Genomic DNA, 57,671 nt, shown 5'->3' with positions numbered 1-57,671 from the left:
TTTTAAAGTACCATAATATCTTTCAATTTGTGATTCATAATCAAGTTTTACATTCATTGTTAATTCTTTAATACTTTTATTATTATACAACAGCAGGACAAGAGGAATAAGTCTCCTACCAGCTTGTTATGAATAAGTATCGTCTAAAAAGGAAAATTGTAAATCTTATGCATCATTTTTTTTATAAAAAAAAATAATATGCTGATGATGAGTATGTTATATAAAAAAATAAATGAAAAAAAATTGAGTAGGGATATTGAACAGTGTTAATATACCCAGATTTGAATTTGCACCCTCCGTATTTACAAATCGGATATTTTCTGGGCAAAAATTTGAAGAGATACTCGGGACCATGAAATGGGAACCCATGAAATACCTATTGTAAGAAAGGTTTCGGTACTAAATCACAATTTTCGTAACTATAAGATTGGAAGATTGAGTTGGGAAGAATCGAACAGGGGGCCAGGGGACATAGAGACTGCCTTAACCACCTGATGGTATGATCGTGTGCCCCGGCACACGATCATAATATTATTGTTGACGATGTTGTAAATAATCTGGTAATTTAGGGACCCATAAAAACTTTTTTCCTTCATTTAAGGCTGTTACAATATATGGTAAAGTCATAGTGTCATTTAATTTATGGGTATTGTTAAAACATTTTGGTGTGATATCGTAAGATAATCTGTATCCATTAGTCCAGCATTTTCGTTGACTATATATATTTCTTCTTGAAATTTCTGTACAGGTGTCTGAAGCTGATTTTCATTGTACCTAACGGCATCATTCCTTCCTTCCATCGGCAAATATCTATAAACTTTTTTTCGCAGTCTAAGGCCCTTAGTGTCCAAGAATAATCTTAATGAATTCGGGAGAACCACCTGCTCAATCGACAGAAATACGTTGGCTAAAACTGTATCCTTGTCTATTACATTTATTATAACTTTATCTATCAGGTTGAGAAAAATTGCTCGCAGTTCAGCACGGTCTTCCTTTGCATTTTTAAGCATAGCCGCAGTGGTACCTATGTCTTTCTGTTTCTTCAAGCTACTTTTAATTTTTCTCAGTTGGGTCCTATCCCTATTGAGTTTATCGGACAAACGGTTTTCTTCCAAAACCAATTCGGCATTTTCATTAGCGTATAGTTCGGCATCCATATCCACTTTTAAGGCAATTTTAAGCAATGTCTTTTGTTGATGGACACATTCCCCATATAATCTTTCGTTTGTGACTATGCGGTTCTTTAATTGCTCCATGTCATCTTCTAACCTTTTCTTAACCTCATCTTTTTTGTTTATGTATTTCAGTATCGAATCACTGGAAATTATTTCGTTATAAATGGCAGATTCAATTAAACTGATATTAATCCCAGTGTTACCGCAATTACCATTTTTCTTAAGACGGCTAGAGCAAATATAAACCTTGTCACCACCCACTTTAGGTTTGAACTTGGCAAAATAGTTCCGTCCACAACAACCGCAAATGATGCGGTCTTTCAATAAATAAACATATTCAGTTGTATGGTTTCGGTGGGTCTTACTTTTTCTAATGTCTGTACATTCATCAAATAATTCCTCTGGAATAATCGATGGTGCATCCAGGATTCTATCTTTGAATCGTCTCTTACCTTTGTAGATTGTATTTTTAAGGATATCATGAACTTGCTTGTCACTCCATTTTATATCTTCCGCCTTCTTCCTAATCTTGAAGTTTAATTCCTTACCTTTTAAGGCTTTGTTGGTCCTGGTAGGCACATTTTTATTGTTCAGAATTCCACTAATAACCTTGGTGCCGTTATCTTTACGGTACAGGTCAAAAATCATCTCAATGACCTCAGCTTCATCATCGCATATTGCCAACATCTTGTTTTTATCTTTTCTGTATCCATAGGGTAAATATTTACCGCCTCCTGCCTTACCTGCCTTGGCAGAACTCAAAAGTCCGCTTCGGCTTCTTTGTTTGAAGAGTTCGCCTTCACTGTGGGCAAATTCCACTAATACCTGAATAATCATGTTGACAACAGCATTCCTCTTACCATTGGGGAGTAGTGTGTTCTGCCCGATATTATGGATATACAAATCTACACCAGCATCATTCCAAGTTTCTATAATATCCCTAATTTTTCTCGGTTTTCTACCAATTCGGCTAATCTCCGTAACATAGACCCTCGTATAGTAATTTTTATCTTCTTTTATTTTTTGATTTAATCTATCCATTTCGGGCCGTTCCTTGTCAAACTTGTACCCAGACAAGGATTCCGCAAACACGTCAATGTCCTCGCCAGTATAACCGTCTTTGATTATTTTTTCCGTCAATTCCTCAACCTGTCTTGTATAATCTTGATTGTCACTTGTGGATACTCTGGCATAAATTGCTACTTTAGTCATAACCATGAATTTTCAGCAAATGTACACCACCTACTTTACAACTGCAACAGATGTAGCCCTTGTCGGGGGCGGAGCTTACCCACAGCCGGGAGAAATTTCTTTATCACATAACGGCGTATTATTTTTAGATGAACTTCCTGAATTTAAGCGTGGCGTTTTAGAGGTTATGCGTCAACCATTAGAAGATCGGGAAGTGACTATTTCCCGTGCTAAGTTTACGGTGACCTATCCTTCCAGCTTTATGTTGGTGGCGAGTATGAACCCGAGCCCCAGTGGTTATTTCAACGATCCCGATGCGCCGGCAACTTCTTCTCCGGCAGAAATGCAGCGCTATCTAAGTAAGATCAGCGGACCGCTCTTGGATAGGATAGATATTCATATTGAGGTTACTCCCGTTCCTTTTGAAAAACTTAGCGAAGAACGCCGTGGGGAGAGCAGCGTAGATATTAGAAAAAGAGTAACCCTTGCACGCCATTTGCAAACCGAACGTTTTAAAGAATCTGAATCTGTTCATTATAATGCGCAAATGAGTGTTCGTCAAATAAGGAAATTTTGTGCGCTAGATGAAGCTTCAAAAGCATTGCTTAAAACTGCGATGGAGCGTTTAAACCTATCGGCCCGAGCTTACGATCGTATTCTTAAAGTTTCCCGAACTATTGCCGATTTGGAAAATTCAGAAAATATTAAAGGAAACCATATTAGTGAAGCCATTCAATATAGAAGTCTGGACCGTGATGGCTGGCTCGGATAAATTATCCTTTTTTTAAGAGAATTTTGATATTTTTGATAGGAGTATAGTTTTATCTATGTCAACTTTTAAAATTATATTTACTCACTTGAGAAACTATAGAAATTTTGAATATATTTTTTCTCATTGCCTCGCACATTTGTCCGGGGGCAACTTATTTGTTAAGACCAAACTACTATGAAAAAAGGTTTATTGCTGCTTATTGCCGTTTCAGTTATAGCGTGTAAAGGAGAACCGGAAGCTAAAGAAGTTTCCGAAATGGAGAGTGATACTATCGAAGAAGAAAGTACTTTGGCCGGAGATTTATTGGGGGAAAACCGTGTGGAATTTACTAAAGAGGAAGCCAATAGGTTGGCCGAACTTCCGTTGAATTGTATTAATACCGAATATCCCAATAAACTTAATCAAACCCTGGAGAATAAAGAGGCGTTAGGTGAGCCGTCTGAATTACACCCTGCATTTTACGGCTGTTTTGATTGGCATTCTTCGGTGCACGCGCATTGGTCTTTGGTGAGTTTGCTAAAGCAGTTTCCTGATTTGGCGAAAGCTGAAGCTATTAAGGAGAAATTAAAGGAATCTCTTTCTGCTGAAAATATTCAGGGCGAAGTGGCTTATTTTAACCGGGAACAAAGCGATTCTTTTGAGCGTACCTATGGTTGGGCCTGGTTACTGAAACTCGCTGAAGAAATAGAAACCTGGAACGATCCCATGGCTACTGAATTAAAACAAAACTTAGATCCGCTTACCAATCTTATTGTTGATAAATACCTAAAATTTCTTCCAAAATTGAATTATCCAATTAGAGTTGGTGAACACGCCAATACCGCTTTTGGTTTGAGTTTCGCATACGATTATGCGGTTGCAACAGAAAACACCGAGTTAAAGGAATTAATCTCAAAACGAGCAAAAGATTTTTATTTAAAAGATGATAATTGCCCGATAACCTGGGAACCGGGTGGTTTCGACTTCTTGTCTCCTTGTTTGGAAGAAGTTAATATTATGCGCCGTGTTTTGCCGAAAAATGCTTTTGAAATGTGGCTTGAAGATTTTCTTCCACAGCTAAAATCTGAAGATTATGAGATGGAAGTTGGAGAAGTTTCTGATAGAACCGATGGAAAACTGGTACATCTTGACGGACTTAACTTTAGCCGTGCCTGGGTTTTCTACGGACTTATAAATCAATATCCCGATAAATTCTCTCATCTACAGGGAATTGCCGATAGGCACGTAGCTTATTCTTTTCCTAATTTAGTTGGGGATAGTTATGAAGGCGGCCATTGGCTGGGAAGCTTCGCCATTTATGCCTTGCAGGAATCTAAAGACCTGTAGTGCGCAATTTCCTGAATAACCTTGGACCGGGAATACTTGTTTCGGCGGCTTTTATTGGGCCGGGAACGGTTACGGTTTGTACGTTGGCCGGGGTTGAATTTGGCTATAGCCTGCTTTGGGCCTTGTTGCTTTCTATATTTTCCTGTATAATTTTGCAGGAAATGGCTGCAAGGCTGGGTGTGGTCTCGCAAAAGGGTTTAAGCGACGTTATTCGGGAAGAAATTAAAAGACCTGTTTTCAGGATTTTAGCGATCATTCTTATTTTTTCAGCCATTGTTGTCGGGAACGCTGCTTACGAAGCGGGTAACATTACCGGAGCAGTTTTAGGGGCTGAAGCTATTTTTGGGGTTAAGAACCTGCAAATTGGCGATTTTACGCTTAATCTGTGGAGTATTTTTATTGGTGGCCTGGCTTTTATTCTTTTGTATAGTGGAAGTTATAAGACCCTCGAAAAGATATTTATAGGTCTGGTTTTACTAATGAGCATTAGTTTTGTGCTTACCGCAATCCTTACCAAACCTAATATTTTAGAAATTTTAAACGGACTAATCCCAACCGGTAATGCTGCTGGTTTACTTACCGTAACGGCTATTGTTGGTACCACCGTGGTGCCTTATAATTTTTTTTTACACGCGTCCCTGGTAAGTGAGAAGTGGAAGGAAGCTTCTTATTTGCCTATTGCCAGAAAAGAGCTGGTGGTTTCTATATTTTTGGGTGGGGCGGTTTCTATGGCGATTCTTATAAGCGCGGCTTCTTCGGGCTTAACAAATGTAAATTCAGCTGCAGATATGGCGGTGAGTCTGGAGCCGCTTTTCGGGAAATTTGCCACCTGGTTTATGTCTCTGGGCCTATTGGCAGCGGGTATAACTTCTTCAATAACAGCACCTTTGGCCGCAGCTTATGTGGTAAAAGGTTGTTTTGGCTGGAATGTAGGAATGAAATCAGCAAAATTTAAAATAGTCTGGACGGTTGTTCTTATTTTGGGTGTTTTCTTCTCTTCCCTGCAGATCAATCCAATTGAAATTATACGCTTCGCCCAAATTGCTAACGGAATATTATTGCCCGTCATCGCGATTTTCTTATTTTGGGTAGTTAATAAAGCTTCGGTTTTAGGCGCACATCGCAATTCTAAACTGCAAAACCTGTTGGGAATAGTGGTGATAGCCATCTCCCTGTTTCTGGGCGTTAAATCAATCCTAAGTGTGGTTCATGGTTATTAATCATCATCTAAAGCGAGTAACGATATTCCTTAACGCCTAAGGGTTTTCTTTAAAATTTTATACTTGGATTTTGTGATTTTTGGCCTACCGAAAATTTATCGTATGAATTTGAAGTGAAAGCACCGTAAAATTTTAGGCTGTTTGAGCAAAATTGCTTTATTGATTATCAAAGGTTTAGTTGCGAGTTCCTAAAATTTAGGTGCAGAACGATAAATTTAGATAAAGTTTCGTAAGCCTAGATTTTTTTGGTTCGTTTTTTCATCGATGGAAAAAATGAACAGAATAAATAATTATTTAAATAATATGAAAGAAATCCATATAAACTGTGATTTAGGCGAAGGAGGTGATTTTGATGCTGACTTGATGCCGCACATCTCTGCCTGTAATATTGCTTGTGGTGGCCACGCAGGCAACCTGGAAACGATGCAGAAAACCATTAAACTGGCCATGGAGCATGGGGTTGAGATAGGAGCGCATCCTTCATATCCGGATAAGGAGAATTTCGGGAGAAAACCTATGGATATTTCTGCGCAAGAGTTGCAGCGTTCTATTGTTGCTCAAATTTTAAGTTTAAAACAATTGGCTGAAGCAGAAGGGGTGAAAATCACTCACGTAAAACCTCATGGAGCACTTTATAATGAAGCCGCAAAAGATGAAAAAACAGCTAAGATCATCATTGATTCTTTGCTTGAATTCGACCAAAATTTAGCGCTTTTTTGTCCGCCAAAATCGGTAATTTCTAAACTTGCTAAGGGTGATATTCCAATCGTTTTTGAAGCTTTTGCAGACCGAAATTATGAGCCTAATTTAAGCCTGGTTTCACGTTCAAAACCTAACGCATTAATCACCCATAAAAAGGCTGTTTTTGAGCATCTGTTTTTAATGTTTTCTGAAGGAAAAATCAACTGTGAAAATACCGAAAAAGTTTCCTGTAAAGCTGATACTTTTTGCCTGCATAGCGATACTCCAAATTCAGTAGAAATCATTACTTTTTTAAAGCAGAAATTTGCTGAACACAATATTAAAATCAAGAATACAAAATGAGCGATTTTCCTAAAATAAAACCGATGGGAGAGCGGGGGATTCTTATAGAATTTGAGCCGGAGATTAGCGAGAGACTACTCGAGAAACTGCTCTTTTATAAAAATAAACTGGAAGAATTATATACTGAAGTAAATGTTGAGATAATCAATACATATAACTCGTTATTAATTAGTTATATGTTTAGTATAGAAAACCTCTATGATGAGGTTTCGGCGGTTAAAGAGCTGTTAAGTGAGGCTAAGATAGGAAAAATAAATAACCGGCAAATTTTTCGTCTACCGGTTTGTTACGATGAAGAATTTGGCTGGGACCTTGAACTTATTGCTGAGGAAAAAAACCTTTCGAAAGAAGAAATTATTAAGCTTCATACCAGGCCGTTTTACACGGTATATTTCACCGGTTTTTTACCAGGATTTTTATACCTGGGAGGGCTCGATGAAAAGCTTCAGATTTCCCGAAAAAACCAGCCCCGAATGAAGATAGAAAAAGGAGCCGTTGGTATAGGTGAAAATCAGACCGGAATTTATCCAAAATCGAGCCCCGGCGGATGGCAAATTTTAGGCAACTGCCCGGTGCAGTTATTCAATAAAAATAACGATCCACCTTGTGAAATTTCAGCAGGAGATAAAGTGAAATTCTATTCGGTTTCCAAAGCGGAACTTAAAGAAATTTCTGCACAGGTTTCAGAAGGAAATTTTCAACTAAAAAAAGAAAATTATGAAGGCTGAAGTTGAAATTTTATATCCGGGATTATTTTCCACTATTCAGGATTTTGGACGTCGCGGATTTCAAAAATATGGAGTTCCTTTAAGTGGAGTGATGGATAGAATCGCTTTAAAAACCGCCAACCTGATTTTACAAAATCAGGCCGATGCTGCGGTAATGGAAATTACCCAAATGGGACCAAAACTTAAATTTTCGGCAGCCACAAAAATTGCTATTAGCGGAGCTTACCTTTCTCCAAAACTAAACGATACTGAAATTGATAATAATGAAGTAGTGAAAATTCATGAAGGTGATATTTTATCTTTTGGAAGGCCAGAATATGGAATGCGTTCTTATTTAGCAATCCTGGACGGTTTTAAAACCGAAAAAGTCCTGGGAAGCCGAAGTTGGTACGAAGATATTACCAGTCACGAAAAGCTCGAGAAAGGAATGAAACTGCAATATGAAGCTTCTGAGGAAGAAAAATATGTGACTCACGCTGCGATAAAGTTTGATGATGAATATTTGAAATCTGAAGAAATAGAAGTTTTTCCCGGCCCTGAATTCGAAAAACTTCCCGAAACTTTAAAAAGTCATTTACGACAGAGCAAATTCAGCGTAGATAAAAATAACAATAGAATGGCGATCCAGCTTAGTGAGGTTTTAGAAAATCAACTGGGACCAATTATAACCGGCCCGGTCCTTCCGGGTACTGTGCAATTAACTCCCGGCGGGAAATTAATCGTCTTAATGCGTGATTGCCAGACCACCGGTGGTTATCCAAGAGTTTTGCAGCTAAGTGAAAAAGGAATTAATATTATGGCGCAGAAAAAGGCTGGGGATATGGTTAGATTTTTGTTGAAATCGTGATCATTCCTTAGAACGTCATTCTTAACTTGTTTCAGAATCTTTTAATGCCAAAATTAAAGCCTTTAGAAGTCAGTTTAGAGGAGTGAAAAATATAGAATTCTTACTGTATAGATTAACGACAATTTTTACCTATTCCACAACAATTGGGCTTGATCCTTAAATTCCGCCAGAGGCCTTTTAAAATATAGGCTCACTAAAATAAAAAAGTGCCGTCTAGGTTTACGAGAAATCTGATTACCCTACCAATCAGGTTTCTCACCACTGACGACACTTTTTTGCCCCAAAACATTTTAGCTAACTAAAATGACAATATCAAAAGTAGAAGATTAGTAGACTTGCTACAAGGGGAAAAATCCCCTTTTGATGAGATCTCATTTTTAAAAAGACGAAGGCGAATTAAAAAATACTAATCGAATTATACCGACATCAGTAGGGATTTCCTGGTACGCTAAGCTGTTTCTAAGCTTCAGAACATTTTAGATCCGGTGTTAAATTCTTTTCTGAAATCTAAATTGTTAAATGATAAAATGGTTCTTCGAATAAAATTTAGAGAAAGCTGTCCAATTAGATGAAAATGAGATTTGAAATGTATTTAGGTAGAAAGATCTCGATATAAAATCGGGATTAGTTCGCCCTAATATTTTAAATTCGGCCAATGGCCTTTTTAAAACACAGGTTCACTAAAATAAAAAAGTGCCGTCTAGGTTTACGAAAAATCTGATTACCCTACCAATCAGACTTCACACCACTGACGACACTTTTTTGCCCCAAAACATTTTAGCTAACTAAAATGACAATATCAAAAGTAGAAGATTAGTAGACTTGCTACAAGGGGAAAAACCCCCTTTTGATGAGATCGGATTTTTTAAAAGCTGAAGGCGTATTCAAAATGCTGATCGAATTATCCCGACTTCAGTCGGTATCTTGTTATCGTCTTCGCGAACGAGGAACGAGTGCGGCGATCTTTTGTTTAGAGTTCCCGTCATTTCGTGTTGCGACTGACATCCGAGAACTCATCCAGAACAGATTGCCACATCGGCTAACGCCGCCTCGCAATGACGAAACAAAAAATATTCTTGTATTCGTGGGAACTTGTAATCTAGTTCAACCGAGAAAGAACCAATAAATGATAACCAAAAACAGAAAACTCACAACTGAGAACCGAGAACCGGAAACATTTGCCAAACAAAAAAATTCTCCTAAATTTACCTTAACAAAAAATTAAGTTTTTAACCAACCAACTAAAACAAATGAAAAAACCAAAAAAGTGCATTAGCGTAGAAGAGGCGCGTAAAGAACAAGATGAATGGGTAAGAACCAGGGGAAAAGATATTAGGGAAGCCGAGGGTTATGAAGATACCCGCGAATTCTGGTACAGCGTGGACGAATTGCAGGAATACCTGGATTATGTAAAGGAGAAATCTAAGGAGCAGGGAGTAGAAAAACCGGGAATTAGGTTTTATTTAGGAGCTTATCCTAAAACCAATGAGAAAAAAAGCTATACTACCATGTTTCTCTCTCCAACCAAAGAAGCTAAGGGTGATACGGAAAATGCAGAGGAAGACTCTGACCCTAATAATTATGAAATTGAGCCATATAATACAATTGGCTCGGGCTGGCCTCCAATGGAATATTAATGCAAGATTTTAGATTCCTGGTATTTTTACTTGAGGGTATTGCGGCCATATGCGGCTTATATTTTTACCAGAAAAACCCAGCCGATAAAGCGGTTGGGTTTTTTTCGTATTTTCTATTGCTAACATTCTTTGTTGAAAGTATAGGATTATTTCCGGCTGCAATCTACTGGAATGAAGAATTACATTTTCTAAAGCAAACTTTTTTGTACAGAACTTATTGGTTATATAATCCTTATTTGATTATCAGTTTTGTGATTTATATTCTATACTTTACCTGGAATATTTCAAATAAAAAAATAAGGCGGATTATCAATCATTGCTTGATTTTATATGTTATAATCTGTATTGCCAATTTAATATTTTCAGATGTATTTTTTAAGAGTAATTCAGTGGTTACTTATTTATTGGGAAGTTTTTTTCTTTTAGGGGTAATTTTCTACTATTATTTTGAAATTCTGCTGAGTCCTAAAATTTTGAATGTAAAAAGGGAAATCAGTTTTTATATTTCCTTTGCGGCGCTTCTATATTTTCTAACTACTAGCCCTATTTTCATTTATTTTGAATATTTTAATGATAAAAGTCCGGAATTTGTGGAGTTCAGCAGTTTGATTATGATTGCAATGAATATTTTTATGTATAGTTCCTATAGTATTGCCTTTTTATTGCTGGCCAACAAGAAAAAAACTTCTACTAAGAATTTAAAAAATGCTTTCTAAAGAAGAACTCTTACTTATCATCTACTTTGTGGTAGTGATCCTGCTGCTAACGGCTTTTGTGATCGTTTTTTTTATAGTGTACCAAAGACGCAAAAATAAAATGTTACTGGAACAATTTGAAGCCGAAAAGCGTTTTGAGCGCGAAATTTCCCAATCGCGTTTAGAAATGCAGGAACAAACCCTAAAAAACGTGGGCTGGGAGTTGCACGATAATATTGGTCAGTTACTTTCCGTGGCTAACATGCAGCTAAATATCTTTTCAAAAAACCTGCCTGAGGCCGAGAAAACTTCAGTTTTGGAAATTAAAGAAACCGTGGCCAGTTCGCTTCAGGAAGTGCGCTCGCTTTCAAAATCTTTAAACAACCAGGTTATTGGTTATGCCGGTTTGGTGGTTTCCGTAGAAAATGAACTGGCAAGGTTTCAGCGAATGGGGGTTATTGAAGCCCAACTGGAAATTACCGGCGAAAAACAGGAAATTCCGCAACAACACAGCATTATTTTATTCAGGATCCTTCAGGAGTTCTTTTCTAACGTGATAAAGCACGCGAAGGCTTCAGCGTTAATTGTTCGCATTGAGTTTACTTCCGAAGAAATCATTATTACCGCTAAAGATAACGGGCAGGGATTTGATTTGGAAGAAGTACAGAAGAATTCAGGATTATTTAATATGGAAAGCAGGGCAGCCTTAATACAAACAAAGTTTAAGCTGGAAAGTGCTATGGGCAAAGGAACTTTTTTATCTTTACGCTATTCTTTAATGGGGCAACAAGATGAATAATACCGTAGCAATTGTAGACGATCACACTTTATTTGCGCAATCTTTAAAAAACCTAGTAAATTCTTTTGAAAATTATGAGGTTTACGGAATTTACAAAAACGGACGGGAACTGGTAGATAAATTTAAAGCCAATCAGCCAAAACCCGATTTGGTCTTGCTGGATATTAGAATGCCTATTATGGACGGGCCCGAAACTATGGCCTGGCTTAAGGAAAACCATTCCAATCAAAAAGTGCTGGCACTTACTATGGAAGACGATGAGGAAACCATCACTTTTATGGTGAAACTCGGTTGCCGCGGCTATTTACTGAAAGATATAGATCCCGACGAGTTTAAGTTTGCTTTAGATGAAGTGATAAAAGAAGGTTTTTTCTATACCGATGCGGTTTCTGAAGCCATTAAAAACCGGAATAAAGAGAATAAATTCACCCATCTAACCAAACGCGAAATAGAATTTCTTGGCCACGCCTGTACTGAAATGACGTACAAAGAGGTAGCCAACGAGATGAACCTAAGTCCAAAAACCATAGACGGATACCGCGAGAGTTTGTTTCAAAAACTAAACGTAAGAAGCCGAACCGGCCTTGTACTTTTTGCCATTAAACATAGAATTTTGTTGTTGTAAGTTTACGTATAAATTGTAACGTCATGCTGACTTGTTTCAGAATCTAAGATGAAAAGGAGTTAAGCTGTACTTAGACCCTGAAACAAGTTCAGGGTGACGTCAAACTTCAGGGTGACGTTTAAGACAGATAAGACACAATTCAGTAAAAACTATTCCTGAATTCGTGGCAAACCGGTTTCCTATTTTCAAACCAAGATTTTCTACAGTATCTTCGCGAAAATAAATACTGACTTCCGTGAACGAAACGCCAAAAATAGAACTCCGTAATTTAAAGCTTAAAGATTATCAGGAACTCAAGGTTTCTATGATTAAGAGTTACAATAAAATGCCCGATGAGTATTGGAGCAAAGATGAGATCAGAACCCTGGTGAATAAGTTTCCCGAAGGTCAGTTTTGTATTATAATCGACAACAAAATTGCGGGTTGCGCACTTTCCATAATTATAGATTCCAAGAAATTTGACGAAGATCATACCTACCAGGAAATTACCGGGGGGGAGAATTTCTCTACGCATAACAATAACGGCGATATTTTATACGGAATAGATGTTTTTATTCATCCCGATTACCGCGGAATGCGCCTTGGAAGACGTTTATACGAAGCCCGAAAGGAAGTTTGCGAGCAGCTTAATTTAAAATCGATCGTTTTTGGTGGCCGTATTCCTAATTACGCGACTTATTCTAAAGAACTCACTCCAAAGAAATATATAGAGAAAGTAAAACTGCAGGAAATTCACGATCCTGTGTTGTCTTTTCAGCTTTCCAACGATTTTCACGTAAAGAAAGTAATTAAAGGATATTTGCCCGGCGATGCCGAAAGTAAGGAGTATGCAGTATTGATGGAGTGGAATAATATCTACTACACCAAAACCACTAAACTTATAGATACGCCAAAAACGGTGGTTCGGCTTGGGCTGGTGCAATGGCAAATGCGACTTTTTAAGGATTATGATGCGCTGGTTTCACAGATTGAATTTTTTGTGGATGCGGTTAGTGATTATCAGAGTGATTTTATTCTTTTCCCGGAATTGTTTAACGCGCCGCTTATGGCTCAATTTAATGAATTGACTGAACCTGAAGCCATCCGCGGACTTTCGACCTATACCGAACGTTTGCTGGAAACCTTTCAGGATTTCGCGGTTAATTACAATATAAATATCATTACCGGTAGTATGCCTATGGTAATTGGCGAACATATGTACAATGTGGGCTTTTTATGCAGAAGGGACGGAAGTTATGAGCGCTATGAAAAATTGCATATCACTCCGGCTGAAGAAGCCGCCTGGGGTATGAAAGGTGGTAGCAAACTCCAAACTTTTGATACCGATTGCGGAAAAATTGGCGTACTTATTTGCTATGATGTAGAATTCCCTGAAGTCGGTAGGATTCTCGCCGAAGAAGGAATGAACATTCTTTTTGTTCCGTTTATGACCGATACTCAAAACGGATATTCCCGGGTAAAAATATGCGCCCAGGCAAGAGCGGTAGAAAACGAATGTTATGTTGCCATTGCTGGATCTGTAGGGAATTTGCCAAAGGTAAATAATATGGATATTCAATATGCCCAAAGCGCAGTGTTAACGCCATCTGACTTCGCCTTCCCCGTAAACGGAATTAAAGCCGAAGCCACCCCAAACACCGAAAGTACACTACTAGTAGATGTAGATTTAGATCTTCTAAAAGAACTACACGCTTTTGGTAGTGTACGGAATATGAAAGATAGAAGGAAGGATTTGTATTCATTAAAGAAGAAAAAGTAGGTTCAGTTTTCGGTTGTCAGTAGGCAGTTTGCAGTTTTAGTTTTTTACTCGTTATTGCGAGCGAGGAACGAGCGCGACGATCTTTCGATTGAAGTTTCCACGTCACTTCGATTTCCGATGTGAGGAGGAAGTATTGAGAAGTGCAATTTCTAAGGTTCTCGATACAACGTTATTTTCGCTTTCAGCTCAAATAACGAAATCGAACTGACACTCAAATTTTGCATGGCAATATTAGTGGATTCGTGGCGAAACAACAATCCCCATCAACAAACATCAAACTTCCAACAACAGACAACTCATAACCCACAACCTAGACTCCACAAAGAATCATTACCAAATTCTCATAAATTTCCTTCAAAACATTAAAATCTTAAAATTTTAGTCATAAAATTAAGAATCCTTTAAACACCTTAATTTTATTGATTTTTGAACTTTTTTCAATGAAATTTTCCCTTGCAAAATAGCCTTTTCAGCTATCGTAATTAATAGGAGGTTAAGTATTTGTTATTCAGTTGTTTGAGCCTGTTGTTTTTCTTCCGAAAGTAGTGCTTTTTCCTGCTTATATACTGTCTTGACAACTTATCAGCTTACTTTTAATTTTTAAATCACACGAAGAAGAAATAAGTAATGCATAACAAATTCAGTAAAGTTTTAACACAAAGCGATTCGCAACCGGCTTCACAGGCAATGTTGCACGCGATAGGACTAACCAAAGAAGATTTTAAAAAGCCATTTGTAGGTATTGCCAGTACGGGTTACGAGGGCAATCCGTGTAATATGCACCTTAACGATTTAGCTAAACTAGTTAAAAAAGGAGCCAATGAAAATGAGCTTGTCGGTTTAATTTTTAATACCATTGGTGTTAGCGACGGGATTTCTATGGGAACGCCGGGAATGCGCTATTCGTTGCCATCCCGAGATATTATAGCCGATTCTATGGAAACCGTGATCCACGCGATGTCTTACGATGCGCTGATTACCGTTGTAGGCTGCGATAAGAATATGCCAGGCGCACTTATGGCGATGTTAAGAATTAATCGTCCTGCGATTTTGGTTTACGGCGGTACCATCGCTTCCGGTTGCCACAACGGTAAAAAACTGGACGTGGTTTCAGCATTTGAAGCCTGGGGTGCTAAAACCGCCGGTGATATAGAAAAAGAGGAATACGAAAGCATTATAGAAAAGGCCTGTCCTGGGGCAGGGGCCTGCGGCGGAATGTATACTGCAAACACAATGGCTTCGGCTATTGAAGCTTTGGGAATGGCTTTGCCATATAACTCTTCAAATCCGGCAGTGGGTGAAGAAAAGAAAACTGAAAGCGAAGAAGCTGGAAAGGCGGTTCGTTTGTTAATAGAAAAAGATATTAAGCCCCGAGATATAGTAAATCGTAAATCGCTGGAAAATGCGATAAGACTGCTTACAGTTTTAGGAGGTTCTACCAATGCGGTACTGCATTTTTTGGCCATAGCGAAATCGGCTGAAGTTGATTTTGATCTAACAGATTTTGAAAAAATATGCGATAGTACGCCATTTTTAGCCGATCTAAAGCCAAGCGGGAAATATGCGATGGAAGATGTACACAGAATTGGCGGGATTCCTGCGGTGTTAAAATATATGCTGAAAAACGATATGCTTCACGGCGATTGTCTTACCGTAACCGGAAAAACCTTAGCTGAAAACCTTGCTGATGTTCCCGATATGGAAGAAGGCCAGGATGTATTCAGGCCTTTGGATAACCCGATCAAGAAAACCGGGCATATCAGGATTCTATACGGAAATCTTGCTGAAGGCGGTTCGGTAGCAAAAATTACAGGAAAGGAAGGGTTACAATTTACTGGAACCGCTAAAGTGTTTAATAGTGAATATGAGGCTAATGATGGCATTTCAGAAGGAAAAGTAAAAAAAGGCGATGTAGTCGTCATTCGGTACGAGGGCCCAAAAGGTGGCCCGGGAATGCCGGAAATGCTTAAGCCTACTTCAGCAATTATGGGTGCAAAACTCGGTAAAGATGTAGCTTTAATAACAGACGGAAGATTTTCTGGTGGAACACACGGTTTTGTCGTCGGGCACATCACTCCGGAAGCCCAGGAAGGCGGTTTACTTGCTTTTCTAAAGGACGGGGATGAGATTACCATTAACGCTGAAACCAATAAAATAGAAGTTGCACTTTCAGCAGAAGAAATAAAGAAAAGAAAAGAAAACTGGAAAGCCCCCGCTTTAAAATTCAATAAGGGAGTGCTTTACAAATATGCAAGAACGGTTTCTTCGGCCTCACAAGGTTGCGTTACCGACGAATTTTAATAAGGTGAATTATGGAAGTTAAAACAGCTAGTTTCGAAAAAGTTTCTTCTCCAAAAACAACCAAGGTTTCAGGTGCTGAAGCAGTGATAAAATGTTTGTTGGAAGAAGGTGTGGATACGCTTTACGGCTATCCCGGCGGAGCAATTATGCCCGTTTACGATGAATTGTATAAATACCAAACCCAAATTCACCACGTCCTCACGCGCCACGAACAAGGCGCAACACACGCCGCGCAAGGTTATGCCAGGGTAAGTGGAAAAGTGGGCGTTGCTATGGCTACCTCGGGTCCTGGGGCTACAAATCTGGTTACGGGAATTGCAGATGCACAAATAGATTCAACCCCCATGGTTTGTATCACCGGGCAGGTAGGTTCACATTTACTGGGAAGCGATGCTTTTCAGGAAACCGATATCATTGGGATTTCTACGCCAATAACCAAGTGGAACTATCAGATTACTAAAGCTGAAGAGATTCCAGAGATTCTGGCAAAAGCATTTTTCATTGCGCGCTCGGGAAGACCGGGGCCGGTTTTAATCGATATTACCAAGGATGCACAGTTTGCTTCACTGGAATTTACTTATAAAAAATGCTCCGGTATTAGAAGTTATAAACCTAAGCCTGAAATAAACTTATCAGAATTAGAAAGGGCTGCTGATGCGATTAACAATGCTAAAAAACCTATGATCGTTTTTGGTCAGGGTGTGATTTTAGGCGGGGCTGAAGAACTATTTAAACAAGTGGTTGAGAAATCGGGTATTCCGGCTGCGTGGACCATTTTAGGGCTTTCCGCTATGCCAACTGATCATCCGCTAAATGTGGGAATGGTTGGGATGCACGGCAATTACGGCCCAAATGTTTTAACCAACGAATGCGATGTATTGATCGCTATCGGGATGCGTTTTGACGATAGGGTAACCGGAAACCTGGAGAAATATGCCAAACAGGCCAAAGTGATCCATTTTGAAATTGATCCCGCAGAAATTAATAAAAACGTACATGCGGATATCCCGGTTTTAGGGAATGTAAATGAAACCCTTAAAATCTTATTGGAGCATTTAAAACCGAACAAGCACGAAGCCTGGCATCAAAAATTTAAAGATTATTATCAAATTGAATTCGATAAAATCATTAAAAATGATCTAAATGCTGAACGCGGCAAAATTGGAATGGCTGAAGTTATTGATGAGATCAATAAATGCTCCAAAGGCGATGCGGTAATTGTTTCAGATGTGGGGCAACATCAAATGGTGGCCTGCCGCTATTCTAAATTCAACCAAACCAGGAGCAATGTAACTTCCGGAGGTTTGGGAACTATGGGATTTGCGCTTCCGGCAGCTATTGGCGCTAAAATGGGCGCACCAGATCGGGATGTTGTAGCCGTAATTGGCGATGGTGGTTATCAAATGACCATTCAGGAGCTGGGCACGATTTTTCAGACTAAAGTACCGGTGAAAATCGTGATTTTAAATAATGATTTTCTTGGAATGGTACGCCAGTGGCAGCAGTTGTTTTTCGAGAAACGCTATGCGTCCACAGAGATGGTAAACCCCGATTTTATAACAATTGCCAAAGGATACCATATTAAAGCAAAACAGGTAAGTAAGCGAGAAGATCTAAAAGAGGCCGTTACGGAAATGATGGAGTCTAAAGAAGCTTATTTCCTTGAAGTAAAAGTTGAACAGGAAGAAAATGTATTCCCGATGGTACCTACCGGGGCTTCAGTTTCAGACATAAGATTAGAGTAATGGAAAAGAAAGATTTCACAGTTTCGGTTTATACCGAAAACAACATAGGCCTTTTGAGCCGTATTGCGGCTATTTTTCAAAAAAGGCACATCAATATTGAGAGTATTACCGCTTCCAGAAGCGAAGTAAATGGGGTAATGCGTTTTACAATCGTGGTGCAGGTCACTGAAGATCAGGTTAAAAAGATCGCGGGACAAATAGAAAAGCAAATTGAAGTAATTAAAGCTTTCTATCATACCGATGATGAAATGATCTACCAGGAAACGGCACTTTATAAGATAAATTCAGCAGATTTTGTTGAAGATCTTAATATCCAGGATTTTATAAAAGAATCTAACGCTCGAATCGTGACGGTTACTCCCAAGTTTTTTGTGATAGAAAAAACCGGAAAACGTCACGAAACCGATAGCCTTTACGAAAAATTAAAACCTTATGGATTGATGCAGTTTGTACGTTCCGGCACTATTGCCGTGACCAAAAACGAAATGCCAATCTCGAACATTTTAGAAAAATTTGATACAACCAATTAAATAAAAGTGATGACGAATTATTTTAACAGCCTTTCTTTACGTGAACAATTAGCCCAGCTGGGAACCTGTAGATTTATGGGTAGTGATGAATTCAGCGATGGAGTGGCTGCTTTAAAAGGGAAAAAAATAGTGATTGTGGGCTGTGGTGCACAAGGCCTTAACCAGGGTTTGAATATGCGCGACAGTGGTTTGGATATTTCTTATGCGCTTCGTGAAGGGGCTATTAAGGAAAAACGACAGTCTTTTAAAAACGCTTCAGAAAATAATTTTAAGGTGGGAACTTATGAAGAATTGATCCCTACCGCCGATCTGGTAATTAACCTAACGCCAGATAAGCAACATACTTCGGTAATAAAAGCTATTCAACCTCATATTAAAAAAGACGCGGTGCTTTCTTACTCTCACGGGTTTAATATCGTGGAAGAAGGAATGAAAATTAGGGAAGACATCACCGTAATTATGGTGGCGCCAAAATGTCCCGGAAGTGAGGTTAGGGAAGAATACAAACGAGGTTTTGGAGTGCCAACTTTAATTGCGGTACACCCAGAGAACGATCCGCAGGGGATTGGTTTTGAATGGGCCAAGGCCTATGCCGTTGCTACCGGTGGCGATAAAGCCGGTGTTTTGGCATCTTCATTTGTGGCTGAAGTGAAATCTGATTTAATGGGAGAACAAACCATTTTATGTGGATTGCTGCAAACGGGTTCTATTCTTAGCTATGACAAAATGGTAGCTGAAGGTGTTGAACCTTCTTTTGCCTCGAAACTTATTCAGTATGGTTGGGAAACCATTACCGAAGCTTTAAAGCACGGCGGGATTACCAATATGATGGATAGGCTTTCAAATCCGGCCAAGATCAAGGCCGATGAGATTTCCGAAGAATTAAAACAAATAATGCGCCCGCTTTTTCAAAAACATATGGACGATATTATTTCCGGAGCTTTTAGCAGTAGAATGATGAAAGATTGGGAAAACGGCGATAAAGAATTGCTGGAATGGAGAGCCGCAACCGGGGAAACCGCTTTTGAAAAATCTAAAGCAACTTCTGAAGAAATCAAAGAACAGGAATATTTCGATAAAGGAGTTTTATTGGTAGCCTTTGTGAAATCTGGTGTAGAACTGGCTTTTGAAACTATGGTAGAAGCAGGAATTGTTGCAGATTCAGCTTATTATGAATCCCTGCACGAAACCCCGTTAATCGCCAACACCATTGCCAGGAAGAAATTGTTCGAGATGAACAGGATTATTTCTGACACGGCAGAATATGGTTGTTATTTATTCGATCATTCGGCAAAACCACTTATTAAAGATTATGTGAGTGCCTTGCCAAAAGAGGTTATAGGTCATTCTTTTGGAACGGATTATACCGGAGTGGACAATCAGCAGTTAATAGCAGTTAATGATGATATTAGGCAACATCCCGTTGAAAAGGTGGGAGGAAGGCTAAGAAAAGCGATGACTGCAATGAAAAAAATACAGGAATAAAATGGATACTTTGCTGGCAGATAAAACAACATATAAACCTCAGTTAAAAGCTGTAAAAGAAGCGGCCGAACGCATCTCCAAAGTGGTGGTAAAAACCCCTTTGATGCAATCTTTTACCTATAGTAAGAAATTTTCAGCAAATGTGATGTTGAAGAGGGAAGACTTGCAACAGGTTCGCTCTTACAAAATTCGCGGAGCTTATAATAAGATTTCAAGTCTTCCGCAGAAACAGCTGGATAAAGGGGTTATTTGTGCCAGCGCCGGAAATCACGCACAGGGTGTAGCTTTTGCCTGTAATAAACTGCAGGTAAAAGGCGTGATCTATATGCCAATTACCACCCCAAGGCAAAAAGTAGAGCAAACAAAGATGTTTGGTGGCGAGTGGGTAGAAGTGGTTTTAAAAGGCGATACTTTTGACGATTCATTTAAAAGTTCAACAAAACACGCCAAAAAGTTTGGTCTGGTATTTATACATCCTTTTGATGATGAAAAGGTGATTGAAGGGCAGGCTACCATTGGTTTGGAAATCCTGGAACAAGCCACTGAACCTATAGATTATGTTTTTGCACCCCTTGGCGGGGGCGGACTTTTAGCCGGATTATCATCTATGTTCAAGGAACTTTCGCCCAATACTAAAATAATTGGTGTAGAGCCGGAGGGCGCGCCTTCTATGACTTCTTCTTTAAAAGAAGGAAAACTCGTAGAATTAAAATCTATTGAGCGTTTTGTAGATGGTGCCGCGGTGCAGAAAGTCGGGAGCCGAAATTTTGAAATTTGTAAGCAAAATCTTGATAAAATGATTACCGTTCCGGAAGGGAAGATTTGCCAAAGTATCCTTGATCTTTATAATCAGGATGCTATAGTGGTAGAACCCGCAGGAGCAATGGCCATAAGTGCCCTCGATTTTTTTGCTGAAGAAATCAAAGGAAAAAACGTGGTTTGTATTGTGAGTGGAAGCAATAACGATATCACCCGAACTGCAGAGATCAAGGAAAGAGCTTTATTGTATGCCGGGCTAAAACATTATTTTGTGATTAGTTTTCCTCAGCGGGCAGGAGCTTTAAAAGATTTTCTGGAAAAGGTTTTGGGGCCTAAAGACGATATTACCCATTTTGAATACTCAAAAAAGCATCATCGTGAAAATGCCCCAGCTGTTGTTGGGATAGAAATAAACGATCCTGCCGATTTTGAGCCATTGGTAGCCAGGATGAAAGCGAAGAATTTTTACGGGGAATATCTCAATGATAAGCCTAATTTGTTTCAGTATTTAGTATAAATATTTTGTTGGTTAAAATAATTATGTACATTTACAATATGCTTTCAATGAAACAAATAATATTTTCCGTTTTTCGCTTCTTCCCGCGCCGCCGCAGGTAAGAAGTAAATTTCATTATTCTTTTTTAATATTATTTGATTTTAATTATAACTTGAGAGATCCACAAAATATACCGTCCAATTTAAATTTCAGAATCATTTCTGAAATTATACCTGTTCGCCGCCGCTTCCCGCGTCGCACCTCGGTGCGTGTATAATTTAATGGAACTTAGGTGAGTCCGGTTCCCCTTTCAAAAAAACAAATCAAATTTATTTTCTCACTAATTTCTTAGCAAATGAAGATTGTCATTGCTAATAAATCTCACGCTCAATACGCTGAGATTATTTGTACAACCATAGAAGAATCTGCAAAGGTTCGAGGCACGGGCATTGCCCGCAGAACCCCTGAATATATCATTGGAAAAATGGAGAAGGGTAATGCGGTTATTGCTTTAGACGGCGAAAAATTCGCCGGTTTCTGCTATATCGAGACCTGGAGCCACGATAGGTATGTGGCGAACTCAGGTTTAATTGTACACCCAGATTTTAGGCACCAGGGATTGGCCAAAGACATCAAAGAGGTGGTTTTTAACCATTCCAGGAAAATGTATCCCAATGCAAAGATATTCGGGATCACTACCGGCCTGGCCGTGATGAAGATAAATTACGAACTTGGATATCAACCCGTAACCTTTTCTGAACTTACCGATGATGACGCATTTTGGAAAGGCTGTCAAACCTGCAAGAATTACGATATTCTAACCAGAACCGAACGTAATATGTGCCTCTGTACTGGAATGATGTATGATCCAGAAAGAAAAAAGGATACAAAGAAAGAAGACAAAAAAGAAAGCTTTAATGATAAAGCTTTTAAAAGGTTGAAGAATATAAAACAGACCTTGTTTTACAAAAAAGAAAAAAACGGGAGTTAAAAATTAAACTTATTGATCGTCAACCTGTTCCGAAACTTCGGGGTTGTTTCAGTTTCTAAGTTAGTTAGATCCTGAATCAAGTTCAGGATGACGTTAAAATCGAAATAAATCAAATGAAAAAAGTAGTTATAGCATACAGTGGAGGTTTGGATACTTCTTACTGCGCAAAATATTTGTCTAAAGAAGAAAATTTTGAAGTCCACGCAGTGAGCGTAAATACAGGTGGATTTTCAGAAGAAGAAGTGAAGAAAATTGGAGAAAATGCACAAAAAATAGGAGCAAAGACCTATAAAAATATCGATGCGGTTTCTTCATTTTACCAAAAGGTGGTAAAATATTTAATCTTCGGAAATGTCTTGAAAAACAATACTTATCCGCTTTCGGTAAGCGCAGAAAGGATAGTACAGGCCATAGAGATCGTTAATTATGCAAAAAAAATCGATGCTAAGTATATTGCCCATGGCAGTACAGGCGCCGGAAACGACCAGGTGCGGTTTGATATGATCTTTCAAATTATCGCTCCTGAAATTGAAATTATCACGCCAATCAGGGATAAGCAACTCAGCCGTCAGGAAGAGATTGAATACCTGAAAGAGAATGGAGTTGAAATGAATTGGGAAAAATCAAAATATTCGGTGAACAAAGGCCTTTGGGGAACCAGTGTAGGAGGGGCGGAAACGCTAACTTCAGAAAAACCTTTACCTGAAAGTGCTTATCCTTCCCAACTTCAGGAGAAAGAAGCCATACAGATTGGTTTGACATTTAAAAAGGGAGAAATTTCCGCAGTAAATGGCAAAGAAAATTCTCCGGAAAAGAATATTGAAATCCTTGAAAACATAGCTTCAAAATATGCCATTGGCCGTGATATTCACGTTGGCGATACGATTATAGGAATAAAAGGAAGGGTTGGTTTTGAAGCTGCAGCTGCGCTTATCACCATAAAAGCCCATCATTTACTGGAAAAACATACCCTTAGTAAATGGCAATTACAACACAAGGATTACCTGGCTAACTGGTATGGCACGCACTTGCATGAAGGCCAGTACCTGGAGCCTGTAATGCGAGATCTGGAGGCTTTTTTAGAAAGTTCCCAGCAGCAGGTTAGCGGCGAAGTATTTGTAACGCTGCATCCATATCGATTTACACTTGATGGAATTAAATCTCAAAACGATTTAATGAATTCCAGCTTCGGAAATTACGGCGAAGAAAATAAAGCCTGGACGGCAGATGATGCAAAAGGATTTATAAAAATCCTATCGAATGCCGGAAAGATCTACCAACATGTAAAAGAAGGGAAATGATAACAGCAGGAATAATTGGCGGGGCCGGGTATACGGCCGGGGAACTCATTAGGATACTTATCAATCACCCTGAAACTAAACTGGATTTTGTTTACAGCACTTCCCAACCCGGAAAACCGGTGGCGGGGATACATCAGGATTTACTGGGCGAAACCGATTTGCAATTCAGCGGGGAAATCAATAAAAATGTTGACGTGGTTTTTTTGTGCCTGGGACATGGAAATTCAGTGAAATTTCTTGCTGAGAATCAGTTTTCAGAAAATACCAAAATCGTAGATCTGAGTACCGATTATAGAATGAGTGGAGAACACTCTTTTGTTTACGGCCTGCCTGAATTCAATAAAGAGAAGATAAAGAAAGCCGACCTTATCGCTAATCCCGGTTGTTTTGCAACAGCAATTAGCCTGGCGATTTTGCCACTTGCCAAAGCCGGATTATTGCAAGAAGATGTGCATATTAACGCGGTTACCGGGGCAACGGGCGCTGGGACTTCACTTTCTTCCACTACGCATTTTACCTGGAGGGATAATAACTTTTCCAGTTATAAAGCTTTTGAGCACCAACACTTGAATGAGATAGGGCAGAGCCTAAAGTTACTTCAGAATAATAAGCTCCCGGAAATAAATTTTATTCCGAACAGGGGGAATTTTTCCAGGGGAATCCACGCCACGGCTTACACCAAATTTGAAGGAAATTTAGAAGAGGCTAAAGCGCTGTATTCCGAAACTTATCAGGATTCGGCTTTTACGTTTGTAGTTGAGGAAGATTTACATTTAAAACAAGTGGTGAATACTAATAAATGCCTTCTGAAAATACAGAAATTCGATGATAAAATTTTGATTACGAGTATTATTGATAATTTACTGAAAGGTGCTTCAGGGCAGGCTGTTCAAAATATGAACCTGATGTTTGGCTTTGAAGAGACTTCAGGATTAAAATTAAAAGCCAGTTATTTTTAAAAAATAGCCACTAATACACGAATTGTATATGTTTAAACCTAACAGGTTTTGAAAACCTATGAGGTTTGGCAAAAGATATTAGTGATTTCGTGGCCAAGCGATCAACTAAAACCAAACCAATGAAAATAGCCATTATAGGAGCAGGCAACCTGGGACTTTCCATTGCGAAAGGCCTTATTGTAAACAATGCGTTTACCACCTTGTACCTCACCAAACGAAAGACTGAAGAAATTCAGGAATATGAGGAATATGCCAAGGTTAAGGTCACCAACGATAACCGCGAAGCGGTGAAGCATTCAGATATCCTGATTTTTGCGGTACAACCCACTCAAATGCAGCGGATCCTGGAAGAAATTAAAGACGATCTTCATGAAAAGCATGTGCTTATTTCCACAATTACAGGATTTAAAATTGATGCTATTGAGGCTATTGTTGGGGAAGAACAATTTATTGTTCGGTCAATGCCCAATACAGCTATTGCTGTTGGAAAATCAATGACCTGTCTTTGCAGTAACGAAAAAGGGAAAAAACGAATCGCTATTGCCGAGGCTATTTTTAATCGTTTGGGCACAAGTATTATTATTCCTGAAAATAAAATGCAGGCCGCCACGGTTATTTGTGCCAGCGGAGTTGCTTTCTGGATGCGTCTTATACGCGCCACCACCCAGGGAGCGGTGCAACTTGGTTTTGATGCAAAAGATGCACAGCAACTTGCTATGCAAACCTGTTTGGGAGCTTCCAGCTTGCTTATAGAATCAGGCAAACATCCCGAAGAAGAAATCGATAAGGTAACCACGCCCCGTGGTTGTACGATTGAAGGATTAAACGAAATGGAACATAACGGCCTGAGTTCGTCTTTAATAAAAGGGATCCAGGCTTCATTCAAGAAAATAAACACGATTACAACCGATTAAATATGGACTTATTTGATGTTTATCCGCTTTATGATATTACCCCAATTAGGGGTGATGGTGCTTATGTTTTCGATAAAGAAAACAAGAAATATTTAGACCTCTACGGTGGTCACGCGGTAATTTCTATAGGGCATTCGCATCCCGCTTACGTAAATGCAGTTTCTAAACAAGTTGGCGAACTCGGTTTTTATTCAAATTCGGTTAAAAACCCTTTACAAGAGGAACTTGCCGATAAACTGGAAAAGCTTTCGGGGGTAACAGATTACAGCTTGTTTCTATGTAATTCGGGTGCTGAAGCAAATGAAAATGCTTTGAAAGTCGCTTCTTTTCACACCAGAAAGGATAGGATTATTTATTTTGATAAAGCATTCCACGGAAGGACATCCGGAGTTGTTGCGGTGACCGATAATGAAAATATCAAAGCCCCGTTTAACCAGAATCATAAAGCGACCAAACTTGGTTTTGAAGATTCTGAAGCCCTTGAAAGTGAGTTGAAAAAAGGCGATGTTGCGGCGGTTATTTTTGAAGTGATCCAGGGAGTTGGCGGGCTGGATGAGGCATCTACTGAATTTTATGAAAAAATCGCTGAATTGTGTAAAAAATACAAATCGGTTTTAATTGCTGATGAAGTGCAGTCAGGATATGGTAGAACGGGTGATTTTTTCGCTTTTCAAAAACACAAAATTCGTCCTGATATTATTTCTGTAGCGAAAGGAATGGGCAATGGATTTCCGGTTGGTGGGATTTTAATCGATAAATCTATTCAGGCAAAATCTGGAATGCTGGGAACTACGTTTGGTGGAAATCATTTGGCCTGTGCTGCTGGGATTTCGGTTTTGGAAGTTATTGAAAAAGAGAATCTTTTGGCAAATGCCACTGAACTTTTTGAATATGTAAAGGAGAAAGCAGCGGAAATTCCTCAGATTAAAAAAATCAAAGGCCGCGGATTAATGATTGGCCTGGAATTCGATTTTGAGATCGCGCAGCTAAGAAAAGAGCTTTTGTTTAAACATCAAATTTTTACGGGTGCTTCTGCAAACAAAAAATTGTTACGGATTTTACCGCCTTTAAATATTAAAATAGAACATTTTGATGAGTTATTTAAAGCTTTGAAGATTGTTTTAAATTGAACAACTACCACGTCGAACAAAGGCGAGATTTAGTTAATTAAGTGATTTCAGTATTAAAAGAATCACTTTCAAAAAAATCGTCAAGCTGAATTTGTTTCAGCTTCTAATATGTTAGATCCTGAAATAAATTCAGGATGACGAGATTGAGAACTTTTAGATTGATTCAAAAGAAAGAAAATAGAATGAAAAATTACACCGAATTATCAGATATAGAAGATTTACAGCAATTAATCACCGAAGCGCTGGAGCTAAAAAAAGCTTCTTCTTCACTGGAAATAGGTAAAGGGAAAACCCTGGGGATGCTTTTTTTTAATCCGAGTTTGCGAACGCGTTTAAGTACTGAAAAAGCGGGAAAATTACTTGGAATGGACGTGATGGTTATGAATGCCGGGAGTGACAGCTGGAAACTGGAATTTGAAGATGGTGCCCTAATGAATTCCGATAAAGCTGAACATATAAAAGAAGCAGCAGCTGTATTGTCGCAGTATTGCGATATCATTGCGGTAAGGGCTTTTCCGGATCTGCAGGACAAAGAAAAAGATGAAGCTGAAACGGTATTGAATAGTTTTAAAAAATACGCTTCGGTTCCCGTAGTAAACCTCGAAAGCGCTACAGGCCACCCATTGCAGGCGCTTACCGATGCGATAACAATTTCAGAATTAAAGAAAAAAGACAGGCCAAAAGTTGTGCTTAGCTGGGCACCACACCCAAAAACATTACCTCAAAGCGTACCCAATTCTTTTACCGAAATTATGCAAAAACTGGATGTTGATTTTGTAATCACCAATCCCGAAGGCTATGATTTGAATCCTGAAATCACTAAAAATGTTCCTGTAATCCATAACCAGAACGAGGCTTTAAAAGATGCTGATTTTGTGTATGTAAAGAACTGGAGCAGTTATGAAACTTATGGGCAGAAATTAAGTGAGGACAAAACCTGGACTTTTTCCGCAGAAAAATTAATAAAAACTAATAATGCAAAAGTGATGCATTGTTTGCCGGTTAGACGAAATATGGTGATTGCCGATGATGTTTTGGATTCTGATAATTCAGTCGTTATCCAACAAGCAGGAAATCGAACTTTTGCCGCACAAGCTGTTTTAAAAAGGATTTTAAAGGAAAAAGTGAAAGAAAGTGAGTTAGGAAAAAATGCTTAACCGCTAGAAGGTTACAATTTGAAATAATATGGAAAAAGAGGTTTTAAAAGTTATAAAAATAGGAGGGAAGCTTATTGAAAATGAAGTGAAATTCGCTGAATTCCTAAATGATTTTGTGGCTTTGGAAGGTCCGAAGATTTTGGTTCACGGCGGGGGAAACCTGGCTACTGAAATTGCAGGAAAACTCGGTTATAAAACCCAGATGTTTGAGGGGCGTAGAATTACCAATGCCGATTCGATTAAAGTGATTACCATGGTTTACGGCGGACTTATAAATAAAAGCATCGTAGCTAAGCTCCAGGCTCTTCAGAATAACGCACTGGGCCTTTGTGGGGCAGATGGGATGAGCATTGTTTCCAAAAAACGCCCTGTTAAGGAAGTTGATTTTGGATTTGTTGGGGACGTTGAGAGGGTTAATTCAGAATTTATAAATTCAATTTTAAAACAACAGATAACGCCGGTTTTTTCGGCTATCTCCTGTACAGAAGATGGATTGCTCCTCAATACCAATGGGGACTCTGTTGCTGCAGAAATCGCTAAAGCAATGAGCTCAATTTATGAAACCGAACTTTACTTTTGTTTCGAAAAAAAAGGCGTACTAGCCGATGCAGAAGACGATGATTCGGTAATTGAAAAAATTACCAGGAAAAGATATAAGGAATTACTCGAAGAAAAAGTAATCAGTGACGGGATGTTACCAAAACTACACAATTGTTTCCAGGCTTTGGAAGGTGGTGTGAAGAATATATTTCTTGGTGATTTCAGGTTATTAAAAAATGAATCTGTTTATACTAAAATCAGTAACTAATGAAGCTCGAAGAATTACAAAATGATGCGATAGAATTACTTAAAAAGCTTATTGCTACCCAGTCTTTTTCGAAAGAAGAAGTTAAAACGGCCGATTTGCTGGGTGACTGGTTTAGAGAAAAGAACATGACTTTTTTTCGACATTTAAATAATGTATGGGCTACCAGTAAGTATTTTGATGCAGATAAACCCAGCTTGCTGCTTAATTCCCATCATGATACGGTAAAACCGAATTCAGCTTACACACGAGATCCTTTTGAAGCTAAAATTGAGGACGGAAAATTATATGGTTTAGGTAGCAATGATGCGGGTGGTTGCCTGGTGTCCTTACTTGCAACCTTTACGTGGTATTACGAAGCCAAAGACCTGAAATATAACCTGATTTTTGCCGGAACCGGGGAAGAAGAAATTAACGGGGAAAACGGGATTGCCTGTATGTTGCCAAAAATGCCAAAAATTGATGTAGCTATTGTTGGCGAACCCACTTTAATGCAACTGGCCATTGCCGAAAAAGGCCTGGTGGTTTTTGATGCAAAAGTAAAGGGAACTCCCTCACACGCCGCGCATCCCAACGATAACAACGCAATCTATAAAACCGCTGATGTTTTAAAATGGTTTGAGGAGTTTGATTTTCCAAAGGAATCGGAAGCTTTGGGAAAAGTAAAACTTACCGTAAGCCAGATGAATGCCGGGAGCCAGCATAATGTAGTTCCGGGTCACGTAGATCTGGTAATCGATGTTAGGGTGAATGATGCTTACTCGAATGCTGAAATTGATCAAATTCTTCAGGAAAGAGCGCCAGTAGATGAAATTACCGCCCGTTCGCTTCGGTTGAATTCGTCTTCTATTCCTCCAGATCACGAGCTGGTTAAGGCTGGAATTGCGTTAGGAATGGAAACCTATGGTTCACCAACGCTTTCAGACCAGGCGATGCTGAAATGCCCTTCCTTAAAATTAGGTCCCGGTGATTCCACCAGGTCGCATTCCGCAGATGAATTTATTTATGTGAATGAAATAGAGGAGGGGATTGAAACTTATATAAAATTGCTTGAAAAGGCTTTTAGAAAATATTAAACCAAGAAGAAGGTATATTTTCGTCAAGCTGAACTTGTTTCAGCTTCTAATTTCTTCAGGATTCTAAAAGCTTAGATACTGAAATAAACCCGCCTAAACGAACGGGCAGATTCAGGATGACGCGTATAACTCAATTTAAAAGACTTCGACTGAAAAAATAAAATTATGAAACTCTGGGATAAAGGATTAGCTATAGATAAAAAGATTGAAAATTTCACGGTGGGAAACGACCGGGAGCTGGATATGCATATTGCTGAATACGATTTAAAAGCATCAAAAGCGCATGCTAAAATGCTTGGTAAAGTCGGAATCCTGACTTCAGACGAAGTAAAAGATATTGAAAGGGAACTGTCTAAACTTCAGCAACAACTTGAAAACGGAACTTTTAAGATTGAAGAGGCTTTTGAAGATGTACATTCTAAAATTGAATTTGAACTAACCAAAGCATTGGGGGATACCGGTAAAAAAATCCATACCGCGCGATCCAGAAACGACCAGGTTTTGGTGGCCATGCAATTGTACTTTAAAGAAAATCTACAGGAAATTTCCGTTAAGACAAAGAACCTCGTAGATGTACTTTTAGGACTTGCAGATAAACATCAGGAAAAACTTCTTCCGGGATATACACATTTGCAGGTAGCGATGCCTTCAAGTTTTGGTTTATGGTTTTCGGCTTATGCAGAATTGCTTATTGATGACCTTTATTTACTAGATGCCGGTTTAAAAGTTGTAGACCAGAATCCGTTGGGATCTGCTGCTGGATATGGCTCTTCATTTCCTATAGACCGGGAATTTACGACCAAAGAGTTGGGATTTTCAACTTTAAAATACAACGTAGTAGCTGCGCAATTGGGTCGTGGGAAATGCGAGCGAACGGTGACTTCGAATATCGCTTCGGTTTCCAATACGCTTTCCAGGTTTGCAATGGATATTTGTTTATATATGAGTCAGAATTTTGATTTTATCACTTTTCCTGATGAGCTCACCACCGGTTCCAGTATTATGCCGCACAAGAAGAACCCCGATGTTTTCGAACTGATACGTGGAAAATGCAATAAACTCCAGAGCATCGCGAACGAGATGATTTTAATCACCAATAATTTACCAAGTGGTTATCACAGGGATTATCAATTGATCAAGGAAAATAGCATTTATGCGGTTGAAAATATTAAAGAAATCCTGGATGTTTTTATCCATTCTATAGCTTTAATTAAAGTTAAAGATATCAATTTACAGGATGAAAAATATAAATATCTGTTTACAGTAGATAGTATTAACGATTTGGTGATGCAGGGCAAATCGTTTAGAGAAGCCTATCAAATAATCGGTGGGCAGGTTGAGGAAGGAACCTATGAAGCTACTGGAGGTAAGAAACATTCACACCTGGGTAGTAAGGATAATCTTGCATTGGAGGAAATTAGAAAGAAAAAGGATCAGGTTTAATATTTGGATTTGGCTGATAGTGAAGAATAATTGGATCCCGACTTCAGTCGTGATAGTTCAACCAGCACTAGACAGACGTTCTTTCAAACGCCTGTCTAGTGGGTATCACTAAAAAACCTCCCGCAAAACCACACGAAATGCGAGAGGTCAAAACATAAATGAAGAAAAATAATCTTAAATAATAGTCATTTGCCCAAGGTTCAGGTTTTCGTTGTTGATGCTAATATTATCAACTTCACTGATAAGCCCCTCAAGGAAATCACCCACTTTTTCTGTGGTATAATGGTTGTCTTTGTTAATGTCTATGGTGCAAACATTTAGTTTAATACTAAGTTCTACAGCTTTTTTAACTGCTTCGGCTTCTTCTATAAGTCCGAAATGTTCTAGAAGCATCGCAGCTGATAAAATGGAGGCTACCGGGTTAGCAATTCCTTTTCCGGTTGCCTGCGGATAAGAACCGTGGATAGGTTCAAACATTGCGCTTTCTTTTCCTACTGAGGCTGATGCCAGTAGGCCGATACTACCACCAATTACGCTGGCCTCATCAGAAAGAATATCGCCAAACATATTTTCAGTAAGAATAACATCGAACTGGGTTGGGTTCAAAATCATTTGCATTGCAGCGTTATCCACAAAAAGGAAATCCAATTCCACATCGGGATAATCTTTTCCAATTTCAGTAACAGTTTTACGCCATAACCTGGAAGTTTCTAAAACATTGGCTTTGTCCACCAGGGTTAATTTTTTTGAACGTTTTTCTGCAGCCTTAAAAGCCAGGTTAGCTACCCGTGAAATCTCTTCTACCGAATAGGTGCAAACATCGGTAGCACTCTGGCCGTCTTCTGCAGTAAATTTATCGCCAAAATAAATTCCGCCGGTAAGTTCGCGGTAAATTACCATATCGGCGCCTGCAATGCGGTCAGCTTTTAAGGGCGATTGTTCTATAAGTTTGTCGTATGCTTTTACCGGCCTAATATTGGCAAAAAGTCCGAGGCCTTTTCTTAGCTGCAAGAGCCCCTGCTCAGGTCTAACTTTTGCATCTGGATTATTGTCGTATTTTGGATGTCCTATTGCCCCAAATAACACAGCATCAGATTTCTTGCACAATTCCAGCGTAGCTTCAGGTAACGGATTGTCCAGCAAATCTATTGCTGCCGCACCTACCAAGGCGTCTTCAAATTGAAAGTGGTGATCGAATCGATCTGCTACAGCTTTTAAAACTTTAACTGATTGCTGTGTAATTTCGGGGCCTATCCCGTCTCCGGGCAAGACTGCTATTTTTAATTTCATTTTTCTTCTTCTTTATGTGTGGTTTTTATATGCTTATAAAATTTTTTTGTCTGCGTCATCCTGAATTTATTTCAGGATCTAAGTTTTTTAGTTATTCAACATATTAGAAGCTGAAACAAGTTCAGCTTGACGGTTAACTACAAGGGTGTGGTTGCTTGTGTTTTATGTGATTTTTTCTGTTCAAATTCTTTAATCGCGTCCAGTTTGCTTACCAGGAAATCTATATCGTCAAAACCATTAATCATACAGGTTTTTTTATACGGATCAATCTCAAAATGTTCTGAAATATCTTTCTTTGGAATCCCGATCTTTTGAGCTTCCAGATCGACTTTAATTTCTACGGAAGGATCTTTGGTGATTTCAATGAATAGCTCATCCAAAAATCCCGGACTTACCTGAACCGGAAGCAAACCGTTGTTAAGTGCATTTCCTTTGAAAATATCGGCGAAATAGCTCGAAACAACCACGGTGAATCCATAGGCTTTAATTGCCCAGGCTGCATGTTCCCGGCTGGAACCGCATCCAAAATTATCTCCCGCTACCAGGATGGAACCTTTATATTCCGGTTTGTTTAATGCGAATTCAGGATTTGGCTGGTCGTTATTGTCGAAACGCCAGTCCCGAAAAAGATTTTCTCCAAAACCGGCCTTGTCGGTAGCTTTTAGGAACCTGGCCGGAATAATCTGGTCGGTGTCTACGTTTTCTATCTCTAAAGGAACCGCTGTATCGGTTAATGTGATAAACTTTTCCATCTTAATTTAAATGTTTTGTAAAGTCGGTTAATTTTCCTGAAACAGCCGTGGCTGCGGCAGTTAACGGACTTGCTAATATTGTTCTGGAACCCTGTCCCTGTCTTCCTTCAAAATTTCTGTTACTGGTAGAAACGCAATATTCGCCTGCAGGAATTTTATCATCGTTCATTGCTAAACAAGCCGAGCAACCTGGTTGTCTAAGGGTGAAACCGGCATTTTCAAAAACTTCCCGTAAGCCTTCGGCTTCAATTTGGGCGGCTACCTGGCGCGAACCGGGTACAATTAGTGCATTTACATTTGAAGCTTTTTGTTTACCTTTTATATAAGCCGCTGCCTGGCGAAAATCTTCAATTCTGGAATTGGTACAACTACCAATAAAAATCCAGTTAATAGTTTTTTCAAGTAAAGATTCTCCGGGTTTAAAGCCCATATAGGCTAAAGCTTTTGCATCGCTTTTTCCACCCTCCATTGGAATGGAACCAGTGATTTTTATGCCCATTCCGGGATTTGTTCCGTAGGTGATCATCGGTTCAATATCTTCGGCATCAAAAGAATATTCCTGGTCAAACTCGGCGTCCTCATCGGTTTTTAATGTCTTCCAATAAGCTTGTGCTGCTTCAAAGTTTTCCCCTTTGGGTGCAAACTCTTTACCTTTTACATATTCAAAAGTCGTTTCATCTGGAGCGATCAAGCCACCACGGGCGCCCATTTCAATACTCATATTACAAACCGTCATTCGGCCTTCCATAGACATCTCTTCGAAAACATTTCCAGCGTATTCACAAAAATATCCAGTTCCAGAATTTGTCCCAAGTTTGCTGATTATATAAAGGATCACATCTTTAGGTAAAACCCCTTTTTTGAGTTTTCCGTTTACATTTACGCGTAATTTCTTTGGTTTTTGAACCAGAACACACTGGCTGGCGAAAACCTGGGAAACCTGACTGGTGCCAATTCCAAAGGCAATAGTTCCGAATGCGCCGTGAGTAGAGGTATGGCTGTCGCCACAAACCATTGTCATTCCCGGTTGGGTAATTCCCAATTCAGGAGCCATTACGTGAACAATTCCATTATAAGGATGGCCAAGACCATAAAGCGTAATATTATTTTCTTCGCAATTTTGGGTTAATTCCTTAAGTTGTTTTCTAGACAACAAATCTTTAACCGGTAAATGCTGATTTTCAGTCGGGGTATTATGATCTGCTGTCGCTACAATTTGATCTGGTCTAAATACCGAAATCCCACGTTCTTTCAACTCGTTAAAAGCCTGCGGACTCGTGACTTCGTGTATTAAGTGTTTATCGATATACAAAATATCGGGACCATTGGGTATAGATTCTATCACATGGGAATCCCAAATTTTATCGAATAAAGTTTTCTTCATTTTTATAAATTCAATCCTAGTTTGTAATTAACCTTTTGCAGGATTATTAGGCAATAGCCCTTATTTTTCTTTCTGAAATTTCCATAATTTCGTGAATATCATTGTCTTCTACGCATCTTCTGGCATCAGCATAATTTAGGAATTCAGCATATACCTGATCTAACTGAAGTTTAGTTAAATCATATCCCATTTTCTTAGCTTTATAGGCCAAAGCAGCTCTTCCACTTCTTGCGGTAAGTACAATCGCCGATTCGGTTACACCAACTTCTGCAGGATCAATAATTTCGTAGGTTTCACGGTTTTTAATCACTCCATCCTGATGAATTCCTGAGCTATGAGCAAAGGCGTTAGCGCCTACAATTGCCTTATTTGGCTGCACGAACATTCCCATTTCTCTAGAAACCATGCAACTGGTATCAAAAAGGAATTTTGGGTCTATATCTGTGTTTAAATTTAAGGTTGGGTGTTGTCTTAAGATCATGACGACCTCTTCTAAAGCGGTATTCCCGGCACGCTCCCCAATCCCGTTGATGGTACATTCTATTTGGCGTGCACCATTCTGCACACCTGCAATAGCATTGGCTGTAGCAAGACCCAAATCATTGTGACAATGGCAGGAAATTCTAACCTTATCGATGTCTTTCACGTTGTCTTTTAGATATTTTATTTTTCTTCCGTATTCATCGGGAAGGCAGTATCCGGTAGTATCAGGGATATTTAGAACAGTTGCTCCGGCTTTGATCATTTCGGTACAAACTCGTGCAAGAAATTCATTATCTGTTCTTCCGGCATCTTCAGCATAAAATTCAACATCGTCTACAAAATTCTTAGCATGTTTAACAGCGGCCACACCACGCACAATAATTTCTTCTCTTGTAGAGTTGAATTTATATTTAATATGAGAATCTGATGTACCAATACCGGTATGAATACGCGGTTTTTTAGCATATTTTAAAGCTTCAGCAGCAACTTCGATATCTTTTTTAACAGCACGTGTGAGTCCACAAACAGCGGCATTCTTTGCCAGTTTAGAGATTTCATAAACCGATTGGAAATCGCCGGGACTGGAAACAGGAAAACCTGCCTCAATAACATCTACTCCCAGCTCATCAAGGCGTGCAGCAATTTTAAGTTTTTGGGCCGTATTCAATTTACAACCTGGAACCTGCTCTCCGTCTCGTAACGTCGTGTCAAAAATTTCTACCTTTTCTGTGCTCATAAGAGATTTTTTTTACTTTATCTTTAACTAAAGTATTGTTAATCTATACACTCCGGACCTTTGCCTATTAGGTCATTACGATAATGAAATTAAAAATTAAGATGTAATATCACTGTAAATCAGTGTTTTATAAACGATTCTGTTACAATGACTAATGATTTAACTGATAACTTATTTTCTTTGATAAAGTCACTTTCACCTTCAGAAAAGCGACAATTTTCATTGTATGTTGGAAGAATTGGTGTGAACACCGATAGTAAATTTCTGAATTTATTTAAGGTAATGACCAAACTGAAAAAATATAATGAGAAGGAAATTCTTCTAAAAACAAAAATTAGTAAGCAACAATTATCTAATGTAAAGGCCCATTTATACAAGCAAATTCTTATTAGTCTAAGGCTTAACCCTGCGCACCAGAGTATTCCGGTACAAATTAGAGAGCAATTTGATTTTGCTTATATCCTTTACCGAAAAGGCTTATACAAACAAAGTCTGAAATTGCTGGATAAGATAAAAGTACAGGCGCTTGAATATGAAGAAAAAAACCTGGCCTATGAGATACTGGAGCTTGAAAAAATAATAGAATCGCAATATATCACCCGAAGTATAGAAAACCGGGCCGAAAGCCTAATTCAGCAAACGCGTGATTTGAGCGACCTTAATTTGATATCCAGTAAACTTTCGAATTTGTCTTTGCAGTTATACGCTATTTTCCTGAAAATGGGTTACGCCAGAACCCAGGAGGAGGCCGAGAGCATCAGAAATTATTTTTATCAAAACCTACCGGAATATCAAATTAAAAATATAGGTTTTAGAGAAAAATTGTGGCTGTATAAAGCTCATTTATGGTTTAGTTTTATCACCCAGGATTTTCTGTCATGCTACCGCTACTCTATGAAATGGATAGACCTTTTTAACGAGCACAAGCATTTGGTTCCTATACATCCGGTATCCTATTTAAAGGGGAATCATTATTTATTGGAATCTTTATTTTACTTGAACCATACCAATTTATTCGAAAAAACACTTAAGAATCTTGAAGGGATGCTGAAGGATGTAAAAATCCCTGACGATGATAATATCAAGGCTTTGGCTTTTCTTTATTTATATTCCAATAAACTGAATTTGCGCTTTATGCAAGGCAATTTTGCCAATGGAGATGAATTGGTGGAGAAAATTCAGAAGCGGATAAAAAAATATCAGGACCGTATTGATGAGCATCATATTATGGTGTTTTACTATAAAATTGCCTGTCTATATTTTGGTGACGGAAACAATAAAAAATGTATAGAATTCCTTAATAAAATCATTAATAATAAATCGTTGGAAATGCGGGAAGACCTTATGTGTTTTGCCCGGATTTTGAGCCTGGTTGCCCATTACGAAGCAGGGCTTGACTATCATTTAGACCGTTTGGTAAAATCTACCTATAAGTTTTTGATTAAGATGAACGACTTACATGAGGTGCAGAAAGAGATGATTCGTTTTCTAAGAAATCTACCAGAAGTTTCTCCTTTGGAAATCAAGGATGAATTCAAGAAGTTGCACACCAAATTAAAAGAATATGAAGACCATCCATACGAACGCAGGGCGTTTCTCTATCTTGATATCCTTTCCTGGTTGGAAAGCAAAATAGAAAACCGCCCTGTGGCCGATGTAATTGCTGAAAAAGTTGCGTTGGTGAGTCGCTAGTTACTTTTGAAAAATTATAGGCAAACTATACCTCGTTGCAACCGATTTTCCAAAATGTTGGGTTGGGCTCCATTGTGGCATTTGAGTCAAAACCCTAACGGCTTCTGCATTATATCGATGAGGAGCGCCTTCAATAATTTGAATTTCTGAAAGATCGCCTTCAGGATTTATAGTGAATCTTAAAACAACTCTTACTGAAACTCCTCTTTTTTGTTCCTGCGGCATATTGATATTTTTCTTTAAAAAAGCTTGTAATTTTTCTTTTCCGCCAGGGAATGAAGCTGGAATAAGATATGCAAAGTAATCAAGTTCTTCTCCTTTTTCATTCCACACCTTTCCTTCTTTCAGTTTATCTCTTTTAAAAAGATCCTGGCGTCTTTTTTCGCCATTTTCCCAATAGGCAACAAGGTTCCCGTGCTTTTTTCCATTTTTATAGGGAAGTTGGTAAAATAACTCTCCAGATTCATAATAGTGTTTATGCAATCCATGGTAAACTTTTGTTTTTCCCTTAAGGTTAAAAGATTGCTCCGCTTTTTTCGTGCCGTCTATAAAATAGGTAGTTCTTAAAAATTCTGCATCACTTTCAGAAGCAGGAGTAGTGATTTTAAAATATTTTGCATCTTCATTTGTGTCCAGCTCCTGATAGTCTTTATCCATATAAATGGTATCCTGACAAAAAGCAGAAATTGAAATTGCGGTAAAGATTAAGCTTAAGTAAAAATTCTTCATAGGTGATTTAGGTGTATTTAGTTTAAACAATTATTCCATAATACTTCATCTGGAGGAGGTGCTATAATATGGATTTCTTCTTTTCTTACAGGATGAATAAATTTGAGTTCCCTGGCGTGTAAATGAATGCTAGCGTCTTTATTGCTTCGGTCAAAACCGTATTTAAGGTCGCCCTTAATGGGGCTGCCGATCGCTGAAAGCTGACTCCTAATTTGATGATGCCGTCCAGTATGTAAATCTATTTCTAGTAGGAAATAGTTATCGAGTTTTTTTAGCATTCTATATTCAAGAATAGCTTCTTTACTATCTGGAATTTCTTTTATATGCGCGTAAGATTTGTTTTGTTTTGGATTTCTCTTCAAAAAATGTACTAAAGTATCCGACTTTTTTGGTGGAGCGTTTTTGACAATGGCCCAATATGTTTTTTGAGCTTCTTTCTTCTGAAAAAGTTTATTGAGTCGGGGTAGCGCTTTAGATGTTTTAGCAAAAAGAACAATTCCGCTGGTAGGTCTATCCAGGCGGTGAACAACGCCTAAATAAGCATCTCCTGGTTTATTGTATTTTTCCTTTAGGTAAGATTTAACCACTTCGCTAAGCGGTTTGTCCCCGGTTTTATCGCCTTGCACAATATCCCCGGGGCGTTTATTGACAACAATAATGTGATTGTCTTCAAAAAGTACCTGGAGATTGTTTTTGTCTGAAATTATTTTTTCCAAAATGAAGATTTATCAATATTATTTACTGCCAACAGCAACTGCTTACTAAATTAATACTGTTCATCATCAGATGGAAAACTTTTACTTTTTACATCGTCACGGTAGCCTTCAAAAGCTTTAGTCATTTCGGTGTGTAAGTCAGCGTACCTTCTTAAAAACCTCGGATTGAATTCGTGTGTCATTCCCAACATATCATGAACTACCAAAACCTGACCGTCAACACCGTTACCAGCACCAATTCCTATCACCGGAATACTGATACTCTCAGCTACTTCTTTAGCAAGCTTTGCGGGGACTTTTTCTAATACAATTGCAAAGCAACCGAGACGTTCCAACAAGATTGCATCAGATTTCAATTTATCGGCTTCTTCTTCCTCTTTTGCTCTAACGGTATATGTACCAAACTTATAAATGGATTGCGGAGTTAATCCTAAATGTCCCATCACCGGAATCCCGGCGTGAAGTATACGTTTCAGGGATTCTTTAATTTCTTTTCCGCCTTCAAGTTTCACCGCATGTCCGCCGCTTTCCTTCATAATCCTTATGGCAGACCGCAAAGCTTCTTTTGGATCACTTTGATAACTTCCGAAAGGAAGGTCTACTACTACAAGCGCACGATTTATTGCTCTTACCACACTGGTTGCGTGATAGATCATTTGGTCTAAAGTAATAGGAAGTGTGGTTTCGTGTCCTGCCATAACATTACTGGCAGAATCGCCCACTAAAATCACGTCAATTCCTGCTCCATCCACAATTTTCGCCATAGAATAATCGTAAGAAGTCAGCATCGCAATCTTCTCACCATTCTTCTTCATATCTACCAGTGATTTCGTGGTGACTCTTTTATATTCTTTCTTAGCTACAGACATATTTTTGATTTTGGAAGGTAAAAGTACAAAAACGCGGGGTTTTCAGGCAAGGGAGCCGGTTTTATTGTTTTTTAAGTTCAGTATATAAAGTTTCCAAAAGCTCGCCATCATCGCCATGATATTGCCAAAACATCGCACCACCAAGATTATTGTCTTTAATAAACTTTACTTTTTGCTTTATAGATTCAGGATCATCATAAGTAATAAATGTTCCGGAAGCTTCATGCCAAAGGAAGGGCGCCTTAGCTTCTTTATCCCAATGGCGTTTATATTTCCCTGTAGCTATACTATCCTTTAATTCCCGGTAATTTATACTGAAAGCATTGCCTGATGCTTTTTGATGTAACCCAAAGTTTTTGTTTTTCGTCTCGTGCCAGCCGCGACCATAGAAAGCCACACCTACTACAATTTTTTCTGAAGGAATCCCGGTTTCCAAATGTTCTTTTACAGCAGTTTTTGTACTTTGCTTATAATCATCAGGATCTGTCTCTGAAACATATAAATTAGTATGATGCGATGTAGAATCGTTCCAGCCACCCTGGTAATCGTAACTCATAATATTTATAAAATCCAGATATGGATGAATCTTATCTAATTCTACGTTATCTAAATATTCCTGAGTGGCAGCGGTTGCGATAGTGAGCAAATAATTTCTCTGGTCTATCTTGCCCAGAGAATCTAATTTTTTCCTGAAAAGCTTTAAAATAGAGGTGAAGTTTTGTTTATCTTCAGGGGTGTGAATATTTCCCGCTCCCGGTAGCCCGGGATATTCCCAGTCTAAATCTATCCCATCAATTTTATGTTTTTGAAGAAAGGAAATTCCGCTATTAGCAAATTTTTCCCTGCCAGTTTTGGTAGCAACTGCTTCAGAAAAGCCACCAGACCAGGTCCAGCCTCCAACTGAAATCAGGATTTTTAATTCAGGATTATTCTTCTTCAACCTGTTCAGTTTCTCCAAGCGTTCTACATCTTTGGGATTTCCCTCTATAATTTTTCCGTCTTTAATATTCGCAAAAGCGTAGTTAATGTGAGTAAGCTTATCTGCAGAGATTTCATCAAATTTATCATCTACATTGCCGGCTACAATATAACCTACAATCTTTTTCGAATTTTGTTCCTGAGCTTGTAATTGGCAGGTAGCGAGAATTATTCCTACCGATAGTATAAGCAGGATGTTTTTTACAATTTTCATAATCTAAAACCTTGAGTGTGATATTTTAAAATACTAAGTTAGCGTTTAAATAAGAAGATTTAATGAAGAAGTTGTTGTTAATAGGCCTTTTCCTAATTTACCAGGGTGCATGGAGCCAAAAGAATACGGACCAAGAAGATATTAAGATTTTAATTGAAGACTTTTTTGAAGCTTTTCACGCCCAGGATTCTACTGCGCTAAAAGAATTTGCCCATCCAGAAATTAAAATGCAATCGGTGGCTATTGATACAAAAGGGAATACCAGTCTATCTACTGAAGAATACACTGCTTTCTTGAAATCTATTGCTTCTATCCCAAAATCTACCAAATTCAGAGAGGAATTAACCGATTTTGAAATCAATACTAACGGAATGATCGCCAATGTAAGTACACCATATAGATTTTTTGTAAATGAAGGACTAAGTCATTGCGGGATAAACACCTTTCAATTGATGAAGTCTAAAGGCGAATGGAAAATTATTTACCTGGTAGACACTCGCAGTAAATTAGGATGTAAATAAATTTTTATTCTACATCTTTTACACATCTAAAGCCTAAATGTTCCAGGCCGCTTTCGGGTGTAGAACTCATTCGGGCGGCAGTTCTATAGCCGGTACAGTAAGATTCACTGCATAAAAAAGAACCTCCACGAAAAACTTTTTGCTGTGCTTCGTTAAAATATTCCTTGAAATAGCCATCGGTGCGTTGTTCCAGTTTTGAGTACGCATTGGGATAATAGGTGTCTAAAACCCATTCCCAGACATTTCCGGAAACTTCATAAAGTCCGAAAGCATTAGGAGGAAAGCTTTTTACTGGTGCTGTTTTTTCAAAATTGTCTTTTACTTCATTAGTAAGTGGAAAATCGCCCTGATGAAAATTAACAAACTCTGTAGCTTCTTCAAAGTCATTTCCCCAGTGATAAACTTGATTTTCTTTTCCGCCTCGAGCCAGGTATTCAAATTCTGCTTCGGTAGGTAAGCGTTTTCCCGCCCATTTCGCATAGGCCATAGCATCATACCAGGAGACCTGCACCACCGGATGATCTTCTTTACCTTTAATATTACTCTCGGGCCCTTGCGGATGTTTCCAATTGGCACCTTCTTTAAACTTCCACCAGGCCTGCGGATTTTTGGGATCAAAAACCGTGGCGCCGGGAGGAAAGCTTTCTCCGTTAATTTCAAAGCTGCGTTCGGCGGTTGTTACGTATCCGGTTTTTTCTACAAATTTTCTGAACTCAGCATTTGTAACCTCAGTTTCATCTACCCAAATTGTTTCAATAGTTTCTTTATGCTGCGGGAATTCATCGCGCCTGGCTTGTTGTGAATTTCCACCCATCAAATATTCCCCTCCTTCAATTTTTAGCATTCCAGAGGTTGAAACTGAATCGCGTACTTCGATTTCGGCAATTTCTTCCAGATATTTTTCATGGTAGGACTTTTCAGTTTCCTGAATATTTTCTTCGGAAGTTTCAGCAGTCTTCTTTTGCTCATTTTTACAGCTGAAAATTGAGCAAAACATTAAAGAGATAAAAAGAAATTTGAAATATAAGGACCGCATTATTCTATTTTCGGCTAAAGATATAGAAGCTTTTCTAACTAAAGATTGGCCATTGGTGAAAATATTTTCCAGCTACAAATACACTAATTAAAGGAATAAAAACTTTAAAGTGGTTTTCTGGAACTTAGATGTAAGGCCTCTTATTATTCGTGAATTCGTGGCAAAATCGCACAAATAAAAAGCCACGGAATTCAAAATTAGTATTTGAAAATTCCGTGGCAGTTTTTATAAAAATCAAACTTTATTAAGGCTTTAAAACCACTCTAAACCTCGCTTTATTATTGATCATTTTATCGTAAGCTTCACTGACTTTATCCAGCGGATATTCTTCTATTTTTGGTTTTGTACCGGTCATTGCGCTAAACTTTAAAGTATCTTCAGAATCCATAGCGGTACCGCTAGGCCAACCCGCAACCGATTTTCTTCCCATAAGAAGTTCCATTGGCGAAACCTCAATAGGATCTCCGGTTGCTGCTACCATTAATAATTTACCGTCTATTCCCAGGCCACCAATTACAGAGGTGATTGCTTCGCTGTTGGGGGCAGTGGCCAAAATAAGTTTTGCACCTCCCATATTTTGTAGTTCTTCGGCAGCATCTTTTTGTTTGGCATTGATAAAATGATGGGCGCCAAGTTCTTTGGCCAGTTCCTTTTTGCTGTCGCTAGTAGAAATTGCCACGGTGCGCATTCCCATTTTTGCGGCATATTGAATGGCCAAATGGCCCAAACCGCCAATTCCCTGCACCGCAACCGTATCGCCGGCTGTAATTCCTGAATTTCTTAAAGCATTAAAAACGGTAATCCCGGCGCAAAGTAGGGGAGCAGCCTCGGCTGAAGATAATTCTTCAGGAATACTTGCTATCGCTTCCTGCGGCGCAGTCATAAACTCGGCATAACCGCCATCATAAGAGATTCCACTAATTTTCGCATTTTCACAACTAATAAAATCTCCGCGGCGACAAGGCTCACATTCAAAACAATGTCCGCCGTGCCATCCTACGCCAACGCGTTGGCCTTTTTTCCAGTTATTCACGCGGTTACCAACTTCTTCTACTATTCCCACAACTTCGTGCCCGGGAACGCGTGGATATTCAATGCCGGGAAACGCACCTTCTTTTACAAAGGCATCGCTGTGGCAAATGCCGCAGGCTTCTACTTTAATTAATATTTCGTTCTCTTTGGGTGATGGTTTGTCTATTTCCACAACCTGAAAATCACCGCCTTTTTCTTTTACCTGTACTGCTTTCATAACTAATTTTTTTATTGGAAACTCAAGTTACAAAACAGCTAAAAGCTTCTGTTTTAATCCTTTGTTAAATAAGTTTATAAAAGCTTCGGAAGAACGAAGAATACTACAATACCGTTGTTCATAGCGTGCATGGCTATGGGCCAGATAAGATTTCCGTTTTCAATTTTAATTTTTCCGAAGAAATAACCAGCGATAATTCTTGGGAAGATCAGGATAAATAGAATTAGGTCTAATTGCCAGCCTTCAACATAGTTCCAAATATGAACCAAACCGAAAAGAGCAGCGGTAAGTAGCCATATAAGCCTATAATTTCGGTAGAGGATTATACGAAATATTCTAAGGAATCGTGAAGGTTTAAGAGATTGCAAAAAAACAAAAATAATAATAGCCGATAATATTACCAGGCTATATTTAAGTAAAGAATGAGCTTCCTGCGGAATAAAACCCAGGCCAACAAAGGCAAGCACGGCGCAAATAAAGATATAGATTTCGGTAAAAGATGGCCTTATGAGGGTTCTAAACATACTTTCTTCCAGCAAGGGAGCTATAATTACTGCCATAATTACAAATGCCAGTGGACTCTCATTCATTAAATCGAATAATTCGGTTTGCTGGTATTTTTCCAGGTCTAATTCTGGAATAAACGTGTTTAAAAAACCAAGCATAAAGAAAAACAGGAAATACGTCCCGATCATCAACCAGTAGTTGCGAAAGAGATTGCTGACTTTAGGTGGAATTTTAGGGAATTGCAAGGCTTTTATTTTAAATACTGCTGCAATTTAAAACTGTCTTTTAATTAAGCAGCTATTTATTGGTGGTTTTTTATAACAAAAGATTGCCGCATCGCTTCGTTCTTCGCAATGAATATGCAACGATTTTGAGTTTACGTCATCAGAAACATTAAGAATGAACCACAAACGAAAAACTTCAGAAACTGATAACCCACAACTGAGAACAGATCAACAACAGATTGTCGCATCGTTTTGCTCTTCGCAATGACTATAGATTATTGTAAAATCTTCTAACAATCACTTAAATTAACCTTCACGGCAAGTCCACCTTCTGAGGTTTCTTTGTACTTTGAATTCATATCTTTTGCGGTATCCCACATGGTTTCAATTACTTTATCTAGAGGCACTTTTGCTTTGGTGGCGTCACTTTCTAAAGCAATTTCGGCGGCGTTTATTGCTTTTATGGCGCCCATAGCATTTCTTTCAATGCAAGGAACTTGCACCAATCCGGCGATAGGATCACAGGTTAAACCCAGGTGGTGTTCCATTGCGATTTCTGCGGCCATAAGCACTTGTTCTGGAGTTCCGCCCAGCAATTCGGTTAATCCGCCCGCAGCCATCGCCGAGGATACGCCAATTTCGGCCTGGCAACCACCCATTGCAGCAGAAATTGTAGCACCTTTTTTAAAGAGACTGCCAATTTCACCGGCCACAAGCATGAAGCGTTTCATATCTTCAAAAGTGGCATCGTGATTTTCAATCACCATATAATACATCATAACCGAGGGCACGGTACCGGCACTACCATTAGTGGGCGCAGTAACCACCCGACCAAGTGATGCATTTACTTCGTTTACGCTAATGGCAAAACAGCTCACCCATTTAAGGATTTGCCTGAACTTAACTTCAGTCCTCCTAATAGCGCTAATCCATTCTTCGGGTGAATTATACTTTTGTTCTTCAATAAGGCGTTGGTGCATTTCAAAAGAGCGGCGTTTAACGTTTAGTCCACCGGGAAGAGTACCCTCTGTATGGCAACCGATATACATAGACTCCAGCATTACATCCCAAATTTGCTTTAAGCCAGAATTTATTTCTTCCTCGCTCCTAAGCGATTTTTCATTTTCCAGAACGATTTCGGAAATCGGTTTGTTTTCCGCTTTGCAGTAGGCGAGAAGTTCTGTAGCTTTTTCTATAGGAAAAGGAAATTCCAAAAAGCTTTTCATCTTTTTACTGGCGTTTTTTCGTTCTTTCTTCACCACAAATCCGCCGCCGATGGAATAAAAAGAGGACGAAGATTTTTTACCGTTCGTCAGTTTAGCACGGAAGGTCATTCCGTTAGGATGAAATTCCAAAAAATTACGATTGAATTTTACATCTTCGGCAATGCTAAAATCGATTTCACGCTCAGCATTAAGTTGAAGTTTTTTTGTCTCCCGTATTTTTTCAATTTCAGTATCAATTAAAGAAATATCCATAGTTACGGGATCGTGGCCGCAAAGTCCTAAAATAGTAGCGATATCTGTAGCATGGCCAATTCCGGTAAGTGAAAGTGAGCCATAAAGATCAATATGAATGTGTTCGACATCGTTAAAGATGCCTTTTTGCTTTAATTCTGCAATCCAACGTTGCGCTGCGCGCCAGGGACCTAAAGTATGAGAACTGGAAGGACCAACACCCACCTTCAACATATCAAAAACGCTAATACATTCAATTTTTCGCATTGTATAACTCCTATTTTACTGCAAAAATAAGGATTTGTTAGTGTGATACCCTAAGATTTGAAGAAATATTAAAACGATTTCGTAGTTGGTAAACCGCAGATCTGGCAAGTGCTTTCAGTAAAAAATGACAACATGTCATAAGTTTTCCGCTGGCATAATGATTGACTTTAACATCTCGAAGAATTGAAATCAATAATATAAAATATAACGAATAGAATTATGGGTAAAATAATTGGAATTGACTTAGGAACAACCAACTCTTGCGTAGCAGTAATGGAAGGTAACGAGCCTACGGTAATACCTAATGCCGAAGGAAAAAGAACTACCCCTTCTGTGATTGCATTTGTAGAAGGTGGCGAAATAAAAGTTGGTGACCCTGCAAAAAGACAGGCGGTTACCAACCCAACAAAAACCGTAGCATCTATAAAAAGATTTATGGGGAACAAATATACCGAGTCTTCTAAAGAAGCAGGAAGGGTTCCTTATAAAGTTGTAAAAGGTGATAATGACACTCCACGTGTTGAAATAGACGGAAGAAAATATACTCCGCAGGAACTTTCTGCTATGGTACTTCAAAAAATGAAGAAAACTGCAGAAGACTATCTTGGACAGGATGTAACAGAAGCAGTAATTACTGTTCCAGCTTACTTTAACGATTCTCAGCGTCAGGCTACCAAAGAAGCCGGAGAGATCGCAGGGTTAAAAGTAAGTAGAATTATAAACGAGCCAACCGCAGCAGCACTTGCTTACGGACTTGATAAAAAATCTCAAGACCAAAAGATCGCTGTATATGACCTTGGTGGTGGTACTTTTGATATCTCTATCCTTGAATTAGGTGATGGAGTATTTGAAGTATTGTCTACTAATGGTGACACTCACCTTGGTGGTGACGATTTTGATGAGGTATTAATCGATTATCTTGCAGATACTTTCCAAAAAGCTGAAGATATTGATTTGAGAAAAGACCCAATGGCACTTCAGCGTTTAAAAGAAGCTGCTGAAAAAGCTAAGATTGAGTTGTCTTCTTCAACTCAAACTGAAATCAATTTACCTTATGTAACGGCAACTTCAAGTGGACCAAAACACCTTGTTGAAACTATTAGCCGTTCTAAGTTTGAGCAATTAGCTTCAGAATTAGTAACACGTTCTATGGATCCTGTTAAGAAAGCTCTTAGCGATGCAGGACTTTCAAAAAGCGATATAGATGAGGTAATTCTTGTTGGTGGTTCTACCCGTATTCCTAAAATTCAGGAGGAAGTAGAAGCATTCTTTGGCAAGAAACCTTCAAAAGGGGTTAACCCAGATGAGGTTGTTGCTATTGGTGCAGCTATTCAGGGTGGTGTATTAACCGGAGATGTAAAAGATGTATTATTACTTGATGTTACTCCACTTTCTTTAGGAATTGAAACTATGGGAGGAGTAAACACTAAATTGATAGAATCTAATACAACCATACCAACCAAGAAATCACAGACTTTCTCTACTGCGGCAGATAATCAGCCTTCAGTTGAAATCCACGTGTTGCAGGGTGAACGTCCAATGGCGGCAGATAACAAAACCATCGGTAGATTCCATTTAGATGGAATTCCACCAGCGCCAAGAGGAACACCTCAAATTGAAGTGACTTTTGATATTGATGCCAATGGTATTATTAAAGTAAGCGCTACCGATAAAGCAACCGGAAAATCTCAGGATATTCGTATCGAGGCTTCTTCAGGATTAACCGAGGAAGAAATCGAGAAGATGAAGAAAGAAGCTGAAGCAAATGCTGAAAGCGATAAGAAAACCAAAGAGAAAGTAGATAAGCTTAACGAAGCTGATGCTATGATCTTCCAAACTGAAAAGCAGTTGAAAGAATTTGGTGATAAGATTTCTGAAGATAAGAAAAAGCCGGTAGAAGAAGCTTTAGAAGAATTGAAGAAAGCTTACGAAACCAAAGAGCTGGATCAAATAACTCCTGCTTTAGACAAATTGAACGAAGCCTGGAAAACAGCTTCTGAAGAAATGTATAAAGCACAAGCTGAAGCTCAAGGCGGCCAGGCAGGACCACAACAAGGTGCTACCGGAGCCCAGGGAGGTCAGCAAGCCGGCGGAGGAGACTCTAAAAAGGGAGATGATGTAGAAGATGTAGATTTTGAAGAGGTTAAATAGATAACCTGTCTCGACGAAAGTCGGGTTCTCAAAATCAGAGAGCATATATTTAAAAGCGTAATCATTAATTTGGTTGCGCTTTTTTTTTTATTGCGCACGCAACCATTGCCTATTTTACGCATCTATTAATAAACTCACAATATGAAGACGCTAGTACTAATTCTTGCATTAATATTTTTAGTTTCCTGTAGTTCTGATGATTCTATTACTACCGATGGATTTGAACCAATTTCTGAACAATATCCTTTTGAAGATCTGGAGCCCGAAGTAGAAACTGATTATTGGGAGCTTAAATATGCGGTAGTACATGGCCAGGATGATGTTGATGAGGAGATCATAGTTCGAAATGGAGCATTATGTCATAGTGCAGAAGACGACTTGTGCCAGGAGGAATTTAGAAATTTAAAACCAGAATTTGGATTTGCAGCTGGTTGCCTTCCGGCATCATGCTTTTATTATTTAAAATATCAAGCTAATGATCAAAACCATTTGGTTGCTACTAAGGATGAATTACTTCAATTTTTAGGTACTATAAATACGCAAGAAGAAGCTTTGCTTTGGACTCGTGCAAACGCTTATTATTTTCGGGTTAACGATATCGATGGCGGTGCAATTAAAACGGCAGAAACTGGTTTTGAGCTTATTGTATTAAAAACTGTTAGTTACTGTACACCCATTCAAACTAATAGATATCACCTTAAGGTTCAGGCAAATGGCGAAATAGAAGTGTTAAATGAAAAAGTGTTTTCAGTTGATGAAAATTCCTGTGTTTAATTTTCATCATCAATCACCATGTTAGGCTTTTGAAGACTAGCAGCTAATATCCAGGCCTATTAGTGCAGATAAAAACTCAGAAGATATTGAAAAATCTAAGCTAAAAAAGTATAATACAAATACACAAGATTAAAAACTACCAAAAGCCCGAAACAGGTTAAGCTGAAAATCCTATAATTCTTACCCGGCCGTTGTTTTTCGGGCATTTGTTTGCCGGTGACCAGTTTGTAATTGAACCAGGCCAAAAATGGAGCCGATAGAAATGAAAGTCCGGCGGCGAAATCTACTAAAATGGTAAAAGAACCGGAAAGGAAAAATAAAATTGAAAGTGATAGGATCGGAATAGTAAAAATAGAAACACGATAAATCTTCCATTTCTCTTTTTTGTCTTCAGGTTTATCCTTCTCCGGATTTTTTAATTCTGAAATTACTCTTGGGTAGGCATCAGTTACCGTTAGAACCGTGCTTAGCATTGTTATAAAAGCCGCAACCGAAATTAAAGGTTTACTCCATTCTCCCAGTGTTTTTCCGTAAAGCTCCACCAACTGACTCGAAAACTCCACGCTGTTGCTCGAAAAGGAGGTTCCACTGCCAAACATCACTAAAACCCCAAGGAGAAAAAATAATAATCCGATAAAAGCGGCCGAAATATAACCAACATTAAAATCGGCAAAAGCACCTTTCACGGAAATTTTCTGTTTGTTTTGAACTGCTTTTTCTTTAGTCCAGATGGAATGCCAGACCGAGGCATCTAAAGGAATAGGCATCCAACCCATAAAAGCGATTATAAAGCCTAAACTAGCGGTGGTCCAGAGTGAAGGCGGTTCAGTGGTTACGGCATCGGTAGCTGTCCCAGCCCCCAAAGCCATAATTACTGCAGCGAGTGTGGCAAACGTTAATATAGTAACAATCACCTTCATACTTTTATCAAGGCCGGGATATTTACCAATTAAAAGTAGAGCGATACAGGAAATAAGGATAATGCCGCTCCAAAGAAATGGGGACCAGCCAAAATTGAATAAACGCTCCGCCAAACCGGCGGTCACAATAGTTACCGCGGCCTGTATAATAAACATACTTCCAACGGTGATAAAAATATAGATCCAGTATGGAAATTTACCTAGCTTTTTGTACCCGGTAATTAAATGATTTCCTGTACCTGCGGCAAACCTGGGGCCAAATTCCAGGAAAGGATATTTTGAGATACAGGCCACAATTAATACCCAGATTAAGATAAATCCGTAATCGGCACCGGCTCTTGTGGCCTGTACTAAATGTGAAACTCCAATCGCCGCTCCTGCTAGTAAAAAGCCCGGACCAATACTTTTTAAAATCGATGTTTTAGAAGAAGTAGTTTTTTGTTTCATATAGAATACCTGATAAAAGACAACATTATGTCACTTCGAGCGCCATTTCTAAAGATTTCATTCTGGCGGGCAGTTGAGAAGTCAATTTAAGCAAATTCAGCAATTAGTTCAGTATTGACTTCGTGTCCGCCTTTATAAGTTTTGATCTCAAAATTATTGGGAAATAATTCTTTTAACCGCTTTTCTTCCACTTTAATAATCCCGTTTTTGAGGTATTCATCTTCGGTGCCGTAGATAAAGGTGAAGTTGGTATTTTTTAGAAACCTAAAATCATCGGTTGTCAATTCCGCCGGAACTTTTCCGGAATGCATAATTAACTCATTGCATTTAATTTTCCTGTTTGCAATCCACCGGGTCGCTACCGAAACTCCCTGGGAGTAGCCTAAAATAATCAGTCTCGGCGCTTTTTCCAGATTTTCAGCTTTATAAACTTCATCCAGGTAGTTGAGTATATTTTCGGTTTCCGCTTCAGTGCGTTCTTTGGTTAGCCAGGAAGCACCCACGTGTTTATACTCGTTATTGAGGTAATATTTAGACTGCGCTTGCGGGGCGATAATGTAATTTTCTTCGATGTTTAAATGATTAAAATGCCTTAGAAAATACCGACTTAGATATCCAATTCCGTGGCAAACCAACCATACCGTTTTTGTTTTTTCAGTAAAATTATTTAAAACGCTATAGGTATTGGTGATTTGGTAGGAAAGCTGCTTTTCGGTACTCATTTTTTGTAGTTAGTTTTTATCAAAAAAAATCATTTTTGGAAATATAAGCAAGGGTTGGGTATTATCATCTATAAAATTTTTAAAGCTTCTTTAATTTCTGGGGTAAACCCCTATATGTTTTTTTTCTAAATCATTCTAAATTTATTCAAGTTTTTACTGCCCTGTATATTAATACTTTACATCTTACCTCAATATTATTATGCAGGATTTCATTTCATAAAGTATCGTTTCATTAATTAAGATTTTATCCCTCTTTTTTTAGTACTTGAGGGGACTAAGGATAGAATATTTATTAACCATTTAAATAATTTAGATATGAGAAATTTTAAATTCAACGTGATGATTTTGGCGATTTTCGCCCTTATTTTCACTTCTTGTAGTAAAGATGAGAATTCTGGAGTCGAGCAACAAGTTTCAGAGGGAGTAGCAGAGCTGTACTTAGGTCCAGTGCTTAATGCTGAAATAAGAAAAGCATTCCAAAAACAGGAGGCTGAACTTCCTGAATGTTCAGAAGATGCGCCAGCTTATGCACAAATTTCTTTGGTATATGGTGATGCAGATTCTCCTGTAGATGTTATTGTTCCCATTTTAATTGATGGAACTGATTTGTTTACCGATTATGACGAAGCTCTGGAAATTCCGGTAGCTTCTGGCGAAACAACAGTTTCTGTTACCTTAAACGATTTTCTTGTATGGAATGACGATGGAGGTGCTCCAGGAGAAGTAATATGGGCAGCTCCCAAGACTGGAAGCGATTTTGCGGGTATCGTTTCTCAATCCCTTCCCTTTAGCTGGGATTTGAGAGCGGGATCCAAAACCTATACCGATGTTGAGGTATTATGCTTTGATGACCGAGATGTGAATCTGTACGGCTATCAATTTTTTGATATTGTACCTGTAGAAATTTATGAATTCTGTGTATTTGCTAATTACTGTAACGATGCAGGAAGACATTTTACCGCTAATTATACATTTGATATAACTTATATAGGTAATGAAAACGATATACCGTTATATACCGGCGAAATGCCAATGACAGGGAATACAGAAGATGACGATTCTGGCGACTGGTATGCCGATCCTTTATGTTTAGCTATTCCAGCTCCTATATATGGAGAGGGACCCGATACTGATTATATTAGGGTTACTGCTACCCTGGCCAATTGGGATGCTAATTATCCTGCACCAGGCGCTGTAGATCCTATTTCTGAAGATTTAAGCTGGAACGAGGTGCAGAGTTTCTTTGTAGATGGTGATAACATAAATTACTGGCATATATTCTTTAATTGCGAAGATGATGATGGTGGTCAAACCGGCTCGGACGATGATGGGGATGGAGTACCTAATGATATTGATGAATGTCCAGGTACAGATCCAGGTGTAGAGGTAGATGAAGTTGGTTGTGAAAGTATTCAAGTACCAGGGAGAGACATTGTAGTATTAAATGATGTGAATATTTTTGATGAAACCTCGATGAATGATCCTGATAATGTGCAGTTCGTGAAAAACTTAATTAATTTTACAACGACAGGTTCTAGGAATACTGGTAATACATTTATGTTTGATAATGGAAGGTCTTCCGCCTGTGTTTCTTGTGCAGATTGGACAACATTCAGAAATTTGATTTCAGATGAAGGATTCTCAATTTCTGATATCAGCTCAACAAGCGGGTCACTAACCAATATTCCAGATGATGTAAAAATTATTATGTTAGTACTTCCAACAGTTCAATATACCGTAGCTGAAATCAACACGCTGAAATCGTTTTCAAGTGAAGGTGGTAGAATTATCTTTATGGGAGAGTATGACTCTTTTTATGGACCAGGAATAGCAATAGAAAATCAATTTCTATTAAATATGGGAGCCGTATTGACTAATACAGGTGGAGCATTAGATTGTGATTATACAGTATTACCAGAAAGTTCTAATAGAGATCATCCCATCATGGATGGCGTAGGAAGTCTAACTATTGCTTGTGCTTCTGTAATTGAACCAGGAGAAGGTGATTTTGCACTTTTCTACGATACCACGAATACATACGTATTAGGTGGAGTGGCAAAAATAGATACAGCTCCAATTACTGAGCTAGCACAGGTTGAAAGATCAAAATTGAGACAGTCTAATATTAAACTGCCCAGACCTTCCTCGTCCACAGGATATTAATAAATTATATTTAAATTTTACAAAGCCGCTTTAAAGCGGCTTTGTTTTTTTATAGAGATTTTGCATCAGCAACTTTCATTTCGCTTTTTCCCACCCGGTTTCGTACTTTTACAAAATAACTAAGCTTTCAAATGATGACCAAAGAAGAACTTCTGGAGCTTTCTAAAAAAGTATGCAAAAATACCTTAATGGAAACTTTGGAGATAGAATTTACCGAAGTCGGGGACGATTATTTAATCGCTAAAATGCCGGTTACATCCAGAGTGCACCAGCCAGACGGTGTTTTGCATGGCGGTGCCAGTGTGGCTTTAGCAGAAAGTGTTGGAAGTATGGCAAGTTATGTTTTTCTGGATACTGAAAAATTTTATGTTCGTGGGATTGAAATTTCGGCCAATCATTTAAAAAGTATTACTGAAGGTTTTGTCTATGCCAAAGCGTCTTTTATCCATAAAGGCCGTACCACCCAGCTTTTTGAAATCAGGATTACCGATGAAGATGAAAACCTGATTTCTATTGTAAAACTTACTACCATAGCGTTGCCTAAAAAGAAATAGAAGATGAACAGCGAAGATTTTTTTACAAAATTAGAAACGCAAATTCAAAACGAAAACCCCTTTGTAGCTTATAGAGGCCCTAAGGCTAAGAGCGGATTGACCAAAGCTTTGCTGCAGGATTCTTCGAAAACCTATAAAACTTCCATATTTAACGAAAGCGGATTTGTTTTCGCTCCTTTTGAAAATCCTGAAAGTGCATTCTTGATTCCTTCAGAAAATGCTGAAATTATTTCTACGGAATATCCAGCTGAAATATCTTCGGATGCAAAGAAGATAAATCAGGATTTTCCACCGGCTTATACCTATACAGATTCTAAAATTCAGCACGAAAAATTGGTTGAAAAAGGAATTGAAGCAATTGCGAAAGGGGAATTCAAAAAAGTGGTTTTATCGCGCAAGGAAAGTGTTCAAACCCAACTGGAAGCACTTGGTATTTTTAAGAACTTGCTTAAAAAATATGATACGGCATTTGTGTATTTCTGGTTTCATCCCCAAACCGGAATTTGGCTTGGTGCTACACCGGAAACGCTTTTAAATGTAGAGCGTGAAAAATTTAAAACTATGGCGCTGGCCGGAACCCAAGCGTTTGAAGGCACTTCATCTGTGAATTGGGGAGAGAAAGAAATTGAGGAACAGCAAATAGTCACCGATTCAATTTTAGAAAATCTGAAACATAAAGTTTCCGGTAAGATTCATAAATCAGAGCCATATACTTCCAAAGCGGGTAATTTGCTGCATTTGCAAACCGATATTACGGGAATGCTGGATCCGGAAAAATCCAGCCTTAAAAGCTTGATTTTAGCGTTGCATCCAACTCCTGCCGTTTGCGGACTTCCGAAAGTAAATGCGAAAAAATTTATCCTGGAAAATGAGGGCTATGACCGCGAATTCTATTCGGGTTTTCTGGGGGAACTAAACATGACAAAAGAGGTTAAGCGAAATAGTAATCGTAGAAACCAGGAAAATCAAGCTTATGGAAGCATTCTGAAGCAAACTTCCTTATTTGTGAATTTACGGTGTATGAAACTGGAAGCCGGAAAAGCCCGGTTATTCATTGGCGGCGGAATAACCAAAGATTCCAATCCTGCAAACGAATGGCTGGAAACCGTAAATAAATCGCATACCATAAAATCGGTGCTTGTTAAATAAGGTCAAAACCTACATCTGAAATCTTTTTGAAATTGTAATTTTGAGTTGCTTAAAAAAGCGTCATTACGAACGAAGTGAAGTAATCTTTCAATCAATTAACTGTAATTTACAGATTGCTTCTCCCGATAAATATCGGAATCAAAATGACGAGTAGAAACTACTGACTTGTACCAAACCTCTTAGTTATCAAACCCTGTGAGGTCTGGTTTGAAAAATAAACTTTGTGAAATACTCCAAAATACCTGTTGCCAGATCTATTGTGGCGCTTTGCGTTGCTAAAAATATAACTCATGTTGTGATTTCCCCCGGTTCGAGGAATGCGCCTTTAACCATTGGTTTTACCCATCATCCCGAGATAAAGCCTTACAGTATTGTAGATGAACGATGCGCGGCTTTTTATGCACTGGGAATGGCGCAGCAATTACAAAAACCGGTGGCGCTAGTGTGCACTTCAGGCTCTGCTTTGCTTAATTATTATCCGGCGATTGCTGAAGCTTTTTATAGCGATATCCCTTTGGTGATCATTTCTGCAGACCGGCCAATTGAGCGCATAGATATTGGCGACGGCCAAACGATTAGGCAAAAAAACGTATTTGAAAACCATATTTTATATTCGGCAAACTTGCATTCAGAATTGGTTTTGGATTCTGAGGCGACCGATAAGAAACTTCAGCAAAAACAATTTGAATCACAAAAGCATAACGAGCGGGAAGTAAATCTTGCGCTAAATAAGGCTATAGAAGGGAAGGGGCCGGTACATATTAATGTGCCTTTTTATGAGCCTTTGTATGATTTGGTGGAAAATGTTGAGGTAAACCCTATTCAGATTTTGCCGGAAATTAAAGAGCGAACTTATACGGGAAACCAATTGGGTGGCTATGCCGATCTTTGGAATAAGGCAAAACGAAAAATGGTAATTGTTGGGGTGGCACAACCTAATGTGGTGGAACAGGACTTTCTCGAGAAAATGGCCAAGGACGATTCGGTAATTGTATTGACGGAAACGACCTCCAATTTAAACCATCCTGAATTTTTTACGCGAATTGACACCCTGATTGGTCCCATTGAAAAAAACGAAAACAGGGAGGAATTATTCAAGAAACTTCAGCCGGAAATTCTGCTCACATTTGGCGGGATGATCGTTTCAAAGAAGATCAAAGCATTTTTAAGAAATTATCAGCCACAGCAACACTGGCATATCGATCCTAAGAAAGCTTACAATACTTTTTTCTGCTTAAACAAGCATTTTGAAACCACGGTAAATTCATTCTTCAGCCATTTCTTTCCGCTTACCCAAAAGCTAAATAGTGATTATGGAACGTTTTGGAAAGAAATGAAAAGCAAACGCCAAATTCGGCACGAAGAATATATGAACGAAATTCCATATTCTGACCTGAAGGCGATGCAGGAAATTGTTCCCAGGGTTCCCGAAAATTACATTGTGCATCTGGGCAATAGTTCTACCATTCGCTATGCGCAATTATTTAAATGGAAAGAAAGCTTGCGTATTTTTTGTAATCGCGGTACTAGCGGAATTGATGGTAGTATTTCGACTGCAGTTGGTGCGGCTTGTTTAAATGCTGAGCCGACGCTTATGATTGCAGGTGATTTAAGTTTTTTCTATGATAGCAATGCACTTTGGAATAATTATATTCCGAAGAATTTCAGGATAATAATTTTGAATAATAATGGGGGCGGGATTTTTAGGATTCTCCCCGGAAATAAGCACACCGAGAATTTTGAAACTTATTTTGAAACCACGCATCAGCTTCAGGCGAAATCTTTAAGCGAAATGTATGGGTTTGAATATTTGAATGCTTCTACTTCAGAAGAAATAGGAGAAAATTTAAAATATTTCTTCAGCGATTCAGATCAGCCGAAAATTCTGGAAATTTTTACCCCAAGAAAAATTAACGACGAAGTGCTGCTGGAATACTTCAATTTTATGAAATCTTAAGAATTTAAATTCGCAAAAAACTATTCGTTTAAGTAATTTGGTGAGAAATAAACCAAAAATTCTTAATTATGAGTACAAAAACCGATGAAAAAGTAGGTAAATACATCCAGGATGTAAAAGAAAAAATTGGCGAGGAGCCCGATGTGGATTTACTGAGAAAGGTAACCGAAGCCTGTGGCCCCAGTATTTTTAGAAGTGATGCAGAAACCGTTTCCAGTACTTCAGAATCTGAAATGGAAACCGTAAAGCGTAATTTCCTAATCAAGAAATTAGGTTTAAAAGATGATGCAAAACTGGATGTGGGATTAAACGCCGTAATGGAAAAATATGGTAAATCCAACAGGAATAAATATCGCGCGGTAGTTTATTATCTGCTTACCAAATACTTTAAAAAAGAAAGTGTTTTTAAATAATTAAAACAGTAGTGTCCGATAAAGATTTTTAAAAGCGGGATTTCCTAAAAAGGATTTCCCGCTTATTTTATATCTTGTTTTTACCACAAAACCAGATATATGAACAAAAGTAACAACTTTAGCGGACAGCCCATTATTAAGCAGCTATTAAAATTGCTTTCCCCATCAATAATTACCCGGACAGTATCTGATCATAACAGTGACAGGTATTACAAGCGTTTTAAAACATACGATCATTTGGTAACGATGCTCTATGCCACTTTGAGCGGTGTTAGCTCTCTGCGGGAATTATCCACGATATTATTGGCCTGCGAGGGACGAATAGGACATTTAAACCTCAAACATTTTCCAAAACGCAGCACCTTGTCCGATGCTAATAAGAATCGTAGTAGCGAAGTCTTTGCAAG

The 57,671-nt window shown here is 38.6% G+C and carries 50 protein-coding genes (1 of these 50 running past the window's edge); 34 read left to right on the top strand and 16 right to left on the bottom strand.

What is annotated here, in order from left to right:
* Nucleotides 1-57: the beginning of a hypothetical protein gene (locus LB465_RS07065; RefSeq protein WP_224468650.1), read on the bottom strand. It extends 513 nt beyond the left edge of the window; 57 of the gene's 570 nt are visible here — the first part of the coding sequence; the start codon lies at nucleotides 55-57; the stop codon falls past the left edge of the window.
* Nucleotides 58-635: 578 nt separating this feature from the next.
* A complete protein-coding gene (locus tag LB465_RS07060) occupies nucleotides 636-2,387 on the bottom strand; it encodes a recombinase family protein (RefSeq protein ID WP_224468648.1) in 1,752 nt (583 codons plus the stop codon).
* Between LB465_RS07060 and LB465_RS07055 the strand changes: the two genes are divergently transcribed.
* The 24 genes from LB465_RS07055 to argH all read left to right on the top strand — a co-directional run bounded on the left by LB465_RS07055 (nucleotide 2,371) and on the right by argH (nucleotide 30,910).
* The gene (locus LB465_RS07055) at nucleotides 2,371-3,138 is read left to right on the top strand and encodes a YifB family Mg chelatase-like AAA ATPase (RefSeq protein ID WP_317198426.1); all 768 of its coding nucleotides are present in this window, start codon (nucleotides 2,371-2,373) and stop codon (nucleotides 3,136-3,138) included. The genes LB465_RS07060 and LB465_RS07055 overlap by 17 nt on opposite strands.
* Nucleotides 3,139-3,312: 174 nt before the next feature.
* Nucleotides 3,313-4,464, top strand: coding sequence for a DUF2891 domain-containing protein (locus LB465_RS07050; protein WP_224468646.1), 1,152 nt, complete (start codon nucleotides 3,313-3,315; stop codon nucleotides 4,462-4,464).
* On the top strand, nucleotides 4,464-5,684 hold the full coding sequence (locus tag LB465_RS07045) for an Nramp family divalent metal transporter (RefSeq protein WP_224468644.1): 1,221 nt from the start codon (nucleotides 4,464-4,466) through the stop codon (nucleotides 5,682-5,684). Before LB465_RS07050 ends, LB465_RS07045 begins: the two co-directional genes overlap by 1 nt.
* A 273-nt stretch (nucleotides 5,685-5,957) precedes the next feature.
* Complete coding sequence (gene pxpA, locus LB465_RS07040; protein WP_224468642.1) at nucleotides 5,958-6,728, top strand: 5-oxoprolinase subunit PxpA; 771 nt, start codon at nucleotides 5,958-5,960, stop codon at nucleotides 6,726-6,728.
* A complete protein-coding gene (gene pxpB / locus LB465_RS07035; RefSeq protein ID WP_224468640.1) occupies nucleotides 6,725-7,456 on the top strand; it encodes a 5-oxoprolinase subunit PxpB in 732 nt (243 codons plus the stop codon). Before pxpA ends, pxpB begins: the two co-directional genes overlap by 4 nt.
* Complete coding sequence (locus LB465_RS07030; protein ID WP_224468638.1) at nucleotides 7,446-8,303, top strand: 5-oxoprolinase subunit C family protein; 858 nt, start codon at nucleotides 7,446-7,448, stop codon at nucleotides 8,301-8,303. Before pxpB ends, LB465_RS07030 begins: the two co-directional genes overlap by 11 nt.
* 1,250 nt (nucleotides 8,304-9,553) lie before the next feature.
* The gene (locus LB465_RS07025) at nucleotides 9,554-9,940 is read left to right on the top strand and encodes a hypothetical protein (protein WP_224468635.1); all 387 of its coding nucleotides are present in this window, start codon (nucleotides 9,554-9,556) and stop codon (nucleotides 9,938-9,940) included.
* A gap of 705 nt (nucleotides 9,941-10,645) precedes the next feature.
* The gene (locus LB465_RS07020) at nucleotides 10,646-11,434 is read left to right on the top strand and encodes a sensor histidine kinase (RefSeq protein WP_224468633.1); all 789 of its coding nucleotides are present in this window, start codon (nucleotides 10,646-10,648) and stop codon (nucleotides 11,432-11,434) included.
* The gene (locus tag LB465_RS07015; protein ID WP_224468631.1) at nucleotides 11,427-12,059 is read left to right on the top strand and encodes a response regulator transcription factor; all 633 of its coding nucleotides are present in this window, start codon (nucleotides 11,427-11,429) and stop codon (nucleotides 12,057-12,059) included. Before LB465_RS07020 ends, LB465_RS07015 begins: the two co-directional genes overlap by 8 nt.
* 223 nt (nucleotides 12,060-12,282) lie before the next feature.
* Entirely contained in the window at nucleotides 12,283-13,818 is a 1,536-nt protein-coding gene (locus tag LB465_RS07010; RefSeq protein WP_394370923.1) for a bifunctional GNAT family N-acetyltransferase/carbon-nitrogen hydrolase family protein, read from the top strand.
* A 627-nt stretch (nucleotides 13,819-14,445) separates the two neighbouring features.
* Entirely contained in the window at nucleotides 14,446-16,119 is a 1,674-nt protein-coding gene (ilvD, locus tag LB465_RS07005) for a dihydroxy-acid dehydratase (protein WP_224468627.1), read from the top strand.
* A gap of 11 nt (nucleotides 16,120-16,130) precedes the next feature.
* Nucleotides 16,131-17,864: a biosynthetic-type acetolactate synthase large subunit gene (gene ilvB / locus LB465_RS07000; protein ID WP_224468624.1), complete on the top strand. Its 1,734-nt coding sequence runs from the start codon at nucleotides 16,131-16,133 to the stop codon at nucleotides 17,862-17,864.
* Nucleotides 17,864-18,394: an acetolactate synthase small subunit gene (gene ilvN / locus LB465_RS06995; protein WP_224468622.1), complete on the top strand. Its 531-nt coding sequence runs from the start codon at nucleotides 17,864-17,866 to the stop codon at nucleotides 18,392-18,394. Before ilvB ends, ilvN begins: the two co-directional genes overlap by 1 nt.
* Nucleotides 18,395-18,403: 9 nt before the next feature.
* Nucleotides 18,404-19,879, top strand: a complete 1,476-nt coding sequence (gene ilvC / locus LB465_RS06990) for a ketol-acid reductoisomerase (RefSeq protein WP_224468620.1) — start codon at nucleotides 18,404-18,406, stop codon at nucleotides 19,877-19,879.
* Nucleotide 19,880: 1 nt separating this feature from the next.
* On the top strand, nucleotides 19,881-21,155 hold the full coding sequence (gene ilvA, locus LB465_RS06985; protein WP_224468618.1) for a threonine ammonia-lyase IlvA: 1,275 nt from the start codon (nucleotides 19,881-19,883) through the stop codon (nucleotides 21,153-21,155).
* Between the two features lie 334 nt (nucleotides 21,156-21,489).
* Nucleotides 21,490-22,125, top strand: a complete 636-nt coding sequence (locus LB465_RS06980; RefSeq protein WP_224468616.1) for a GNAT family N-acetyltransferase — start codon at nucleotides 21,490-21,492, stop codon at nucleotides 22,123-22,125.
* A 113-nt stretch (nucleotides 22,126-22,238) separates the two neighbouring features.
* A complete protein-coding gene (locus tag LB465_RS06975) occupies nucleotides 22,239-23,426 on the top strand; it encodes an argininosuccinate synthase (protein ID WP_224468614.1) in 1,188 nt (395 codons plus the stop codon).
* Entirely contained in the window at nucleotides 23,423-24,385 is a 963-nt protein-coding gene (argC, locus tag LB465_RS06970; RefSeq protein WP_224468612.1) for an N-acetyl-gamma-glutamyl-phosphate reductase, read from the top strand. Before LB465_RS06975 ends, argC begins: the two co-directional genes overlap by 4 nt.
* Nucleotides 24,386-24,504: 119 nt before the next feature.
* Nucleotides 24,505-25,299, top strand: coding sequence for a pyrroline-5-carboxylate reductase (gene proC, locus LB465_RS06965; protein WP_224468890.1), 795 nt, complete (start codon nucleotides 24,505-24,507; stop codon nucleotides 25,297-25,299).
* 2 nt (nucleotides 25,300-25,301) lie between these two features.
* Nucleotides 25,302-26,429: an aspartate aminotransferase family protein gene (locus LB465_RS06960; protein ID WP_224468610.1), complete on the top strand. Its 1,128-nt coding sequence runs from the start codon at nucleotides 25,302-25,304 to the stop codon at nucleotides 26,427-26,429.
* Nucleotides 26,430-26,611: 182 nt separating this feature from the next.
* The gene (locus tag LB465_RS06955) at nucleotides 26,612-27,586 is read left to right on the top strand and encodes an N-acetylornithine carbamoyltransferase (RefSeq protein ID WP_224468608.1); all 975 of its coding nucleotides are present in this window, start codon (nucleotides 26,612-26,614) and stop codon (nucleotides 27,584-27,586) included.
* 28 nt (nucleotides 27,587-27,614) lie between these two features.
* A complete protein-coding gene (gene argB, locus LB465_RS06950; protein ID WP_224468606.1) occupies nucleotides 27,615-28,394 on the top strand; it encodes an acetylglutamate kinase in 780 nt (259 codons plus the stop codon).
* Entirely contained in the window at nucleotides 28,394-29,467 is a 1,074-nt protein-coding gene (locus tag LB465_RS06945) for a M20 family metallo-hydrolase (RefSeq protein WP_224468603.1), read from the top strand. The genes argB and LB465_RS06945 overlap by 1 nt, the downstream gene beginning before the upstream one ends.
* A 165-nt stretch (nucleotides 29,468-29,632) precedes the next feature.
* Nucleotides 29,633-30,910: an argininosuccinate lyase gene (argH, locus tag LB465_RS06940; protein ID WP_224468601.1), complete on the top strand. Its 1,278-nt coding sequence runs from the start codon at nucleotides 29,633-29,635 to the stop codon at nucleotides 30,908-30,910.
* A 174-nt stretch (nucleotides 30,911-31,084) separates the two neighbouring features.
* Here the strand turns inward: argH and leuB are convergent, their stop codons facing one another.
* The 4 genes from leuB to LB465_RS06920 all read right to left on the bottom strand — a co-directional run bounded on the left by leuB (nucleotide 31,085) and on the right by LB465_RS06920 (nucleotide 35,555).
* Nucleotides 31,085-32,200 (bottom strand): 3-isopropylmalate dehydrogenase, encoded by a 1,116-nt coding sequence (leuB, locus tag LB465_RS06935; RefSeq protein ID WP_224468599.1) that lies wholly within the window; start codon nucleotides 32,198-32,200, stop codon nucleotides 31,085-31,087.
* Between the two features lie 137 nt (nucleotides 32,201-32,337).
* The gene (gene leuD / locus LB465_RS06930) at nucleotides 32,338-32,952 is read right to left on the bottom strand and encodes a 3-isopropylmalate dehydratase small subunit (RefSeq protein WP_224468597.1); all 615 of its coding nucleotides are present in this window, start codon (nucleotides 32,950-32,952) and stop codon (nucleotides 32,338-32,340) included.
* 1 nt (nucleotide 32,953) lies between these two features.
* On the bottom strand, nucleotides 32,954-34,336 hold the full coding sequence (leuC, locus tag LB465_RS06925) for a 3-isopropylmalate dehydratase large subunit (RefSeq protein ID WP_224468595.1): 1,383 nt from the start codon (nucleotides 34,334-34,336) through the stop codon (nucleotides 32,954-32,956).
* 46 nt (nucleotides 34,337-34,382) lie between these two features.
* The gene (locus LB465_RS06920; RefSeq protein ID WP_224468593.1) at nucleotides 34,383-35,555 is read right to left on the bottom strand and encodes a 2-isopropylmalate synthase; all 1,173 of its coding nucleotides are present in this window, start codon (nucleotides 35,553-35,555) and stop codon (nucleotides 34,383-34,385) included.
* Nucleotides 35,556-35,702: 147 nt separating this feature from the next.
* On the opposite strand from LB465_RS06920, the gene LB465_RS06915 reads away from it, so the two are divergent.
* The gene (locus tag LB465_RS06915; protein WP_224468590.1) at nucleotides 35,703-37,247 is read left to right on the top strand and encodes a hypothetical protein; all 1,545 of its coding nucleotides are present in this window, start codon (nucleotides 35,703-35,705) and stop codon (nucleotides 37,245-37,247) included.
* Here the strand turns inward: LB465_RS06915 and LB465_RS06910 are convergent, their stop codons facing one another.
* The 4 genes from LB465_RS06910 to LB465_RS06895 form a co-directional block, all read right to left on the bottom strand.
* Nucleotides 37,248-37,976, bottom strand: a complete 729-nt coding sequence (locus LB465_RS06910; RefSeq protein ID WP_224468588.1) for a TonB family protein — start codon at nucleotides 37,974-37,976, stop codon at nucleotides 37,248-37,250. It abuts the gene before it with no gap.
* Between the two features lie 17 nt (nucleotides 37,977-37,993).
* A complete protein-coding gene (locus LB465_RS06905) occupies nucleotides 37,994-38,692 on the bottom strand; it encodes an RluA family pseudouridine synthase (protein ID WP_224468586.1) in 699 nt (232 codons plus the stop codon).
* A 50-nt stretch (nucleotides 38,693-38,742) separates the two neighbouring features.
* Nucleotides 38,743-39,561, bottom strand: a complete 819-nt coding sequence (panB, locus tag LB465_RS06900) for a 3-methyl-2-oxobutanoate hydroxymethyltransferase (protein WP_224468583.1) — start codon at nucleotides 39,559-39,561, stop codon at nucleotides 38,743-38,745.
* Between the two features lie 61 nt (nucleotides 39,562-39,622).
* Nucleotides 39,623-40,753 carry a glycoside hydrolase family 18 protein gene (locus tag LB465_RS06895; protein WP_224468581.1) on the bottom strand — a complete coding sequence of 377 codons (1,131 nt, stop codon included), beginning with the start codon at nucleotides 40,751-40,753 and terminating at the stop codon, nucleotides 39,623-39,625.
* Nucleotides 40,754-40,815: 62 nt separating this feature from the next.
* Here LB465_RS06895 and LB465_RS06890 point away from each other — a divergent pair, with 62 nt between their 5' ends.
* On the top strand, nucleotides 40,816-41,274 hold the full coding sequence (locus tag LB465_RS06890; RefSeq protein WP_224468579.1) for a nuclear transport factor 2 family protein: 459 nt from the start codon (nucleotides 40,816-40,818) through the stop codon (nucleotides 41,272-41,274).
* Nucleotides 41,275-41,278: 4 nt separating this feature from the next.
* Here the strand turns inward: LB465_RS06890 and LB465_RS06885 are convergent, their stop codons facing one another.
* From LB465_RS06885 to LB465_RS06870, 4 genes are all read right to left on the bottom strand, one after another.
* Nucleotides 41,279-42,310: a formylglycine-generating enzyme family protein gene (locus LB465_RS06885; protein WP_224468577.1), complete on the bottom strand. Its 1,032-nt coding sequence runs from the start codon at nucleotides 42,308-42,310 to the stop codon at nucleotides 41,279-41,281.
* Between the two features lie 244 nt (nucleotides 42,311-42,554).
* Nucleotides 42,555-43,559, bottom strand: a complete 1,005-nt coding sequence (locus tag LB465_RS06880; RefSeq protein ID WP_224468575.1) for an alcohol dehydrogenase — start codon at nucleotides 43,557-43,559, stop codon at nucleotides 42,555-42,557.
* Nucleotides 43,560-43,633: 74 nt separating this feature from the next.
* Entirely contained in the window at nucleotides 43,634-44,254 is a 621-nt protein-coding gene (locus LB465_RS06875; RefSeq protein ID WP_224468573.1) for a CPBP family glutamic-type intramembrane protease, read from the bottom strand.
* A gap of 326 nt (nucleotides 44,255-44,580) precedes the next feature.
* On the bottom strand, nucleotides 44,581-46,014 hold the full coding sequence (locus tag LB465_RS06870) for an L-serine ammonia-lyase (RefSeq protein ID WP_224468571.1): 1,434 nt from the start codon (nucleotides 46,012-46,014) through the stop codon (nucleotides 44,581-44,583).
* A 219-nt stretch (nucleotides 46,015-46,233) separates the two neighbouring features.
* Here LB465_RS06870 and dnaK point away from each other — a divergent pair, with 219 nt between their 5' ends.
* Nucleotides 46,234-48,165, top strand: a complete 1,932-nt coding sequence (dnaK, locus tag LB465_RS06865; protein WP_224468568.1) for a molecular chaperone DnaK — start codon at nucleotides 46,234-46,236, stop codon at nucleotides 48,163-48,165.
* A gap of 141 nt (nucleotides 48,166-48,306) precedes the next feature.
* Nucleotides 48,307-48,939 (top strand): hypothetical protein, encoded by a 633-nt coding sequence (locus LB465_RS06860; RefSeq protein ID WP_224468566.1) that lies wholly within the window; start codon nucleotides 48,307-48,309, stop codon nucleotides 48,937-48,939.
* Between the two features lie 95 nt (nucleotides 48,940-49,034).
* Here LB465_RS06860 and LB465_RS06855 read toward each other — a convergent pair whose 3' ends face one another.
* On the bottom strand, nucleotides 49,035-50,306 hold the full coding sequence (locus tag LB465_RS06855) for an NRAMP family divalent metal transporter (protein WP_224468564.1): 1,272 nt from the start codon (nucleotides 50,304-50,306) through the stop codon (nucleotides 49,035-49,037).
* Between the two features lie 86 nt (nucleotides 50,307-50,392).
* The gene (locus tag LB465_RS06850; protein WP_224468562.1) at nucleotides 50,393-51,028 is read right to left on the bottom strand and encodes an alpha/beta hydrolase; all 636 of its coding nucleotides are present in this window, start codon (nucleotides 51,026-51,028) and stop codon (nucleotides 50,393-50,395) included.
* 315 nt (nucleotides 51,029-51,343) lie between these two features.
* Between LB465_RS06850 and LB465_RS06845 the strand changes: the two genes are divergently transcribed.
* From LB465_RS06845 to LB465_RS06820, 6 genes are all read left to right on the top strand, one after another.
* Nucleotides 51,344-53,191: a hypothetical protein gene (locus LB465_RS06845; protein WP_224468560.1), complete on the top strand. Its 1,848-nt coding sequence runs from the start codon at nucleotides 51,344-51,346 to the stop codon at nucleotides 53,189-53,191.
* Between the two features lie 131 nt (nucleotides 53,192-53,322).
* Nucleotides 53,323-53,745: a PaaI family thioesterase gene (locus LB465_RS06840; RefSeq protein WP_224468558.1), complete on the top strand. Its 423-nt coding sequence runs from the start codon at nucleotides 53,323-53,325 to the stop codon at nucleotides 53,743-53,745.
* A 3-nt stretch (nucleotides 53,746-53,748) separates the two neighbouring features.
* A complete protein-coding gene (locus tag LB465_RS06835) occupies nucleotides 53,749-54,894 on the top strand; it encodes a chorismate-binding protein (RefSeq protein ID WP_224468556.1) in 1,146 nt (381 codons plus the stop codon).
* Nucleotides 54,895-55,117: 223 nt separating this feature from the next.
* Complete coding sequence (gene menD, locus LB465_RS06830) at nucleotides 55,118-56,851, top strand: 2-succinyl-5-enolpyruvyl-6-hydroxy-3-cyclohexene-1-carboxylic-acid synthase (RefSeq protein ID WP_224468553.1); 1,734 nt, start codon at nucleotides 55,118-55,120, stop codon at nucleotides 56,849-56,851.
* Between the two features lie 68 nt (nucleotides 56,852-56,919).
* Entirely contained in the window at nucleotides 56,920-57,264 is a 345-nt protein-coding gene (locus LB465_RS06825; protein ID WP_224468551.1) for a DUF2853 family protein, read from the top strand.
* A 99-nt stretch (nucleotides 57,265-57,363) separates the two neighbouring features.
* Nucleotides 57,364-57,671 (top strand): DUF4372 domain-containing protein (locus LB465_RS06820; protein WP_224468549.1); only part of this gene is annotated, 308 nt, incomplete at its 3' end.

It is taken from the genome of Salegentibacter lacus (genome assembly GCF_020164555.1).
In the GTDB taxonomy this organism is placed as follows: Bacteria; Bacteroidota; Bacteroidia; order Flavobacteriales; family Flavobacteriaceae; genus Salegentibacter; species Salegentibacter lacus.
The sequence above is the reverse complement of the archived record's forward strand: the minus strand, read 5'-3'. Positions and strand labels throughout refer to the sequence as shown.

Coding starts and splice junctions, on each gene's coding strand:
- LB465_RS07060 (WP_224468648.1), bottom strand. CDS start 2,387: ATGACTAAAGTAGCAATTTATGCCAGAGTATCCACAAGTGACAATCAA.
- LB465_RS07050 (WP_224468646.1), top strand. CDS start 3,313: ATGAAAAAAGGTTTATTGCTGCTTATTGCCGTTTCAGTTATAGCGTGT.
- pxpA (WP_224468642.1), top strand. CDS start 5,958: ATGAACAGAATAAATAATTATTTAAATAATATGAAAGAAATCCATATA.
- pxpB (WP_224468640.1), top strand. CDS start 6,725: ATGAGCGATTTTCCTAAAATAAAACCGATGGGAGAGCGGGGGATTCTT.
- LB465_RS07030 (WP_224468638.1), top strand. CDS start 7,446: ATGAAGGCTGAAGTTGAAATTTTATATCCGGGATTATTTTCCACTATT.
- LB465_RS07025 (WP_224468635.1), top strand. CDS start 9,554: ATGAAAAAACCAAAAAAGTGCATTAGCGTAGAAGAGGCGCGTAAAGAA.
- LB465_RS07020 (WP_224468633.1), top strand. CDS start 10,646: ATGCTTTCTAAAGAAGAACTCTTACTTATCATCTACTTTGTGGTAGTG.
- LB465_RS07015 (WP_224468631.1), top strand. CDS start 11,427: ATGAATAATACCGTAGCAATTGTAGACGATCACACTTTATTTGCGCAA.
- ilvD (WP_224468627.1), top strand. CDS start 14,446: ATGCATAACAAATTCAGTAAAGTTTTAACACAAAGCGATTCGCAACCG.
- ilvB (WP_224468624.1), top strand. CDS start 16,131: ATGGAAGTTAAAACAGCTAGTTTCGAAAAAGTTTCTTCTCCAAAAACA.
- ilvN (WP_224468622.1), top strand. CDS start 17,864: ATGGAAAAGAAAGATTTCACAGTTTCGGTTTATACCGAAAACAACATA.
- ilvC (WP_224468620.1), top strand. CDS start 18,404: ATGACGAATTATTTTAACAGCCTTTCTTTACGTGAACAATTAGCCCAG.
- ilvA (WP_224468618.1), top strand. CDS start 19,881: ATGGATACTTTGCTGGCAGATAAAACAACATATAAACCTCAGTTAAAA.
- LB465_RS06980 (WP_224468616.1), top strand. CDS start 21,490: ATGAAGATTGTCATTGCTAATAAATCTCACGCTCAATACGCTGAGATT.
- LB465_RS06975 (WP_224468614.1), top strand. CDS start 22,239: ATGAAAAAAGTAGTTATAGCATACAGTGGAGGTTTGGATACTTCTTAC.
- argC (WP_224468612.1), top strand. CDS start 23,423: ATGATAACAGCAGGAATAATTGGCGGGGCCGGGTATACGGCCGGGGAA.
- proC (WP_224468890.1), top strand. CDS start 24,505: ATGAAAATAGCCATTATAGGAGCAGGCAACCTGGGACTTTCCATTGCG.
- LB465_RS06960 (WP_224468610.1), top strand. CDS start 25,302: ATGGACTTATTTGATGTTTATCCGCTTTATGATATTACCCCAATTAGG.
- LB465_RS06955 (WP_224468608.1), top strand. CDS start 26,612: ATGAAAAATTACACCGAATTATCAGATATAGAAGATTTACAGCAATTA.
- argB (WP_224468606.1), top strand. CDS start 27,615: ATGGAAAAAGAGGTTTTAAAAGTTATAAAAATAGGAGGGAAGCTTATT.
- LB465_RS06945 (WP_224468603.1), top strand. CDS start 28,394: ATGAAGCTCGAAGAATTACAAAATGATGCGATAGAATTACTTAAAAAG.
- argH (WP_224468601.1), top strand. CDS start 29,633: ATGAAACTCTGGGATAAAGGATTAGCTATAGATAAAAAGATTGAAAAT.
- leuB (WP_224468599.1), bottom strand. CDS start 32,200: ATGAAATTAAAAATAGCAGTCTTGCCCGGAGACGGGATAGGCCCCGAA.
- leuD (WP_224468597.1), bottom strand. CDS start 32,952: ATGGAAAAGTTTATCACATTAACCGATACAGCGGTTCCTTTAGAGATA.
- leuC (WP_224468595.1), bottom strand. CDS start 34,336: ATGAAGAAAACTTTATTCGATAAAATTTGGGATTCCCATGTGATAGAA.
- LB465_RS06920 (WP_224468593.1), bottom strand. CDS start 35,555: ATGAGCACAGAAAAGGTAGAAATTTTTGACACGACGTTACGAGACGGA.
- LB465_RS06915 (WP_224468590.1), top strand. CDS start 35,703: ATGACTAATGATTTAACTGATAACTTATTTTCTTTGATAAAGTCACTT.
- LB465_RS06910 (WP_224468588.1), bottom strand. CDS start 37,976: ATGAAGAATTTTTACTTAAGCTTAATCTTTACCGCAATTTCAATTTCT.
- panB (WP_224468583.1), bottom strand. CDS start 39,561: ATGTCTGTAGCTAAGAAAGAATATAAAAGAGTCACCACGAAATCACTG.
- LB465_RS06895 (WP_224468581.1), bottom strand. CDS start 40,753: ATGAAAATTGTAAAAAACATCCTGCTTATACTATCGGTAGGAATAATT.
- LB465_RS06890 (WP_224468579.1), top strand. CDS start 40,816: ATGAAGAAGTTGTTGTTAATAGGCCTTTTCCTAATTTACCAGGGTGCA.
- LB465_RS06885 (WP_224468577.1), bottom strand. CDS start 42,310: ATGCGGTCCTTATATTTCAAATTTCTTTTTATCTCTTTAATGTTTTGC.
- LB465_RS06880 (WP_224468575.1), bottom strand. CDS start 43,559: ATGAAAGCAGTACAGGTAAAAGAAAAAGGCGGTGATTTTCAGGTTGTG.
- LB465_RS06875 (WP_224468573.1), bottom strand. CDS start 44,254: ATGATCGGGACGTATTTCCTGTTTTTCTTTATGCTTGGTTTTTTAAAC.
- LB465_RS06870 (WP_224468571.1), bottom strand. CDS start 46,014: ATGCGAAAAATTGAATGTATTAGCGTTTTTGATATGTTGAAGGTGGGT.
- dnaK (WP_224468568.1), top strand. CDS start 46,234: ATGGGTAAAATAATTGGAATTGACTTAGGAACAACCAACTCTTGCGTA.
- LB465_RS06860 (WP_224468566.1), top strand. CDS start 48,307: ATGAAGACGCTAGTACTAATTCTTGCATTAATATTTTTAGTTTCCTGT.
- LB465_RS06855 (WP_224468564.1), bottom strand. CDS start 50,306: ATGAAACAAAAAACTACTTCTTCTAAAACATCGATTTTAAAAAGTATT.
- LB465_RS06850 (WP_224468562.1), bottom strand. CDS start 51,028: ATGAGTACCGAAAAGCAGCTTTCCTACCAAATCACCAATACCTATAGC.
- LB465_RS06845 (WP_224468560.1), top strand. CDS start 51,344: ATGAGAAATTTTAAATTCAACGTGATGATTTTGGCGATTTTCGCCCTT.
- LB465_RS06840 (WP_224468558.1), top strand. CDS start 53,323: ATGATGACCAAAGAAGAACTTCTGGAGCTTTCTAAAAAAGTATGCAAA.
- LB465_RS06835 (WP_224468556.1), top strand. CDS start 53,749: ATGAACAGCGAAGATTTTTTTACAAAATTAGAAACGCAAATTCAAAAC.
- LB465_RS06825 (WP_224468551.1), top strand. CDS start 56,920: ATGAGTACAAAAACCGATGAAAAAGTAGGTAAATACATCCAGGATGTA.